General features: G+C 57.4%; 54 protein-coding genes, 1 tRNA gene and 1 other RNA gene (2 of these 56 running past the window's edge). 21 read left to right on the forward strand and 35 right to left on the reverse strand.

The window, feature by feature from the left end; translation table 11 throughout:
- The 4 genes in view from ACR0KC_RS13025 to ACR0KC_RS13040 are tightly spaced (at most 15 nt apart) and all read right to left on the reverse strand, a layout consistent with a single transcriptional unit that may run on beyond the window.
- Positions 1 to 1192, reverse strand: partial view of a phosphomannomutase/phosphoglucomutase gene (locus ACR0KC_RS13025; protein ID WP_170609471.1) — the 5' portion only. It extends 305 nt beyond the left edge of the window; only the first 1192 of its 1497 coding nucleotides appear in the window; the start codon lies at positions 1190 to 1192; the stop codon falls past the left edge of the window.
- Between the two features lie 15 nt (positions 1193 to 1207).
- Entirely contained in the window at positions 1208 to 2041 is an 834-nt protein-coding gene (gene kdsA / locus ACR0KC_RS13030) for a 3-deoxy-8-phosphooctulonate synthase (RefSeq protein ID WP_170512445.1), read from the reverse strand.
- A gap of 5 nt (positions 2042 to 2046) precedes the next feature.
- Positions 2047 to 3633: a capsule biosynthesis protein gene (locus ACR0KC_RS13035; RefSeq protein ID WP_170392313.1), complete on the reverse strand. Its 1587-nt coding sequence runs from the start codon at positions 3631 to 3633 to the stop codon at positions 2047 to 2049.
- On the reverse strand, positions 3611 to 4270 hold the full coding sequence (locus tag ACR0KC_RS13040; protein ID WP_170392311.1) for an ABC transporter ATP-binding protein: 660 nt from the start codon (positions 4268 to 4270) through the stop codon (positions 3611 to 3613). Before ACR0KC_RS13040 ends, ACR0KC_RS13035 begins: the two co-directional genes overlap by 23 nt.
- Positions 4271 to 4478: 208 nt before the next feature.
- Between ACR0KC_RS13040 and ACR0KC_RS13045 the strand changes: the two genes are divergently transcribed.
- Both ACR0KC_RS13045 and ACR0KC_RS13050 read left to right on the forward strand, forming a co-directional pair.
- Positions 4479 to 5066 carry a uracil-DNA glycosylase family protein gene (locus ACR0KC_RS13045; RefSeq protein WP_480771937.1) on the forward strand — a complete coding sequence of 196 codons (588 nt, stop codon included), beginning with the start codon at positions 4479 to 4481 and terminating at the stop codon, positions 5064 to 5066.
- Positions 5059 to 5847, forward strand: a complete 789-nt coding sequence (locus ACR0KC_RS13050; protein ID WP_480771938.1) for an SseB family protein — start codon at positions 5059 to 5061, stop codon at positions 5845 to 5847. The genes ACR0KC_RS13045 and ACR0KC_RS13050 overlap by 8 nt, the downstream gene beginning before the upstream one ends.
- A gap of 9 nt (positions 5848 to 5856) precedes the next feature.
- On the opposite strand, the gene yghU is transcribed toward ACR0KC_RS13050, so the two are convergent.
- Positions 5857 to 6732 carry a glutathione-dependent disulfide-bond oxidoreductase gene (yghU, locus tag ACR0KC_RS13055; protein WP_170625217.1) on the reverse strand — a complete coding sequence of 292 codons (876 nt, stop codon included), beginning with the start codon at positions 6730 to 6732 and terminating at the stop codon, positions 5857 to 5859.
- A 242-nt stretch (positions 6733 to 6974) separates the two neighbouring features.
- On the opposite strand from yghU, the gene ACR0KC_RS13060 reads away from it, so the two are divergent.
- Entirely contained in the window at positions 6975 to 7493 is a 519-nt protein-coding gene (locus ACR0KC_RS13060) for a YHS domain-containing (seleno)protein (protein ID WP_170392303.1), read from the forward strand.
- Positions 7494 to 7554: 61 nt separating this feature from the next.
- Here ACR0KC_RS13060 and ACR0KC_RS13065 read toward each other — a convergent pair whose 3' ends face one another.
- Both ACR0KC_RS13065 and metF read right to left on the reverse strand, forming a co-directional pair.
- On the reverse strand, positions 7555 to 8217 hold the full coding sequence (locus tag ACR0KC_RS13065; protein WP_480586801.1) for a J domain-containing protein: 663 nt from the start codon (positions 8215 to 8217) through the stop codon (positions 7555 to 7557).
- 203 nt (positions 8218 to 8420) lie between these two features.
- Positions 8421 to 9287, reverse strand: coding sequence for a methylenetetrahydrofolate reductase [NAD(P)H] (metF, locus tag ACR0KC_RS13070; RefSeq protein ID WP_480586798.1), 867 nt, complete (start codon positions 9285 to 9287; stop codon positions 8421 to 8423).
- Between the two features lie 94 nt (positions 9288 to 9381).
- Here metF and ACR0KC_RS13075 point away from each other — a divergent pair, with 94 nt between their 5' ends.
- Complete coding sequence (locus ACR0KC_RS13075; protein ID WP_170512437.1) at positions 9382 to 10287, forward strand: LysR family transcriptional regulator; 906 nt, start codon at positions 9382 to 9384, stop codon at positions 10285 to 10287.
- A 95-nt stretch (positions 10288 to 10382) separates the two neighbouring features.
- Positions 10383 to 11168 (forward strand): inositol monophosphatase family protein, encoded by a 786-nt coding sequence (locus ACR0KC_RS13080; protein WP_170392295.1) that lies wholly within the window; start codon positions 10383 to 10385, stop codon positions 11166 to 11168.
- 59 nt (positions 11169 to 11227) lie between these two features.
- Here the strand turns inward: ACR0KC_RS13080 and bhcD are convergent, their stop codons facing one another.
- The 4 genes from bhcD to bhcA all read right to left on the reverse strand — a co-directional run bounded on the left by bhcD (position 11228) and on the right by bhcA (position 15614).
- A complete protein-coding gene (gene bhcD, locus ACR0KC_RS13085; RefSeq protein ID WP_480706837.1) occupies positions 11228 to 12193 on the reverse strand; it encodes an iminosuccinate reductase BhcD in 966 nt (321 codons plus the stop codon).
- Between the two features lie 72 nt (positions 12194 to 12265).
- Positions 12266 to 13429 carry a 3-hydroxy-D-aspartate aldolase BhcC gene (gene bhcC, locus ACR0KC_RS13090; protein WP_480706835.1) on the reverse strand — a complete coding sequence of 388 codons (1164 nt, stop codon included), beginning with the start codon at positions 13427 to 13429 and terminating at the stop codon, positions 12266 to 12268.
- An 11-nt stretch (positions 13430 to 13440) separates the two neighbouring features.
- A complete protein-coding gene (gene bhcB / locus ACR0KC_RS13095) occupies positions 13441 to 14412 on the reverse strand; it encodes a beta-hydroxyaspartate dehydratase BhcB (RefSeq protein WP_480706833.1) in 972 nt (323 codons plus the stop codon).
- Positions 14413 to 14423: 11 nt separating this feature from the next.
- Positions 14424 to 15614 (reverse strand): L-aspartate--glyoxylate aminotransferase BhcA, encoded by a 1191-nt coding sequence (gene bhcA / locus ACR0KC_RS13100; protein ID WP_480706831.1) that lies wholly within the window; start codon positions 15612 to 15614, stop codon positions 14424 to 14426.
- A gap of 202 nt (positions 15615 to 15816) precedes the next feature.
- Between bhcA and ACR0KC_RS13105 the strand changes: the two genes are divergently transcribed.
- Positions 15817 to 16638: an IclR family transcriptional regulator gene (locus tag ACR0KC_RS13105; RefSeq protein ID WP_170625223.1), complete on the forward strand. Its 822-nt coding sequence runs from the start codon at positions 15817 to 15819 to the stop codon at positions 16636 to 16638.
- Between the two features lie 7 nt (positions 16639 to 16645).
- Here the strand turns inward: ACR0KC_RS13105 and ACR0KC_RS13110 are convergent, their stop codons facing one another.
- The gene (locus ACR0KC_RS13110) at positions 16646 to 17389 is read right to left on the reverse strand and encodes a rhomboid family intramembrane serine protease (protein WP_170732976.1); all 744 of its coding nucleotides are present in this window, start codon (positions 17387 to 17389) and stop codon (positions 16646 to 16648) included.
- A 42-nt stretch (positions 17390 to 17431) separates the two neighbouring features.
- Positions 17432 to 20830 (reverse strand): bifunctional proline dehydrogenase/L-glutamate gamma-semialdehyde dehydrogenase PutA, encoded by a 3399-nt coding sequence (putA, locus tag ACR0KC_RS13115; protein ID WP_480771939.1) that lies wholly within the window; start codon positions 20828 to 20830, stop codon positions 17432 to 17434.
- A 103-nt stretch (positions 20831 to 20933) separates the two neighbouring features.
- Between putA and ACR0KC_RS13120 the strand changes: the two genes are divergently transcribed.
- Positions 20934 to 21410 carry a winged helix-turn-helix transcriptional regulator gene (locus tag ACR0KC_RS13120; RefSeq protein ID WP_170401672.1) on the forward strand — a complete coding sequence of 159 codons (477 nt, stop codon included), beginning with the start codon at positions 20934 to 20936 and terminating at the stop codon, positions 21408 to 21410.
- A 40-nt stretch (positions 21411 to 21450) separates the two neighbouring features.
- Positions 21451 to 22011, forward strand: coding sequence for a tetratricopeptide repeat protein (locus tag ACR0KC_RS13125; RefSeq protein ID WP_170401669.1), 561 nt, complete (start codon positions 21451 to 21453; stop codon positions 22009 to 22011).
- A gap of 61 nt (positions 22012 to 22072) precedes the next feature.
- Here the strand turns inward: ACR0KC_RS13125 and ACR0KC_RS13130 are convergent, their stop codons facing one another.
- Entirely contained in the window at positions 22073 to 23962 is a 1890-nt protein-coding gene (locus ACR0KC_RS13130; RefSeq protein ID WP_480706823.1) for a PhoX family protein, read from the reverse strand.
- Between the two features lie 177 nt (positions 23963 to 24139).
- On the reverse strand, positions 24140 to 25783 hold the full coding sequence (locus ACR0KC_RS13135) for a hypothetical protein (RefSeq protein WP_480706821.1): 1644 nt from the start codon (positions 25781 to 25783) through the stop codon (positions 24140 to 24142).
- Positions 25784 to 26077: 294 nt separating this feature from the next.
- Here ACR0KC_RS13135 and ACR0KC_RS13140 point away from each other — a divergent pair.
- The 4 genes from ACR0KC_RS13140 (at position 26078) to ACR0KC_RS13155 (ending at position 31101) form a co-directional block, all read left to right on the forward strand.
- A tRNA-Gly gene (locus ACR0KC_RS13140) sits at positions 26078 to 26151 on the forward strand.
- 143 nt (positions 26152 to 26294) lie between these two features.
- Positions 26295 to 28115, forward strand: a complete 1821-nt coding sequence (locus tag ACR0KC_RS13145) for an ABC transporter transmembrane domain-containing protein (protein ID WP_480706819.1) — start codon at positions 26295 to 26297, stop codon at positions 28113 to 28115.
- A 160-nt stretch (positions 28116 to 28275) separates the two neighbouring features.
- The gene (locus tag ACR0KC_RS13150) at positions 28276 to 30165 is read left to right on the forward strand and encodes an acyl-CoA synthetase (RefSeq protein WP_480706817.1); all 1890 of its coding nucleotides are present in this window, start codon (positions 28276 to 28278) and stop codon (positions 30163 to 30165) included.
- A gap of 12 nt (positions 30166 to 30177) precedes the next feature.
- Positions 30178 to 31101: an alpha/beta hydrolase gene (locus ACR0KC_RS13155; protein WP_480706815.1), complete on the forward strand. Its 924-nt coding sequence runs from the start codon at positions 30178 to 30180 to the stop codon at positions 31099 to 31101.
- Positions 31102 to 31107: 6 nt separating this feature from the next.
- Here ACR0KC_RS13155 and ACR0KC_RS13160 read toward each other — a convergent pair whose 3' ends face one another.
- The 14 genes from ACR0KC_RS13160 to ACR0KC_RS13225 form a co-directional block, all read right to left on the reverse strand.
- The gene (locus tag ACR0KC_RS13160) at positions 31108 to 31944 is read right to left on the reverse strand and encodes an alkaline phosphatase family protein (protein ID WP_480706813.1); all 837 of its coding nucleotides are present in this window, start codon (positions 31942 to 31944) and stop codon (positions 31108 to 31110) included.
- Positions 31945 to 32106: 162 nt separating this feature from the next.
- Entirely contained in the window at positions 32107 to 33744 is a 1638-nt protein-coding gene (locus tag ACR0KC_RS13165) for an ABC transporter ATP-binding protein (protein WP_170512411.1), read from the reverse strand.
- Positions 33741 to 34556 (reverse strand): ABC transporter permease, encoded by an 816-nt coding sequence (locus ACR0KC_RS13170; protein ID WP_170402849.1) that lies wholly within the window; start codon positions 34554 to 34556, stop codon positions 33741 to 33743. Before ACR0KC_RS13170 ends, ACR0KC_RS13165 begins: the two co-directional genes overlap by 4 nt.
- Positions 34556 to 35512, reverse strand: a complete 957-nt coding sequence (locus ACR0KC_RS13175; protein WP_170392259.1) for an ABC transporter permease — start codon at positions 35510 to 35512, stop codon at positions 34556 to 34558. The genes ACR0KC_RS13170 and ACR0KC_RS13175 overlap by 1 nt, the downstream gene beginning before the upstream one ends.
- Before the next feature lie 15 nt (positions 35513 to 35527).
- Positions 35528 to 37114 (reverse strand): ABC transporter substrate-binding protein, encoded by a 1587-nt coding sequence (locus ACR0KC_RS13180; protein WP_170392257.1) that lies wholly within the window; start codon positions 37112 to 37114, stop codon positions 35528 to 35530.
- Positions 37115 to 37448: 334 nt separating this feature from the next.
- The gene (locus ACR0KC_RS13185; protein ID WP_480771940.1) at positions 37449 to 38552 is read right to left on the reverse strand and encodes a glycerate kinase type-2 family protein; all 1104 of its coding nucleotides are present in this window, start codon (positions 38550 to 38552) and stop codon (positions 37449 to 37451) included.
- The gene (dtd, locus tag ACR0KC_RS13190; RefSeq protein ID WP_480771941.1) at positions 38552 to 38989 is read right to left on the reverse strand and encodes a D-aminoacyl-tRNA deacylase; all 438 of its coding nucleotides are present in this window, start codon (positions 38987 to 38989) and stop codon (positions 38552 to 38554) included. The genes ACR0KC_RS13185 and dtd overlap by 1 nt, the downstream gene beginning before the upstream one ends.
- A 22-nt stretch (positions 38990 to 39011) precedes the next feature.
- Entirely contained in the window at positions 39012 to 39680 is a 669-nt protein-coding gene (locus ACR0KC_RS13195) for a nitroreductase (protein ID WP_480771942.1), read from the reverse strand.
- 63 nt (positions 39681 to 39743) lie between these two features.
- On the reverse strand, positions 39744 to 40835 hold the full coding sequence (locus ACR0KC_RS13200) for a TFIIB-type zinc finger domain-containing protein (RefSeq protein WP_170392249.1): 1092 nt from the start codon (positions 40833 to 40835) through the stop codon (positions 39744 to 39746).
- A 35-nt stretch (positions 40836 to 40870) separates the two neighbouring features.
- Entirely contained in the window at positions 40871 to 42019 is a 1149-nt protein-coding gene (locus tag ACR0KC_RS13205; protein ID WP_170563990.1) for an SPFH domain-containing protein, read from the reverse strand.
- 22 nt (positions 42020 to 42041) lie between these two features.
- Complete coding sequence (locus ACR0KC_RS13210) at positions 42042 to 43013, reverse strand: DUF2927 domain-containing protein (RefSeq protein ID WP_480567273.1); 972 nt, start codon at positions 43011 to 43013, stop codon at positions 42042 to 42044.
- Positions 43013 to 44203: a toxic anion resistance protein gene (locus ACR0KC_RS13215; protein ID WP_170392243.1), complete on the reverse strand. Its 1191-nt coding sequence runs from the start codon at positions 44201 to 44203 to the stop codon at positions 43013 to 43015. The genes ACR0KC_RS13210 and ACR0KC_RS13215 overlap by 1 nt, the downstream gene beginning before the upstream one ends.
- A gap of 29 nt (positions 44204 to 44232) precedes the next feature.
- On the reverse strand, positions 44233 to 45147 hold the full coding sequence (locus ACR0KC_RS13220; protein ID WP_170801942.1) for a 5-bromo-4-chloroindolyl phosphate hydrolysis family protein: 915 nt from the start codon (positions 45145 to 45147) through the stop codon (positions 44233 to 44235).
- A gap of 175 nt (positions 45148 to 45322) precedes the next feature.
- On the reverse strand, positions 45323 to 46201 hold the full coding sequence (locus tag ACR0KC_RS13225; RefSeq protein ID WP_480771943.1) for a pseudouridine synthase: 879 nt from the start codon (positions 46199 to 46201) through the stop codon (positions 45323 to 45325).
- Here ACR0KC_RS13225 and ACR0KC_RS13230 point away from each other — a divergent pair.
- Positions 46200 to 46652, forward strand: coding sequence for a nucleoside deaminase (locus tag ACR0KC_RS13230; protein ID WP_480706801.1), 453 nt, complete (start codon positions 46200 to 46202; stop codon positions 46650 to 46652). The two genes, ACR0KC_RS13225 and ACR0KC_RS13230, sit on opposite strands and share 2 nt — an antisense overlap.
- Here the strand turns inward: ACR0KC_RS13230 and ACR0KC_RS13235 are convergent.
- Positions 46649 to 47815, reverse strand: a complete 1167-nt coding sequence (locus tag ACR0KC_RS13235) for a M24 family metallopeptidase (RefSeq protein ID WP_480771944.1) — start codon at positions 47813 to 47815, stop codon at positions 46649 to 46651. The two genes, ACR0KC_RS13230 and ACR0KC_RS13235, sit on opposite strands and share 4 nt — an antisense overlap.
- Positions 47815 to 48507, reverse strand: a complete 693-nt coding sequence (locus ACR0KC_RS13240; RefSeq protein WP_480706797.1) for a metal-dependent hydrolase — start codon at positions 48505 to 48507, stop codon at positions 47815 to 47817. Before ACR0KC_RS13240 ends, ACR0KC_RS13235 begins: the two co-directional genes overlap by 1 nt.
- Before the next feature lie 57 nt (positions 48508 to 48564).
- Between ACR0KC_RS13240 and ACR0KC_RS13245 the strand changes: the two genes are divergently transcribed.
- Positions 48565 to 49248 carry a ceramidase domain-containing protein gene (locus ACR0KC_RS13245; protein ID WP_170563970.1) on the forward strand — a complete coding sequence of 228 codons (684 nt, stop codon included), beginning with the start codon at positions 48565 to 48567 and terminating at the stop codon, positions 49246 to 49248.
- Positions 49249 to 49278: 30 nt separating this feature from the next.
- On the opposite strand, the gene ACR0KC_RS13250 is transcribed toward ACR0KC_RS13245, so the two are convergent.
- Both ACR0KC_RS13250 and ACR0KC_RS13255 read right to left on the reverse strand, forming a co-directional pair.
- The gene (locus ACR0KC_RS13250; protein WP_170401613.1) at positions 49279 to 49842 is read right to left on the reverse strand and encodes a DUF4202 domain-containing protein; all 564 of its coding nucleotides are present in this window, start codon (positions 49840 to 49842) and stop codon (positions 49279 to 49281) included.
- 154 nt (positions 49843 to 49996) lie between these two features.
- Positions 49997 to 50155: a hypothetical protein gene (locus tag ACR0KC_RS13255; RefSeq protein ID WP_170401611.1), complete on the reverse strand. Its 159-nt coding sequence runs from the start codon at positions 50153 to 50155 to the stop codon at positions 49997 to 49999.
- Positions 50156 to 50379: 224 nt separating this feature from the next.
- Here ACR0KC_RS13255 and gatC point away from each other — a divergent pair, with 224 nt between their 5' ends.
- The 5 genes from gatC to rnpB all read left to right on the forward strand — a co-directional run bounded on the left by gatC (position 50380) and on the right by rnpB (position 54077).
- On the forward strand, positions 50380 to 50667 hold the full coding sequence (gene gatC, locus ACR0KC_RS13260; protein ID WP_170392224.1) for an Asp-tRNA(Asn)/Glu-tRNA(Gln) amidotransferase subunit GatC: 288 nt from the start codon (positions 50380 to 50382) through the stop codon (positions 50665 to 50667).
- Between the two features lie 3 nt (positions 50668 to 50670).
- Positions 50671 to 52158: an Asp-tRNA(Asn)/Glu-tRNA(Gln) amidotransferase subunit GatA gene (gene gatA / locus ACR0KC_RS13265; protein ID WP_170563967.1), complete on the forward strand. Its 1488-nt coding sequence runs from the start codon at positions 50671 to 50673 to the stop codon at positions 52156 to 52158.
- 41 nt (positions 52159 to 52199) lie between these two features.
- Entirely contained in the window at positions 52200 to 52904 is a 705-nt protein-coding gene (locus tag ACR0KC_RS13270) for a hypothetical protein (RefSeq protein ID WP_480706794.1), read from the forward strand.
- Positions 52888 to 53559, forward strand: a complete 672-nt coding sequence (locus ACR0KC_RS13275) for an N-acetylmuramoyl-L-alanine amidase (RefSeq protein WP_480706792.1) — start codon at positions 52888 to 52890, stop codon at positions 53557 to 53559. The genes ACR0KC_RS13270 and ACR0KC_RS13275 overlap by 17 nt, the downstream gene beginning before the upstream one ends.
- Before the next feature lie 124 nt (positions 53560 to 53683).
- An RNA gene (gene rnpB, locus ACR0KC_RS13280) (RNase P RNA component class A) lies at positions 53684 to 54077 on the forward strand.
- Between the two features lie 6 nt (positions 54078 to 54083).
- Here rnpB and ACR0KC_RS13285 read toward each other — a convergent pair.
- Positions 54084 to 54416 (reverse strand): GYD domain-containing protein, encoded by a 333-nt coding sequence (locus ACR0KC_RS13285; RefSeq protein ID WP_170392216.1) that lies wholly within the window; start codon positions 54414 to 54416, stop codon positions 54084 to 54086.
- Positions 54417 to 54796: 380 nt separating this feature from the next.
- On the opposite strand from ACR0KC_RS13285, the gene rpmG reads away from it, so the two are divergent.
- Together rpmG and ACR0KC_RS13295 are read left to right on the forward strand one after the other, a co-directional pair.
- A complete protein-coding gene (gene rpmG / locus ACR0KC_RS13290; RefSeq protein ID WP_010441901.1) occupies positions 54797 to 54964 on the forward strand; it encodes a 50S ribosomal protein L33 in 168 nt (55 codons plus the stop codon).
- A gap of 207 nt (positions 54965 to 55171) precedes the next feature.
- Positions 55172 to 55678, forward strand: coding sequence for a membrane lipoprotein lipid attachment site-containing protein (locus ACR0KC_RS13295; protein ID WP_480567262.1), 507 nt, complete (start codon positions 55172 to 55174; stop codon positions 55676 to 55678).
- A 294-nt stretch (positions 55679 to 55972) separates the two neighbouring features.
- On the opposite strand, the gene ACR0KC_RS13300 is transcribed toward ACR0KC_RS13295, so the two are convergent.
- Positions 55973 to 56753, reverse strand: partial view of an ABC transporter ATP-binding protein gene (locus tag ACR0KC_RS13300; RefSeq protein ID WP_170392212.1) — the 3' portion only. 275 nt of this gene lie beyond the right edge of the window; the window shows 781 of its 1056 coding nt (coding positions 276-1056); its start codon lies off the right edge, out of view — the gene reads right to left on this strand; it ends in the stop codon at positions 55973 to 55975.

The following is a 56753-nucleotide window of genomic DNA, read 5'->3' on the forward strand; positions in this document are numbered from 1 at the left end:
GAGACATGGTGGGCGTCGACCATGTCCTTGGCAGTGCTTTCCGAAGGTCTGACATGCTTTTGTCCGGGTTGCGGTCCATCAGTTTGCAGATTTCCACCGCCACGCGCATTCCGCAGTCGTATCCGCGCCCGACCGGTTCCGCCAAGAAATAGTGTCCCGATTTCTCAAACCCAGCCAGCGCACCGATTTCCTTGACGCGGCGCTTCATATGGCTATGGCCGGTTTTCCAGTAGTCGGCTTTGACCCCAAGCGCTTGCAACTCGGGATCGCTGGCGAACAGCCCAGTGGATTTCACATCGGCTACAAAGGTCGAACCTGGATGCAGCTTGGCCAGATCACGGGCCATGATGACGCCGACCTTATCGGCAAATATCTCTTCGCCTTCGTCATCCACAACACCGCAACGATCGCCATCCCCATCAAACCCTAGCGCCAGGTCCGCGCCGCTGGATTTGACTGTGTCGGCCATGTCATGCAGCATTTCCATGGCTTCCGGGTTCGGGTTGTAATTGGGGAATGTGTAATCCAGCCGTGTGTGGCTGGGCACAACCTCAACCCCGATCCTTTCGAAAATCTCGGGCGCGAAGGCGGCGGCGGTGCCGTTTCCGGTGGCGCAGACCACTTTCAGCGGACGTGACATTCTGAAGTCACCGACCAGATCGTCGATATAGGCTTCTTTCACACCGTCGACGAATTCATATGACCCGCCCGGGCGCGCGACGCCTTCCCCATTCAAGACGATGTCGCGCAGTTCCGACATTTCGTCAGGGCCGTGGGTCAGTGGGCGGTCAAAGCCCATTTTGACGCCGGTCCAACCGTTCGGGTTATGGCTTGCCGTGACCATCGCAACCGCCGGTACGTCCAGATGGAACTGCGCGAAATACGCCATCGGGCTGAGCGCTGGGCCGATATCTTTCACCTGAATACCCGCCTGCATAAGTCCAACGATCAGAGCGTTTTTGATCGACAGGGAATAATCGCGATAGTCATTTCCCACTGCAATCACGGGTTCGATCCCGCGTTTGAGCATCTGTGTGCCCAGACCCAAACCCAGGGCCGTCATGCCTGGCAGATTGATCTCATCGGGGTATTTCCAACGCGCGTCATATTCGCGAAAGCCCGTGGGCTTGATCATCGGATCGCGTAGAAAGCTCCAGGTGTTTGGGGTCACCTCAGGCAAAGGCTTGGTCATCACAAATCTCAATCGTTAAATCTGAATTGGGTTTTCTTTGGCCAGCGCATCAAATCGCATCAATGTGTCAACCAGATGGCCCATTTGATCCAGAGGGATCATGTTCGGCCCATCTGAGGGGGCGGTGTCGGGATCCTGATGGGTTTCTATGAAAACGGCTCCGACGCCCAGAGATACAGCGGCTCGCGCCATCACCGGCGCAAACTCACGCTGTCCACCCGAGGAACCACCTTGGCCGCCGGGCTGTTGCACCGAGTGTGTCGCATCCATGACGACCGGATATCCGGTTTGCGCCATCTGCGGCAGCGATCGCAGGTCCGCGACCAGCGTATTGTAGCCAAACGAAGTTCCACGCTCGGTCAGCAGGATGTTCTGATTGCCGGTGCTTTCGATCTTAGTGACGATATTCGGCATTTCCCACGGGGCAAGAAACTGCCCTTTTTTTACGTTGACCGCTTTGCCGGTATTGCCCGCCGCCAGCAGCATGTCCGTCTGACGACACAGAAACGCAGGGATTTGCAGAATATCGACGGCCTCAGCCGCAATCGCGCATTGCGCTTCGGTATGGACATCGGTCAGTACCGGTATGCCCATGGTTTTGCGGATATCTTCCAGCACCTGCAGCCCGGACTCAATGCCCATGCCGCGCTTGCCGGACAGCGAGGTCCGGTTGGCTTTGTCATACGAGGCCTTGAACACATATTGCGCACCTACGGCGTCGCATGCCTCTTTCATGGTGCCGGCGATCATTTGGGCGTGATCGGCGGTTTCAAGCTGGCAAGGGCCGGCAATGATGGTCAGCGGAAGGTCGTTGCCAACCGTCAGGTCGGCTATTTTTACATGTTTCATGAGTCTTACGAGGATACCTGTTCACGAAGGACCGACGCGGTAAGCGAGATCATCAGGTAGATACCAGCAAATAACAGGAATGCCAAAATCGTATTTTCGAACTTGCGCGGATAGCTGGGTTCCTGGCTGGCGACCGGGTTCACCGAGACGGTCAGATACCGCACTTTCCGATTGGCCTCGGTCCGCGTGGCTTCCATTTGCTGCATTGCCGTTTGCAGCATCATGTCACGCGCCGCCAGATCGGCCTGAGCCATCTGGATTCGCACGCTCAAACGCGCCAGCGAATTTTCGCCCGCCGACACGTCCAGCATTTCGGCATTCAACTCATCAAGGACCGCTTGCAGCCGCGCGATATCCGCCCGTGTACCATCCACCTTGGCCTGGTTGGGGCGCGTATTATCGAGAAGCGCGGCCAATTGTAGTTCTTTGTCCTGCAGCTCGAATTCGAACTGATCGATCCTTCCTCGCAGGCTGGCGATCACACTTTGCGGGTCCAGTATCGCACCTTGTAGCTGCAGTTCGATCAGGTCTTCCTGAGCCTGTCTGCGTGCCTCTTGCGCAGCCTCAAAACTCGCCAAGGCATCGCGCATCTGGTCTTCGCGTTTCAATTCAGTCAGACCATTGATGGTCTCTTCCGCGTAAGAGATAAGCCGTCTGGACAAATCGACCGCTATCTCGGGGCTCGGCGCTGCGACCTCCATTCGGATGACGCCGTCACTAGGATCATATCCGATTGTGATCATACGTTTATAAAGCTTGTAGGTTTCTTCAAGCGTCGCATCAGCCGGCAATCGTTGGATCGGGTCTATCCAATCCTGCCGAAAAAACTCAGTAAATCCGACATCACGCTCAAGCCGTTCCAATGCATCCTTGGATTCCAGAAATTCCTGAGTGGACACGGAATCCTGCGCCGTCGCAAACTGCGTGCCCGCCAGAAACCCACCGAACGAGGCACCGCCGCCATCCGCTTGCAAGATCGAAAACACCGAGTCGCTGGCATACATCGGCGTCGCCACGCGATAGAAATAGTAGCCCACGATAAACGTTGGAATGAATACGAACACCGTCAATCGTGCGAATAGCCCGGCAAGCTTGCGGCGGCGGCGGCGGGCGATGTCTTTCTGGATCTGCCCGATTTCATATTCACGACGTTCGGCCGGGCTGAGTTCGGGTCCTGGCAGGTTCTTCTGCGAGTCCCTGGTCGTTTGCGGCAGGTGAATCTTTATATTGTCTTGCGCGGCGTCATCACCAGTTGGCTTACCTTGGTCAGGAGCTGCCAGATCAAGCAGGTTTGTGCGCTGAAACGGATCAATTCCTTTCTTTCGTAACAGCCGGACCGCATCGTAGTCAGACGTCGCCGCCAGCCCGTTCTTGTGCGCCAGACGCCGCGCGACGCGCAATTGCCTCCCTGTCAGACCTTCGCGTTTGATCGCATCCAACTCGTTGCCCGGTTGCTGAGTGTCGTCAGCCGAGTCTGTGCCTTGGGTCGCCTTTCGGATGCGCGAAATGGCGTCCGAGCGTGCCTCGGCAGTGCCAGAACCGCGTGCCGTGCGGTCGGGATTGTATTTCCTAGCCTTGGGTTTGGTAGTCATAGAGCTGCTTTGCCTCTTCCAAGGTTTCAAACATGTAAAGCTGGCCGTCTACCAATACCGCAGCCTGCCGCGCGAATTTTTCAAGAAGCGAAGGGTTGTGCGATACGATCACCAAGGTTGTCGTGCGCAGCTTCTCTTTCAGAATGTCGCCCGCCTTCTTGTTGAACTCGACATCGGTTGTCGAGGGCATCCCCTCATCGATCAGATACATATCGAAATCCAGGGCCAGCATCAGTGCAAATGTAAACCGGGCCCGCATTCCGGACGAATAGGTTCCGAGCGGCTGGTCGAAATACTCACCCAGGTTGCACAGCCATTTGCAGTAGGCTTCGACATAGTCGGGATCCATGCCGTAGATCTTCGCGATATAGCGTGCGTTCTCCAGCGCGGACAGGCGCTTGGCCACACCTCCTGCAAAGCCCATGGGGAAGGATACGCGGCAGTCGCGCCGAATCACGCCTTCGTCGGGCTTTTCCAGCCCTGCCATCATGTTGATCAACGTGGTCTTGCCGGTTCCGTTCGGGGCCAGCACGCCAAGCGATGTTCCAAGCTCGACCCGGAACGAGACCCGATCCAGAATCACCTTGCGGCGGGTTCCGGTCCAGAAAGACTTGCTGACATTTTCGAATTCCAGCATGTGCGGCCTGCAGATCGCTCGGGGTTTTGACGGTTTGAGGATCGGTGTGCTACCGATCCATGTTGGCCACATTATGTCGAAATATGAAACAAATGATCAATGCGCATCCGCGTTCATGACATTGATGTGTTGCAAGGACGGTTTCATTGGCTCGAGGGTAGATGATGCCTATCTTCATCGATGAACATTGCAAAAGCCTGTTGATCCGATGAATTCGCTGATTGAGGACATCCAAGCCTGCCGTGTGTGTGCGGACAGGTTCGCGCAGACCGCGACTGCGCACCAGCCTCGCCCGGTGGTCTGGTTTCGCCCCGGTGCGCGCATTTTGATCGCAGGTCAGGCACCGGGCGCGCGCGTCCATGCTTCAGGGAAGCCTTTTACCGACCCTTCGGGTGACCGGCTGCGGGATTGGCTGGGACTGGATGAGAACGCATTTTATGACCGTTCGCGCGTATCCATCGTGCCGATGGCGTTTTGCTTCCCAGGATACAATGAGCGCAAGGCCGACCTGCCTCCGCCGCCGATATGCGGGCGCACCTGGCATGACAAGGTGATGGCTGCGTTGGGAGAAGTACCGTTGACGATCCTCGTCGGGGGTCATGCCCATAAATACCATCTTGGCGTAAAAACACCGGTTACCGAGACCGTCAGCCTTTGGCGAGACCATGCGCCGCGCGTCTTTGCCTTGCCTCACCCGTCCTGGCGCAATACGGCTTGGCTGAAGAAAAACCCCTGGTTCGAGGCCGAGCTGTTGCCGGTGCTACAGAAACGGGTGCACGAGGTTCTGAATGACTGAAGCCACAGCTTTGGATGCTGCACATGACGCCATGCAGGCGGCCCCGGAAGACGACAACGCTCGACTACGCTTTTTCGAAAGACTGGCCGATAGCGAGCTGTTCCTGATGCTGACCGAGGAAGCGAAGGATGAAAACATCTCGCCCGAGCTGTTCGATGTGGCGGATGGTCGTTTTGTTCTGGTGTTTGATCTTGAGGAACGACTGGCGGCATTTGCGGGTCGGCCGGTCCCCTATGTCGCTCTGTCGGGTCGTGTTCTTTCAGGGATGTTGTCGGGGCAGGGGGTCGGGCTGGGTCTGAACCTTGATGTTGCACCGTCGTCGATGTTGATCCCCGCTGAAGCGCTCGGTTGGTTGTCTGACACGCTGCAGCATGGTCCTAAGGAGGTGCAGCAGCGACTTGCCGAATTCCATCCGCCCTCCGGTCTGCCAGATGTTCTGTTGACCGCGCTTGATGCAAAGCTGGCGACGGCTGCAGGTCTGGCTGCGGCGGCGTTTCTGGTTGGGACAAAGACTGAAGATGGGGGGCAGGGCCATTTATTGGGTTTTGTTTCAGCGGTCGAAGGTGCGCAGCCAGCGCTTGCACGCGCCGTATCCGAGGCATTGACCTTTTCGGGGATCGAGGCCGGAGCGCTGGATGTTGGCTTTTTTGAAGTGCAGGATCCGGCTACTTCTGCCTTGGCAAAGGTTGGGCTGCGGTTCGATTTGCCCCAGCCTCAAGCGCCCAAAATGGAAAGGGCCGCGCCGGGCAGTGATCCCGAGCGGCCCCCAATATTGAAGTAGCGCAGGACGTTAGTCTGCCGCTTCCAGTTTATCCTGCGTGCGCGTCTCAAAATCGCTGGCGTCATGACGTTCGTGCAACTGCGTATGCGGCTCTCCAAACGCACGATTGACCATCCGGCCGCGCTGAACGGCGGGGCGAGCATCGATGGCTTTGGCCCACCGCATCACGTTTTCGTAGCTTTCGACATCCAGGAATTCTGCCGCATCGTATAGACGGCCCAGAACAAGCTGCCCGTACCACGGCCAGATCGCCATATCGGCGATCGTATAGTCCTGACCTGCAATATAAGGCTTATCGGCAAGTTCCAGTTCCAGCACATGCAACTGGCGTTTGGCCTCCATCGCGAAACGGTCGATCGGATATTGCCATTTCTCAGGCGCATAAGCGTAGAAGTGGCCAAAGCCACCGCCCAGATATGGCGCGCTGCCCATTTGCCAGAACAACCAGTTCATCACTTCTGTCCGTTCGGCACCGCTGGCGGGCAGAAACTCACCGAATTTCTCGGCGAGATGCAGCAAGATGGAGGCGCTCTCGAAAACGCGCACAGGTGTTTCACCTGAATGATCCCACAGCGCCGGTATCTTCGAGTTAGGATTGGCCCCGACAAAGCCCGAGCTGAACTGATCACCTTCACCGATGTTGATCAGCCACGCATTGTATTCGGCCCCGGAATGGCCCAATGCTAAAAGCTCCTCCAGCATGACCGTAACCTTGACGCCGTTCGGGGTGGCGAGCGAATACAGTTGAAGCGGGTGCTTTCCGACCGGAAGATCCTTTTCGTGGGTCGCACCAGCTATGGGCCGGTTTATATTGGCAAAGCGTCCTCCGCTTTCGCTGTCCCAAGTCCAGACCTTTGGGGGTGTGTAAGTGGATTGTTCGCTCATCTTTTGCCTTTCTGCATCATTTGGCCAAAACGCGCCGCCTTCACAGCTAATATTGCAAAACTCAAAGTCCAACCCCGGATGTGGCGAGATATTTGTAACATTGCGCTTCGTTCACCTCACAAAACCCCTCTGGTTTTCACAGCGGCGCGAGGGGGTCTTCGCGCCGGGCCAAAATTACCTATTGTTTGACCAGACCCGCAGTTCGGGTGACCAGAAACCGTAAGGACATGAGGACCAATCACATGAAACGCTTTGCGCTGACCCTTGCCGCGACGATGGCTTTTGCCGTGCCCGCGTTCGCCGGAGAACAATATGTTGATGGCACCGGATTTGCCGTATCGGGATACGACGTTGTTGCTTACCGCAGCCTGGATCAGGTTCCTGTAGGCCAGTCGCAACCCGAGGCCGTTCGCGGTCGGGCCGACATCACCGCAGACTATAATGGTGTTACCTGGGCGTTTGCGACCGAAGAAAACCGTGACAAGTTTTTGGAGAACCCGGCCTTTTACGCTCCGCAATATGATGGCCACTGCGCCTATGGTGTATCGAAAGGCGGCAAGGTTCCGGGCAACCCAAATCTGTGGCGTATTGTCGATGACAAGCTCTATCTGAACATCACTGATGTTGTTGTTGGTTTCTGGGAAGAGGATGTTCCGGCCAACATCGACCTGGCGGAAGGCAACTGGCCCGGAATCGAAGGGGATGCCGCTTCGACCAGCGTGATCCCGAAATTCACATCAGAAGGCCCAATTTCCAACTGATTCCGATTAATGAAAGAAAGCCCGGCCACTAAGGCCGGGCTTTTTTCGTTGGCGGGTTCTCTCACCCCGCCAACTCGAACATATCCCGCATGTGTTGATCCGCTTCGAACCGTATTGTTACACTCTTGGCACCGGGAAATTTTCTCTCGCGTATCGGGTCAGGAATGACAATCTCACCGGAGCCCGAGCCTTTGGACCGAAAGGTCAGAATCTCTGTTTCTGACTTGCGGTAGCCGGAAAGGACCGAGGTTGGCAATGCAACGCGGTTAGACCCTTCGCAGACTGACGATGCGACGAAGTAGGTAAGATCGCGCCCGAAGCATCCGATTGCATCAGGAACATGGTCCGAAGATTCGCGGGCGCTTTTGGCGGCGTCCGGTTCACCCAGTTCCGATAAATCCTTCAGCGCGCGTTCAGGTTTTAACAGATCGTGACAAGCTTTGATTTCATCTGCGGCCAGTTCGATTACGCGTTTCTTCAAACGAGGACGACGCGGTGTAGAAGAATCTAAACCGTTTTTGCGTGTCATCCCTTCTTTACGCAAAAAATCATAGGCTGATTTAGCATCCGAAAAACCGGAATAATCACCGTCGGTATGATCAGGATGATCGTGGAACGCGATTTTGCGCCAGGCTTCACGAATCTCGTTTGCGTTTGCATTTGGGGGCAGACCAAGAATCTGCAACGCTTCGGCCCGAGCCTGTACCTTGCTCACTGGCTTCATACTCAAAACACTCATAAAAACTACAACGGGGTCAGATTGCCATTGATCACATTTTTGTCAAATTTTTTCGGGAATTAGACTGAGGTAGGGCAACAGTTGACGGGTGCATATCGAGATTGTCGCCTGCGCAGCGGTTGTCGCAAATGAGCATGGCAGACGACTGCCATGCCCGGCGATACAGGGCGAACGCAAAAACTGTGGGATCAGGCGACGTTCTGCAATTCGGTCTGGGGTGTAATGCCCAGGGCAAAGCAGACATCCCGAGTAAGCTCAGGTCGGTTGAGCGTATAGAAATGCAGTTTGTCCACGCCGCCTTCTATCAGGTCCGAGCAGAGTTCGGTGCATAGCGCCGTCGCCAGAAGATCTTCGCGATCGTCCCGGATTGCTTTGTCAAATGCGTTCTCGATCCAGTCGGGAATGTGGGCGCCACAGCGTTTTGCAAAGTTACGCGCACCCTTCCAGTTCTCGATGGGAAGAATGCCCGGTACGATAGGCTTGTCGATCCCCGCTTTTTCGCAGGCATCGCGAAACCGGAAGAAGGTTTCAGCCTCGAAGAAGAATTGGGTCAACGCCTCGTCCGCGCCCGCATCCAGCTTGGCCTTTAACCAATCCACATCAGCGCGGGCATTGCTTGCTTCGGGATGTTTGTCCGGATAGGCGCCGACACGGATGCTGAACATCTCGGTCTCGGCCAGTGCAGAAATCAGTTCTACTGAGTTGGTGAAACCATCAGGGTGGGGGGCGAACTGGTCTTGACCTTTAGGGGGGTCGCCACGCAGGGCAACGATATCCTGAACGCCTGCGCGCGCGAATGTGTCTGCAATCTCAAGCGTCTCCTGACGCGAGGCATCGACACAGGTCAGATGCGCAGCAACAGGCAGCCCCGAGGATTTGTGCAAGGTTGCAACTGCATCACGCGTCAACTCACGTGTTGTACCACCAGCACCATAGGTCACCGATACAAACCGTGGGTTCAGCGGCGCCAAGGTCTGAACCGTATCCCAAAGGCGAAACGAGGCCTCCAGAGTCTGCGGCGGGAAGAACTCGAATGAAATCTCAGGCTTGGTCATGTTGGCCTCGTAGCTGTCATTTATACCCTTGTGCCATTATGTGTAGTGTGAGACAAACTCATATTGTTCAACAACAACATGAGTTGCGTGAGTAATGCATATCGAGTTTCGCCACTTACGGACGATCAAAGCCATCCACGAATGCGGTGGGCTTGCGCGTGCAGCTGATCAGCTAAACATCACGCAATCCGCACTAAGTCACCAGATCAAGGGGTTGGAAGATCAGGCCGGGGTTGAGCTGTTTTTACGTCGATCCAAGCCGATGAAGTTGTCGGCAGCTGGTTTGCGGCTGCTGCGGCTCGCTGAACAAATTCTGCCGCAGGTCGAGGCGATGCAGGATGAGTTTTCATCGCTGCGCGACGGTCGAACCGGTCGGATGCACATTGCGATCGAATGTCACGCTTGTTTCGAGTGGCTGTTTCCGGTGCTTGAAGCTTTCCGTAAATCCTGGTCAGACGTTGATGTGGATATCCGCCCGGGCCTTGCATTCGACGCATTGCCCGCCTTGCAGAAGGAAGAGGTTGATCTGGTGGTGTCCTCAGACCCCGAAGATCTGCCGGGTGTCGAATTTGTCGAACTCTTTGACTACCAGGCCGTATTTGTCGCGGCGTCTTCGCATCCATTGGCTGAAAAGCCCTTTATCGAAGCTGAAGATTTCAGAGGTCAGACACTGATAACCTATCCAGTCGAACGGACGCGTCTGGACGTGTTCAGCCAGTTACTCATCCCAGCGCGGGTCGAGCCGGCCACGATCCGGCAGGTTGAACTGACCGCCGTGATCCTGTTGCTGGTGGCGTCCAACCGGGGTATCTCGGTGCTGCCTGATTGGGTAGTGCGTGAAGTGAAGTACAGTTCCGACTACGTCACGCGCCCGCTTACCAAAGATGGGATTACCCGCAGGTTATATGCTGCGGTCCGCAGCGAAGACCTTGAAAAACCCTTTGTGCAAGAGTTGGTGAAACTGGCGCGCGCCGAGGCGCGTAAGCTTCAGACACAATAGCGCCGGACGCAGATCAGCCATGCGCATCATTCCTCTTGGCAAGGGCGCGTTGCCCCAGTATACGCGCGGCTTGACCGGACAGGAGCCTATGGAAAATGGTTGGCAGTGCAAATCTCAACATCATGATCAAGGCCGCGCGCAAGGCGGGGCGTTCTCTGGTCAAGGATTTTCGTGAAGTCGAGAACCTGCAGGTGTCGATGAAAGGTGCGGGCGACTTTGTGTCGAAGGCTGATATCGCGGCCGAAGCCATCCTGAAAGAGGAATTGCTGGGTGCCCGTCCGACCTATGGTTGGCTGGCCGAAGAGGGCGGCGCGATTGACGGTGAAGACCCGACTCGTCGCTGGATCGTCGACCCACTGGATGGGACCACCAACTTCCTGCACGGGCTGCCGCACTGGGCCGTTTCAATCGCGTTGGAACATAAGGGCAAGATCGTTTCGGGTGTGATCTATGACCCTGCCAAGGATGAGATGTTCTTTGCCGAAAAAGGCGAAGGTGCGTGGATGAACGACATGCGCATCCGTGTGTCGGGCCGCCATCGCATGATCGAGTCGATCTTCGCGACAGGTCTGCCATTCGGTGGCCGTTCGGACCTGCCTGCGACCTTGCAGGACCTGGCCCGTCTGATGCCTGCCTGTGCAGGTGTTCGTCGCTGGGGTGCTGCCGCGCTGGACATGGCCTATGTGGCCGCCGGTCGTTACGAAGGCTTTTGGGAGCGTCGCCTAAACGCCTGGGATCTGGCCGCAGGCATCATCATCGTGAAAGAGGCGGGCGGCTTTGTTCAGGCGCTGAACCCCGAAGGCAGCGTGCTTGAGGATGGCGAAGTGATCTGCGCCAATGAGCCGATCTTTGACAATTTCGCAAAGGTAATTCGGGGCTGATATTCAACCCCGGTCATTTGATCATGGTACGCGCGTCCGCTCCGGGCGCGCGTTTTGCTTTAGAAGTCGACCTCGATCGCGATCCCTTGCTGGACCGCCAGATCAACTGCCGCGCTGGCCACCGCAAGATCTTGCAGCCCCACGCCAGTACCGTCGAACACGGTCACCTCAGCCTCGGACACACGCCCGGAATGGGTACCGTTGATGACCTCTCCGATCTGCCGGATATCGCCTTCGGCTTTCATTCCGGCAGCCACGGCATGCTGGCTTTCACCCAATGTCACGGCCTGCGCGACCTCGTCGGTAAAGACGCTTGCGCGCGCGATCAGTTCTGTGGCGACCTCTTGTTTGCCGACGGTATCGGTGCCCATACATGCGATGTGTGTGCCGTCGGAGACGTGCTCGGACATCAGTGTTGGCGCGAAGGAGGAGGTGATGGTGACAATCACGTCCGCCTGCACCATGCCGGGCAGATCCACAGCCTCAAAAGGCAGCCCCGCTTCAGCCGCGACCTTTTCGAGATTTGGCAGCATTTCTGGATGCAAGTTCCAGCCTATGACTTTCTCAAAGTCCCGCTGTTCCAATGCCGCGCGCAATTGGAATGTCGCCTGATGCCCGGCGCCAACCATTCCGATCACCTTGGCATCCTTGCGTGCCAAATGGTTGATCGAAACCGACGAGGCTGCAGCCGTGCGCAGCGCGGTCAGCAGGTTGCCCCCAACGATGGCCCGAACGCGACCCGTATCTGGATCAAACAAAAACACGGTGGATTGGTGATTGATCAGCCCGTGCGTTTCCAGATTGTTTGGCCAGTACCCGCCTGCTTTCAGGCCAAGGTTCATGCCCGCGCGATCAAACCCGCCTTTGAACCCATAGAGCGCATCCGCATGACCTATGGCCTCGCGCACGACCGGGAAGTTGTAGGCATCCCCAGCCGCCATCGCGGCAAACACCTGCTCAACCGCAGTATAGCTTTCCTGTCGGCCTAACAGAGCGCCGATTTCCTTTTCAGGAACGATGATCATCGCGTTTGTCTTTCTTTTTGATGGCATTAGAAAGGGCGGTGCTAAACGTCCGCCCCTGCATTCATCTGTAATTCAATAGGCCTTGCCACGGGCAGAGACCGGCCAAAGGGCTTCAACCTTGCCGCCGCGCACACCGACGTACCAGTCATGAACGTTGCAGGTCGGGTCACAGTGGCCGGGCACCAGCCGCAGCTTGTCGTTGACCTTCAGCACCCCATCCGGATCGCCAATCACCCCGTGTTCGTCCGAGCACTTCAGGTATTCCACTTCGTCCCGCCCAAAGATGAAGGGCAGGCCGCTATCGACGGATTGCACCTTCAGACCCGCATCGCAGATTGCCTTGTCCGCTTTGGCGTGGCTCATCACGCTGGTCAGAATGAACAAGGCGTTTTCCCATTCACCCTGATCGATCCGTTGACCGTCCTTGTCCAGAATCCGACCGTAATCAGCATCCATGAAGGCATAAGAGCCGCACTGCAGCTCGTTATAAACGCCCGAGTTGCTTTCGAAATAATAAGACCCCGTACCGCCGCCTGAAACCAGCTCGCAGTCGATCCCTTCAGCCTTCAATCCGTCGACGGCATCCTTGACCATGGCGATTGCGGTATCCAGTTTTTCTTTGCGTGCCTCATACGTATCCAGATGCTGCATCGCGCCTTGATAGGCCTGCATGCCGGTAAATTTCAGGTTAGGGGCGGCCTCAACAGCCTTGGCGATTTCGATCACAGCGGGGGTCGTGGTGACACCACAGCGGCCCGCGCCGCAGTCGATCTCGACAAAAACCTCCAATTCAGTGCCATGCTTAGCGGCAGCAGCAGACAGGTCAGCGACGTTGTCCACATCGTCGACGCAAACGATTGTGCGTGCGCCAAGCTTCGGCAGGCGCGCCAGACGGTCAATCTTGACCGGGTCCCGCACTTGATTCGAGACCAGAATGTCTTTGATGCCTCCGCGCGCAAACACCTCGGCCTCGGAAACCTTTTGGCAGCAGACGCCGACTGCGCCGCCCAATTGTTCCTGCAGCTTCGCGACGTCTACGGATTTGTGCATCTTGCCATGCACCCGGTGCCGCATCCCATGTGCCTTGGCATAGTCGCCCATCTTCTTGATGTTACGCTCGAGCGCGTCCAGATCAAGGATCAGGCAAGGCGTCTGGATTTCGGATTCATCCATGCCGATCGCGGCAGGGATGTCATAGCCAACTTCGAATTGATCACTGTTCATCGGTTTGTTCATCCTGTTTCTCCTTACCCTTTCAGCCAGGGCAGCTTGTCCAGATCCACGTTGCCTCCGGTGATGATGACGCCGACGCGTTTGCCCCGGAAGGTGTCGGGGTTCTTGAGAATGGTGGCCAGCGGAACGGCCGAAGACGGCTCCATCACCACGCGCAAGTATTTCCAAGTGAGTTTCATTGCGTCGATGATCTCTTGCTCGGACGCGGTGAAGATGTCGGTCACATTGTTCGACACAAAGTGCCATGTGTTTTCCTTGAGCGGGACCAACAGCCCGTCCGCCACCGTTTTGGGGGCATCGTCCGCAATGATATGACCCGCTTTGAAGGAACGGTACGCATCGTCCGCCTGCTCAGGCTCAGCCGCATAGATCGCGGTTCCTGGTGCCAGGTTCGAAACCGTCAGACAGGTGCCTGAGACCATCCCGCCACCGCCGATTGGCGCGATCACTGCATCCAGGCCATCGGTCTGCTCAAGCAATTCAGCCGAACATGTGGCCTGACCAGTGATAACACGAGGGTCGTTGTACGGGTGCACGAACTCTCCGCCTGTTCGGGCCTGCACCTCGGTAAAGGTCGCTTCGCGGGACGACGTGGACGGTTCACATTCAGTGATCGTACCACCAAAGCGTCGTACCGCGTCTTTCTTGGCCTGCGGCGCGGTGCGCGGCATCACCACATTGCATGGAATGCCCCGGCGACCCGCCGCATATGACAGTGACAGGGCGTGGTTCCCGCTTGAGTGGGTGCAAACGCCCTTGGCCGCCATCTCATCGCTAAGGCCGAAGACTGCATTACTGGCACCGCGCACTTTGAATGCACCTGCTTCCTGAAAGTTCTCGCATTTGAAGAACAGCTGTGCGCCGGTCAATTCATTCAGATAGTCCGAGGTCATTACCGGTGTGCGTCGGATGTGCGGCCTGATCCTTTCATGCGCAGCTTGTACGTCGTCATACGTCAGGTCGGCGACGGGGATTTGATCCAACATGACTATCCTCCCTAAGCTGCGGCTTTTGCGTGGCTGGTTGAGCTGGCGCGATAGAATTCCTGCGCCGCAGCAACCCCGCTGCCAAGCTTCACCGGGTAGTTCAGATCGGCCATGGCCATCTCGACCGTGGCCAGCCCCGACAGGACCATAACATCGGTCAGGCTGCCCAAGTGGCCAATACGGAATGCTTTGCCATTCAACTCACCCAGACCAATGCCGAAGGATACCCCATAGGTGTTGAAGGCATGGTCAGTCAGTTCGTTGCTGTCGAAACCTTCGGGCACAAATATGGCGCTGACGGTATCCGAGTAGAGGTCAGGAGATTGTGCGACCAACCTCAGGCCCCAGGCCGCAGTCGCGTGGCGCACACCTTCGGCAAGGCGAGTGTGGCGGGCATACACATTGTCCAACCCTTCCTCGAACAGCATCTTCAGGCTTTCGCGCATGCCGTAGATCAGCTGCAGCGGCGGAGTATAGGGAAAGCCGCCAGACGCATTTGCCGACATCATATCACGGAAATCAAAGAAGGTGCGGGGCAGTTGGGCGGTATCCATTGCAGCCAGAGCCTTGGGGCTGACGCACAGGATCGCCATGCCGGTGGCCAGCATGAACCCCTTCTGCGACCCCGAGACCGCAATATCCACGCCCCACCGGTCAAACTCGAACGGCATTGAGGCCAGAGAGCTCACGCAATCCACAAACATCATGGCCGGGTGATGTGCCGCATCCATCGCATCGCGCACAGCGCTGATATCGGAACGCACACCTGTCGCGGTTTCGTTATGCGTCACCAATACGGCCTTGATTTCATGCGCTTTATCCGCGGACAGGATCGCCTCGAACCTGTCGGCTGGCGCGCCTGTTCCCCATGGGCATTCAACGATCTGAACGTCCAACCCGTGTCTTTCGCACAGATCGATCCAGCGATGGCTGAAGACGCCGTAGCGGGCGACAAGAACCTTGTCACCGGGGCTGAGCGTATTTGTAATCGCTGCCTCCCAACCGCCCGTTCCGCTGGCTGGAAAAGTGATTATCTGGCCTTCGGTGGTGCCGAAAACCTGTTTTGTGTTTTCCAGTACCGGGGCGAAGGTTTCAACGAAATCCGGGGCGCGATGGTCTTGCGTCTGAACCTGCATGGCAAGGCGCAAACGATCAGGAATGTTGGTTGGGCCTGGGATAAAGACCGGGTTTTGATGCGACATAACTCAATCCTCTGCTTTGGGCCCAAGTGTCGCTTGAACGGTTGCGTGTTGCAATTTTCTTGAAAAATATTTTCATTTTATCTGTTAAATTGATAAGGTGCTGAAACGGATAGGAATTCAGTTTATCAAAATGATCTCTGAGAATTCCGGGCCAAAAAAATTGGTTCGAGTTTTCGGGGGGAATCCGAAGGTCAGGTGAGAAATGGAAACGCAAAAGCGGCCGCGCGGCAGACCCAAATCGCTGTTTAAAGAAAGTTCGGCCGGGACCATGCAATCATTGGATCGGGCGCTGGGCGTACTGACCACTGTTGCCCGGCTAGAGCGCGTCGCGCTGAGCGATCTTGCCCGCGAGGTTGATGTTCCGACAGCCACCACGCATCGCATTCTGGTGACACTGCAAAAACACGGGTTCGTATCTTTTGATGAGGAACGGCAGGAATGGTTGGTCGGAATCGAAGCCTATCGGACCGGTGCGTCTTTTCTGCGGCGCAAGAGCGTTCTGGAAATCGGCAGGCCGATCCTGCGGCGTCTGATGCAAGACAGCGGTGAGACCGCAAATCTGGCCGTACCCGATGGAGCAGAGGTGGTCTTCGTCGGGCAGGTCGAAACTCAGAACCCCATCCGGGCCTTCTTTCCACCCGGTGCGCGGACGCCCATGTATGCGTCCGGTACAGGAAAGGCTATTCTCGCTGCGTTGAGCGAAGAGAGTTTAGGCAAAGTTCTGGGCCGGGTTGATCCGGTTGCTTTCACTGAAAATACGAAGTTGCCCGCTTCGGGCCTGTATGCAGATCTGGCTGAAACTCGTACCCGAGGTTGGTCTTACGATCACGAAGAACGGTATGAAGGTATGTCTTGCATTGGTGCGGCCATCTTCAATGACAGGGCTGAGCCTTGCGCCGGTATCTCGGTATCCGGACCCACCGTAAGGTTCAGCCGAGAACACGCGCCCGAGTTGGGCGATCTGGTCATGCGCGCGGCGCAAGAGATCACCCACCTGAGCGGCGGTAGGCTACCCAAGAGCTGACGCTTGATTATTTGCGCGGCACTCTGGGGATGCGCGATTGCGAGAGTTTGTACTTGTGTTCCGGATGCGGTGGATGGCCGTGGGTGCGGTTCCAGAACCCAGTCCCTCCGCGCCTGAGCCATAGGGGGATGCACAGGATCAGCCCAACAAAGAACCCTCCGGTATGCGCCCAATAGGCAACGCCACCTTCATCGGGATTGCTGGCCAGGCTGCCAAGGAATTGCAGGCCCAGCCAGACACCCAGCATGATAAAGGCCGGGATGGTAAAGATCCGGATATAGACGATCAGAATCAACAAGATATCCACGCGCGCTTTTGGGAAAAGCAGAAGATAGCCGCCCATGACACCGGCGATCGCTCCGGAAGCGCCAATTGTTGGCACCACCGAATCCGGTGCCGAAATGACGTGAATCAGCCCCGCTCCGATTCCTGCCAGCAGATAGAACACGAGAAACAGCACATGCCCCATTTCGTCTTCGAGGTTGTCGCCGAATATCCACAGAAACAGCATGTTTCCCGCCAGATGCATCCAGCCCCCATGCAGGAACATTGACGTCACGAGTGTCTCGAACCCATAGCCGTCAGTTATCCGGGCAGGAATGACCGCGTAGTCAATATAAAGCTGATTGATCAGCCGCGCATTCTCCATGACACCCACATAGCTGAGGAAGATCAGTATGTTCGCAGCCATAAGGGCATAAACAACAAACGGAGTACGCCCCGAAGGGTTATGGTCTCGGATCGGAAACATGGCGCGACGCTGGGCTTTTCGCCGCCCAGCGTCAAGGTCCGGTTATGCCGCACCTCCCAGAAGGGCGGCGTTGCCTCCGGCGGCGGTGGTGTCGACACAGACATGGCGTTCCCCCAGCACCCGCGCACGGTCGGGCTGCCCGGGGATCAGCGGGATGATCGGGCCATCGCGCCGGGCCAAATGCTGCTCGATATGGCGGGCAGAGTCGTCGTCGCCCCACCACAGAACGCCCGAGAAACCGGTCAGGTTTTCAAGCCGGTGCAGATCCAGCATGCCCGTCATACGGATCGCTGTGCCGCCCAACGCTTTGACCGCATCCGCCTGAGCCTTGGCGGCCTCGTCCCCCGGACCCATGCACAAAAGCGGGGAGCGGGAATATTCGGTCAGGCGGTTCGATTCACCGGTGGGGCCAGGCAGCGATTGGGTGCTGGGCGTTGCAGGTTGCCCTTCGGGCGCACCTGGTTCAGCCGAACTGTCCCAGCGTCCCGAAGCATTCTGCCGATCAGGCGCGCAGAATCGCGCCATATAGTTCGGGCCGCCGGCCTTGGGGCCGGTACCGGACAGACCTTCGCCACCGAAGGGTTGCGAGCCGACGATCGCGCCGATCTGGTTGCGGTTGACGTAGATATTACCGGCATGGATCGCCTCGGTCACATGCTGCACCCGGTCGTCGATCCGCGTGTGCAGGCCGAAAGTCAGGCCGTATCCCGTGGCATTGATATCCGCAATGACCTTGTCGATATCTTGCGCCTTGAACCGGACGACATGCAGAACCGGACCGAACACCTCGCGCTCTAGCGCCGAGATACCGGGTATCTCGATCAGAGTCGGTGCGATAAATGTACCCTCAGGAGGCGTTGTCATCTCCTTCAGTACCCGTCCTTCTGAACGGGCCTGGGCCACGTGGTCCGCGATAATTTGCCGGGCTTGCTCGTCAATGACCGGGCCGCAATCAGTTGATATCAGCCAAGGATCGCCCACATGCAAAGCGTCCATCGCCCCTTGCAACATGGTCAGAACGTCCTCGGCAATGTCCTCTTGCAGATAGAGGCAGCGCAGGGCCGAGCACCGCTGGCCTGCCGATTGGAACGCGCTTTCGATAATCGATTGCACAGCTTGTTCCGGCAACGCGGTGCTGTCTACGATCATCGCGTTCAGGCCGCCGGTCTCGGCGATCAATGGCGTGCCCGGACGCATATGCTGTGCCATGGCGGATCGGATTTTCAACGCGGTCGCGGTCGAGCCGGTAAAGGCCACGCCCGAGACGCGTTCATCCGACGTCAACGCCGCGCCCACTTTCGGCCCACCCGGAAGCAGTTGCAGCGCATCGCGTGGAACACCTGCTTCGTGCATCAGCTGAACTGCGCGATGGGCGATCAGTGGCGTTTGCGGGGCAGGTGCCGCCAGCACGGCATTGCCAGTGGCCAACGCAGCCGATATCTGCCCGGTGAAGATCGCCAGAGGGAAGTTCCACGGGCTGATGCAGGTGAATATTCCGGCGGGTTTGGCGGCAGGAATATTGGCGGCGTAGTAGCGCAGGAAATCAACCGCTTCGCGCAGCTCGGCAACTGCATCGGGCACAGATTTTCCGGCTTCGCGGGCGAGCAGGGCAAACAGCTCTCCAAAATGCGCTTCGTAGAGATCGGCTGCTTTATTTAGAATGTCAGCGCGCTTCTCGGCTGAGGCCTGCCATGGGCAAGCGCTGGCCAACGCCAGTTCCACGTCTTCGGGGCTGGCCGCAGCAACCGAACCGGGGCGATCCTGCGGTTGCGCAGGATTGATCACGGGAGTGTCTGCCAAAGGCTGTGCATCATCCGACAATAAGGGGCGGGCGTACCAATGATGGGCGCGGAAGGCGTCGCGTGCGATGTCAATCTGGTCCAGCGTCGGCGTATGGTGCAGATCAAAGCCTTTCGAGTTTGGGCGTTCCGGTGCGAACAACTCAGGCCCGGTTGGCAGCGGTTTGCCAGGTGTTTGAACGGCCACGAACGGATCTGCGGCAACGGTTTCTGGGGCGACTTCCTCATCAACGATCTGATTGACGAACGAGGAATTTGCCCCGTTTTCCAGAAGGCGACGTACCAGATAGGCCAACAGATCCCGATGCGCGCCGACCGGAGCATAGATACGGCAGCGCGAGGTCCGCTTGTCGCGCACAATCTGATGCAGGGTCTCACCCATCCCGTGCAGGCGCTGGAATTCGAATGGCTGGCCGTCCGCCATATGTAGGATGGCGCTGACCGTTTGGGCGTTATGCGTGGCAAATTGCGGATAGATACGGTCGGTCATTCCCAGCAGCTTGCGGGCGTTGGCGATATAGGACACATCCGTCGCCGCCTTATCGGTGAAGACCGGAAAACCATCGACGCCCTCGACTTGCGCGCGCTTGATCTCGGTATCCCAATAAGCGCCCTTGACCAGCCGCACCATCAGCTTGCGGTCGTGTTGCTGGGCCATGTCATAGAGCGTATCCAGCACCAACCCGGCGCGTGGGCCGTAGGCTTGCACGACGATGCCGAACCCGTCCCAACCGGCCAGTGCAGGCTCTGCCATAACTTCTTCGATCACCTGCAGCGAGAGCGACAGGCGATCTGCCTCTTCCGCGTCAACGTTCAGTCCCATGCCCGCCGCCTTGGCCAGCAAAGCCAGCGCGCGCAGCCGGGGCACCAGTTCGTCCATCACCCGTTGTTCTTGTGCCAGCTCATAACGGGGGTGCAGGGCCGACAGCTTGACCGAGATGCCCGGATTTTCGCGAATGTCTTTATGGGTGCAGGCCTCGGCAATAGCGGCGATCGCGCGCGAGTAAGACAGGTGATAGCGGGCAGCATCGGCCTCGGTCCGTGCCGCCTCGCCCAGCATGTCGTACGAGTAGGTATAGCCCTTATCTTCCATTCCTTTGGCGCGCTTCATGGCGGATTGAATGGTTTCGCCCAAAACGAACTGACGTCCCATTTCTTTCATTGCACGACCAACGGCGGTGCGGATCACCGGTTCACCCAGCCGCTTGATGGCCCCGCGCAGCGCGCCGACGGGCGAGGATTTGTCTTCGTCCAGAACCCGGCCTGTCAGCATCAACGCCCATGTCGACGCGTTCACCAGTGACGAGGATGATTGTCCCAGATGTTTTCCCCAATCTGACGGGGCGATCTTGTCTTCGATCAGTGCGTCAATGGTATCCGCATCTGGCACACGCAACAGCGCCTCGGCCAAACACATAAGCGCAACGCCTTCATCTGTGGATAGGCCGTATTCAGCCAGAAACACTTCCATCATGCCAGGCGACGTGCTTGAGCGGATGTCGCGCACCAGCTGTGCTGCAGCCTCGCAAATGGCCGTTCGGTCGGCCTCTGACAGCTTGGCCTGAGAGATCAGCGCGTCCAGTACAGTGGACTGGTCGGCATAAGTTTGAGTGTCGATTTTGGTGCGTAGGCTGTGTGACATGTGTACTCCGGGGCTTTTGCCTAATATAACCGCCTATAGTCAGGAGAATGGACCGAATTTTCTCGAATTCTGGTCGAATTGGCTGAAATATAGGGGCTTAATCATGCAAAACGACTTGTCCAGCCTTGATCGCTTTGACCGCGCGATCCTTACGGCATTAGCTGAAGATGGCCGCATCTCAGTGACGGACCTTGCGCGCAGGATCGGCTTGTCAAAATCGCCGACACAGGCGCGGCTCAAGCGGCTTGAGGCTGACGGGATCATCACAGGCTATCGCGCCATGTTGGACCCGATCCGTCTGGGCCTTGACCATGTGGCCTTTGTCGAGGTGCGTCTCACAGATACTCGTGAAAAGGCACTGGCCGAGTTCAATGCAGCGGTGCGCAGAGTTGCTGAGATTGAACAGGCTCATATGATCGCGTCCAACTTTGACTATCTGCTTAAAATCCGGACCCGATCGATGACAGAATACCGCACGGTGCTAGCCGAGAAAATCTCATCCCTGCCGCATGTTGCCAACACCTCCACCTTCGTTGCGATGGAGGCGGTGAAAGAAACCGGGTTGCTGGCTCCGCTATAAAGCAGTTGACCTAAACGCCTGATGGATCAGGTTAGAGAGGATGAAAAACGTACTTATCGTTGCCATACTCGCTGGTTCTGCCGCTCAGGCTTCTGCAGATTGCCCGGTTGCGCCGGATCATATTTCTGGCGTCGACGCCCTGATTGCGCAAGCCCAAACCGCGTCGTCTGAGCGCGAGGCGCGGGGCATTTCGGGACGGATGTGGCAACTCTGGACCGATGCGCCGGACGCCCGATCTCAAACCCTGTTGGATCGCGGGATGTCTCTGCGCGAGTCTTGGGATTTGACCGGTGCGCTGGCCGAGTTTGACGCTCTGGTCGCTTATTGCCCGGATTATGCCGAGGGGTACAATCAGCGGGCATTCGTCAACTATTTGCAGCAGGATTACGGTGCGGCCCTGATCGATCTGGATCGGGCCATTGAGCTGTCCCCGAACCATGTAGCGGCGCTTAGCGGGCGGGCATTATCGCTGTTGGGTCTCAAGCGGCTGGACGAAGCGCGAACGGCGCTGAACCATGCACTCGAACTGAACCCGTGGCTTTCAGAACGTGCCTTGCTTGCGCCGGGCGGGCTGCTTGATCCACCGGGTGAGGATATTTGAATTGAGACGAAAAAGCGCCCCGGAACCGAAGTTCAGGGGCGCTTTTGATGCAAGGGCTTGTTTAGCCGACCAGCCCGTTGTCGGTGCGTTTGATCGCAATCACCGACGAACGCGGCGTACCGCCATCGGGCCAATTGCTGCCCGGATGCTGGATGCCAACAAACATGGTGCGCAGGTCGGTCGACCAGGCCAGACCGGTGACTTCACAGCCATTCGGGCCGGTCATGAAGCGCACAATCTCCCCGGTCACGGGATCGCCAACCAGCATCTGGTTATTGCCGTTTCCTGCGAATTCTTCCTCGTTGTCATCATTCCCGTCTGTCTGAATCCAGACCAGACCGGTCGAATCGATGGCCATGCCGTCGGGTGAGTTGAACAGGTTGCCTTCGTTCACATTTGCCGATCCGCCACGGTTATCCGAATGAACAGTTGGGTTTCCGGCCATGACATAGAGATCCCAATCAAAGCCAGTGGCCGCGTGATCTTCATCCGCTGGACGCCAGCGCACGATCTGGCCGTATTTGTTGGCCTCGCGCGGGTTAGGGCCGTTGACTGCAGTGTCATCGCCCCCAGCATTTGGCTTAACTCCACGGTTCTTGTTGTTGGTCAGGCAGCAATATGCTTCGACCGCAACAGGGCTTGAGGCCACCCATTCCGGGCGGTCCATTGTGGTGCCGCCCGCAGCCGATGCGGCCATACGGGTAAAGATCAGAATTTCGGCCGCGTCCATGCCGGTTGTTTCCGGCGTCAGCGGCAGCCATTCGCCACTCATGTCGTCATTGAACTTGGCGACATATAGCGTGCCGTCATTCAACAAGCCCTGAGTGTCGACACCGGGCGCATAGGCCGCGTTCGAGACGAACCTGTAAAGATACTCGCCACGTTCATCGTCGCCCATATAGACCACGACACGACCGTCCGCAGCCAGCGCGACCTCAGCATTTTCATGCTTGAAGCGACCAAGGCCGGTGTGCTTGACCGGAGTGCTGTCGGGTTTGGTCGGGTCGATTTCAACGATCCAGCCTGCGCGGTGCGGCTCATTGGGGTTTTTCGAGGTGTCGAAGCGGGGGTCAAACAGTTCGTAGCCATTCCAGCTTTCGGCTTTGATGCCATAGCGTTTCATGCCGTCCGCGACCTTCTGATCGTAGCTGGCATTCTCGTCAGAGGAACCAAAGTAGCCGTTGAAATTTTCTTCGCAGGTCAGGTAGGTGCCCCACGGTGTCTTGCCGGAACCACAGTTGTTCATGGTGCCCAGCGACGCGGTTCCTGTCGGATCGGCCTCGGTCTTCAGTAGGTCATGACCAGCGGCGGGGCCGACGATCTTCATTGGAGTGTTGTGGTGGATCCGGCGGTTGAAGGGGCTGTCCTTAACGACCGCCCAGCCCGCAGGGCCTTCCTTGATCTCCATTACGGTCACGCCCTGGATGTTCTGCAACTTCAGAACATCATCGGCACTGGTCGGAACACCTTTCTGCGCGGCAGGCAGGTTGATCTTGCGGTTCGGGTACTCGTGGTTGATCGCAATCAGCTCGTGACCCCGGAACGAGAATGTCTCCATCCCATCCGTATTCTCGCCAAAAACCTTGTCCGAGTTTTCAACCTTACCGCCATCGGTCAAATCGTATCCATCGGCCTCGGAAAACAGCGGATCGCCCCAGCGCATTAGCATCTTCCATTCATAACCTTCCGGAACGTGGACTGTCCCATCGGTCTGGGCGGGAATCGGCGTGAAGGCAAAGCGTTGTGCATCGACCGCCTGTGCTGAAGTTGAGCCCAACAAACCAGCGCCCATCGCCGCAGCGCCCGACCCAAATGCCACAACTCCTGACAGGAAACCCCGTCGCGAGATAGCGCTTTCAACCACGCGGTCGAAGTCGTGTTCATCTGGGCGGGGGAAGTGCAACTCATCCCAATCGTCGGCGGAAAGGGTGGTGAGATCGACGTCTGTCATGGATAGCTCCTGGCTGTCTGAACTAAGAATCGCACCGTGGGTTTAGAGCGATCACATGACAGGAAATTGACAGTCTTAGCAAAGCTTCTTTTGATCTGCGCCGCGTGCAGATTGACGCCGATCTACCTGCGGCGCTGATCAATGTTTAGGCGAATCTATCGCCAAACGACCAGAAGCCTAAGCCGCCTTTGCCTTGCTGCGGCAATAACATGAGGCATGGATAGGCACCGTGGCCCGTGCAGCAGCATTGTCCAGTTGCAGCTTGATATGACGGGCCTCGGTCGTTTCACCGCGTCGGATCAGGCATTCATGCAGGCCATGAAGGCTCCAGATATTGCCGGGATGCTGGCAGGCACGGGCGAGCGTGTCGTCCAGACCCAGATCGGCCCGATAGACGGCCTCGGCCTCATCGAATTGACCGTCTTCCATCAACAAGGCACCCAGAGCGTGCCTTGTTGGCTGCATCCATCCCCATGGCTCGTCATAAACCAGATTGTCATCCAACTCGACCGAGCGGCGCAGATGATCAAGTCCGCCTTCACGGTCACCGGATTTGAACGCGATCTCTCCATCCATCATCGCCTCGCCGATCATCAAAACATCCTCGGCGGTGTTGTTGAATACCAGTCGACTTTCCGGGACGGCTTTTCTGGCCTGAACGGCCACTTTGCGTGCATGCGCTGCATCGTCCATACGACCCAAATTGGCCAGAGCCACAGAGCGCGCCTGATGAATTGCGGCGGTGGTATAGCTGTATAACTCCGCGTCGCCGGGCATGGGTTCATCCAGAATTTCCTGCCACATGCCGAAGCGAACCATGACATGGACCTTCTTGCCATAGAAGGATTCGAACAAATCCGGGAAGTAACGGATCACATTGTCCGGCAATAATCGCATCAATTCCTCGGACGCAGCCAGGGCCAATTCGGGTTGCCCAAGGAACATGGCCCCATAGGCTTCAAAATGTACGTTGTGGACGCGATAGACGGTATAGAAGTTCTCACCCCCGGCCATGGCTTCATATTTCTTGTCGACCGCTGCAGCTCGGTGATTGCGCCAGACCACATTCTGATAGTCGCCGCACAACACGTCGATATGCGTCGCCATGTGAACTAGATGCCCGCTGTCGGGCACCAGATCGACCAGCCGATCCCCGTGTCGCAGCGCCTTTTCCGGAGTGGGCGACATCTCCATCAAGTGGATATACATATGCAGCAGGCCGGGATGATCCCAGGCACCGGGAAGCGTTTCAAAGGCCCTTTCCAGAACGGCTTGTGCCTCGGTGGTGGATGCCCCTTCGGCGGGCACGCCCTTCTTGAGATCCCATAGCTGCCAGGGCGTTCGGTTCATCAAGGATTCGGCAAACACAGATGAGACATCCAGGTCGTTCGGATGATCGGAATAAACCGCGCGCATCGAATCGGCGAAGGCGTCATTCCACGGTGCATAGTCCTCTATTTCGGGGTCCGACGGGAAATGGTGTGAGATCGCTTCGATCAAGGCCGCCTCAATCGGGGTCGAAGATGTGCGCAGAGCCATCGCCGTTTCGACTGCCTGTCGCGCCCGGTCAAGGGTGGCAACCTTTTCATCAGGCTCAAAGAACTCCCATGGTTTATTGTAATTTGGACCAATCGCATAGGCGACGCCCCAATGGGCCATACCGCATTTCGGGTCATGAGTTATGGCCTGTTCGAAACAGGCGGCAGCGGCCTCATGGTTATACCCGAACAGCCAGATGAGCCCCTGATCGAACAGCTTCTGAGCTTCGCTTGATGAAGTGGTAACAGCACGGCGATACGTGCCGAGGTCAAAATCGGTCATCCTTCAATCCCCCGCTTACTCTCCGCCGAGCACCGGTAATCAGCGCCGAACAGCGGATCATCGAATTATAGCACAATTTCGTGAAAGGCATCGCGGAGCGCGGAAAAGGCTCTTCGAGCTATCCAGCCCTCCTTGTCGGACAAGATTACTCATCGGAAAGCAGCCAGCTGTCGCGGTTGTTCGCAAGTGTCGGTGCCGGCAAAATGGACGTATCAATTCTCACCGCGAGGTGCATTTGATTGAAACATCCTCTTGACGACAAATTTTGTATGAAATAGGTGGTGACCTCGCTGAGCGGGCGTTGTGTAGTGGTAAGACCTTAGCCTTCCAAGCTAATGACGCGGGTTCGATTCCCGCCGCCCGCTCCAGCTGATCCCCCACACAGGTTGCGTCATTTAGCCCTTATCGGGCTGCAAAACTTTGTCTTCAGCTTGACCCCAAACATCTCTGACGCCAAGAAGCTGAGATTGATGCCTGATCAGGGCGACCGACCAAAATACAAGGGCCAGACATGGCAAGAACCAACGCCGCCAGTCCAGCGAACAATTCGGCTCCGCGAGCGCAGGAGCAGCGTGCACGGTCTAAGAAAATCGGCGTGCTGCGGTCATTGTGGCCGTTTATGAAGCCCTATCGACTGCTGATGATCGGTGCGACACTGGCGTTGATCCTGACGGCCAGCATGACGCTGACATTGCCCTTGGCTGTGCGGCGTGTGGTCGACAATTTCCGCATCGAAGATGGTGATTTGCTTGAATGGTACTTTCTGGCCGCCCTCGGTATTGCCGGTATTCTCGCCGTGGGTACGGGTATTCGCTATGCTTTGGTGACCCGGTTGGGTGAACGTGTGGTGGCCGATATCCGAAAGGCGGTTTTTGACCGCGTGATCGGGATGAGCCCCGAGTTTTACGAGCGCATCATGACCGGAGAAGTTCTGAGCCGTATCACCACCGACACAACGCTGATCCAATCGGTGCTGGGATCGTCTGTGTCCATCGCGCTCCGCAATCTTTTGATGTTCGTCGGCGGACTGGTGCTGATGCTGCTGACATCGGCTAAGCTGACTGGGATGGTGTTGCTGCTGATTCCGCTGGTGGTTGTGCCAATATTGGTACTGGGCCGCAGGTTACGGGTGATCAGCCGGGAAAATCAGGACTGGATTGCGGCGTCCTCTGGAAATGCCGGCGAGGCGTTGGGTGCGGTGCAAACCGTGCAGGCTTTTACTCATGAGGACGCCAGCAGGACGCAGTTCGGAGAGATGACAGAAACTTCGTACGAAGTTTCTCTGCGTCGGATCCAGACCCGTGCGATTCTGACCGTCATTGTGATCTTTCTCGTCTTCTCGGGCATCGTTGGCGTGCTGTGGATGGGTGCGAATGATGTGCGTAACGGGGTTATGACCGAGGGCGTGCTGATCCAGTTTGTGATCTATTCGATCATCATGGCGGGTTCAGTCGCCGCGTTGTCCGAAATCTGGAGCGAGTTGCAGCGCGCTGCAGGTGCGACCGAGCGTTTGGTCGAGCTTCTGAACGCTGAAGATACAGTCAACGATCCGTCGCAGGCCAAGGCATTGCCTGTGCCCGTACGCGGAGAGATACGTTTCGACGATGTGACATTCCACTATCCCGCGCGCCCGGACGTTGTCGCGCTGGATCATTTGTCACTGCAGATTAAACCTGGGGAGACAGTGGCCTTTGTTGGCCCGTCTGGTGCGGGCAAGACAACAGTCATCCAGATGATTCAGCGGTTCTATGATCCCGATGCGGGACAGGTCAGTCTTGATGGGCTCGACCTGCGCGAGTTGAACCGTGACGACTTCCGTCAGCACATCGCGCTGGTCCCGCAAGACCCCGTGATCTTTGCCGCTTCGGCGCGCGAGAATATCCGCTTTGGCCGTCTGGACGCCTCAGATGCCGAAGTCGAGTCCGCCGCCCGAGCCGCCGCCGCGCATGAGTTCATCTCGGCTTTGCCCGAAGGGTATGACAGCTTTGTGGGCGAACGGGGCGTAATGCTGTCGGGTGGTCAGAAGCAACGTATCGCCATCGCACGTGCCATCCTGCGCGACGCACCGGTGCTGCTGCTGGACGAGGCGACCTCGGCTTTGGACGCAGAAAGCGAACGTGCGGTGCAGGGTGCGGTTGATAACATGAGGGCAGGGCGCACCACTCTGATCGTGGCGCACCGTCTGGCGACCGTTAAGAAGGCAGACCGGATTGTCGTGCTGGAAGCCGGGCGCATTGTGGCGCAGGGTACCCATAACGATCTGGTGGCGCAGGACGGTTTGTATGCCCGCCTCGCACGCTTGCAGTTCACCGACGGGGTGGCTGCAGAATAAAGTGACGCTCCGGCACATCTCGTTTCGCCGTAGCGTCATTCTACATATTCCCGGACCTGATCGCTAAGCCCTTGCTTGCGCATGGTGTGTTTTGCTTCCATCTTGGAGGTGACAAACAAGCCTGTGCGCGACACGGGAGACAGATCAGGGGAGGAGCCACATGGCCTTTGTGGGATTGGAAGACAAGGCGCGCATCGAGCAGGAGATGGCGTGGGAAGATCGGGACGTACCCGTCACCTTCCATCAACTGTTGTCGCGGACGGCGGGCAAGTTCCCGAACCATAAAGCGATCAGCTTTCAGTTGTTGTCCGGCCCGACCGACAAGGCCGAGACGCTGACATGGTCCGAGCTGCTGGGCAAAGTCAATCAGGCCGCCAACCTATTCCGTTCCCTTGGCATCGGAGAAAACGATGTGGTGGCCTATGTGCTGCCCAACTGCAACGAGACGCTGGTCACCATGATGGGCGGTGCGGTGGCCGGGATCGTGAACCCGATCAACCCATTGCTGGAGCCGGAGCAGATCGCGGCGATCCTGCGTGAGACCAAGGCCAAGGTCGTGGTCACGCTGAAGTCCTTCCCCAAAACCGATGTAGCCCAAAAGGTTGAAGAGGCAGTACGACACGCTCCGGGCGTCAACACGATCCTTGAGATCGACCTGAACCGCTATCTGACGCCGCCAAAATCCTGGCTTGTACCATTCCTGCGTCCAAAGATGGGCGACAAGGAAAAGTTGGCCCATGCGGACTACAAGAACTTCATTGATGAGCTGAACAAGCAGCCTAAGACGCTGAACTTTGAGGACAGCCAGGAAGATCGCGTGGCGTGCTATTTCCACACGGGCGGCACCACGGGCATGCCGAAAGTGGCGCAGCACAAATACTCGGGCCTTATCTACAATGGCTGGTTGGGCAATACACTGCTGTTTGACGAGAACGACGTCATCATGTGCCCACTGCCGATGTTCCATGTCTTTGCGGTGCATGTCATCGTGATGGCGGCGGTGTCGTCTGGTGCACATGTGGTATTCCCGACGCCTGCCGGGTATCGCGGTGATGGCGTATTCGACAATTTCTGGAAACTGATCGAACGCTGGAAGGTTTCGTTCATCATCACAGTGCCGACAGCGATTTCAGCCAAAATGCAGCGACCTGTGGATGCGGATATATCCAGCGTTAAAACAGCATTTTCGGGATCAGCTCCGTTGCCGGTCGAACTGTTCCGTCGGTTTGAAGAAGCGACCGGCGTTACTATCGTCGAGGGCTACGGCCTGACCGAGGCCACTTGTCTGGTGTCATGCAACCCCGTGGATGGGGAAAAGAAGATCGGCTCGATCGGTATCCCGTTCCCTTATACGGATGTCAAAATCCTGCAGGACGGGCCGGATGGACCAACCGAGTGCGGCGTAGATCAGATCGGTGAAATTTGCATCTCGAACCCCGGCGTATACGCGGGAAATACTTATACCGAAACCGACAAGAATACGAACCTCTATCATTTCAACAAATACCTGCGCACGGGCGATCTGGGACGGTTTGATGAGGACGGCTATCTGTGGATCACCGGTCGCGCGAAGGACCTGATCATTCGCGGCGGACACAATATCGATCCCGCAGAAATCGAAGAGGCCTTGCTGGGCCATGATGCCGTCGCCTTTGCAGGGGCCATCGGTCAGCCCGATGCGCATTCGGGTGAGGTGCCTTGCGCCTTTGTTGAACTGGTCGAGGGGGCCTCGGTCACTGAACAGGAGCTGATGGACTATTGCAAGGTCCACGTCCACGAACGCGCGGCACAGCCCAAGCATTTGACCATTCTGGACGAGTTGCCGAAGACCGCCGTTGGCAAGGTGTTCAAACCCGAACTGCGCAAGCAAGCCATCACGCGCATCTACAATGGTGCTTTGGACGCGGCAGGCATACCAGCGCGAGTCGTTTCGGTAATTGACGATAAAAAGCGGGGTCTAGTGGCGCAGCTTGACGCGAATGGATCTTCCGAAGACGATGTCTCAAAAGTGCTGGGTTCGTTTACCCGGCCATGGGAGTGGTCTGAATAATTCGGAGGAACAATGGACTATGAACGTCTGATCGACGAGGAGACCTGGGGTTTCATCCGGCGCACAGCCGAGAGCTATCCGGATGATACAGTAGAGATGTCCATTGCTGACCAACGCCGGGTCTATGACGCGATGTGTCAGGACTTCCGCCAGCCGCGCCCACCTGGCATCGAGGTGCGCGACAGGTCCGCCGATGGCGTACCTGTTCGCATCTATAGTGCCGGTGACCCCACCCGGACCGTCATCTATATACATGGTGGTGGGTTCGTCGTCGGGGGCTTGGATAGCCACGATGATGTCTGTGCGGAACTCTGCGCCCAGACGGGCTATCGGATCGTTTCGGTCGACTATCGGTTGTGCCCTGAGCATGTGCACCCGGCGCAGTTTCAGGATAGCTGGACCGCCACGAACTGGGTGGTTCAGGAATACGGCGAGCCGATTGTGCTGGCCGGTGACAGCGCGGGTGGCAATCTGGCAGCAGCCGTTTCGCACCATGGTCGGGGGCGGTTGGAAAATGTGCTGGGGCAGGTCCTCATATATCCCGGCTTAGGCGGAGATATGTCGCAGGGGTCGTATATCGAACATGCCAATGCCCCGCTGCTGACATTGGACGATATCCGGTTTTATGAGACTGTTCGGTATCAAGGGACCACGCCCCAGAACGATCCTACCTATGCACCGTTGCATGACGTCGATTTCTCGGGGCTACCGCCGACGGTGGTGGTGACCGCCGATTGCGATCCGCTGCGCGATGACGGGCAAGCTTATTGCGACCGGATCACGGCCGCAGGTGGGCAGGCCCATTGCATCAACGAGGCCGGTTTGGTCCACGGATATCTGCGCGCCCGAACATCGGTCAGGCGCGCCGCGGACAGCTTTGAGCGGATTTCCGTGGCGATTGAGGCTTTGGGGCAGGGGATTTGGTCCTACGACTGAACCGCGTCAGGTCAGGAACGGCTTGGCTTTCATCGTATCCGCCACCGGTGCGCCCATGCGCTGAAGTATGGTTGGGGCTAGCTGTAGCTGGTCGATCACGGTATCGGGATCAGGGCCTTTGGCCTCTCCAAAGTAGTAAAGCGCTGTTTCCTGCTGCAAAGGGCTGCGCCCTCCGTGATGGCCACGTTCGTCTTGGCCATGATCAGCCGTCACGATGACGTCATAGCCCAACTGCTGCCAGCGCGGGATGAACGGGGCCAGCATTTCGTCCATGACAAAACAGGCATGATCCATCTCTGTGCAATCGTGGAAGAAACGATGCCCCATGCTGTCCAGTGTGCAAGTGTGCAGGATGCCATAATCCAGTCCGAAGCGCAGACACATGTTGGTGAGCGAGGCAAACAGATCGACATCGCTTGGCGTCATCTGGTTGGCGTTGCCATATCCCGTCATTGAATGAAAGCGACCATGGTTGATTGTCAGGTTGTCGGGCTCGTCATATTCAACATCGCGGACGTAGTCGAACGGGTGGCGATTGAAGAATTGAGACCAATAGCTGTGGGTGACCGCGCCGGTTACACCGCCTGCCTCACGCACCTGACTGAACACATCCTTATGGCTTAGTCGGAAGACGTTGCCGTTGCCTGTACAGCCATGCTCTTGCGGTGTGACCCCGGTGTGGATAGACGCATAGCAACTGGCAGAGGTCGAAGGCAGTACAGAGCGGAGTTTCCAAACCCGGGCAGCACCGCTGTCGACCCATCCTTCAAGATTGCCAAACAGTCGACGAAAGTTGCGCCAGGGGACGCCGTCGAGGATGATCAAAAGCAGTTTGCGGTCCATGTTCCGGCCCTTGTTTCTGAGTATTCGTTCCGGCGAACCTATGAGATTCGTCCGGCTATGGCTGCGCATTTGCGCCCCAAATAGCAAAATCCCGACGTCTGCTTGTGTTCACAGCGCCGGGAATTTGAATGGTCTTCGGTGTTTCTATGAGAAGGGCGCGGATCAGTTCCCCGCGCTCTCCATTTTGCGGTGAGCGACAACCTCTTCCAGCCAGCCAAGATGCATCTCAGGCACCGAGCTAAGCAGCAAGTCTGTATAGTCGTCGAATGGAGGGCTTAGCACCTGGCTCTTGGGACCGTAGCGAACCACCCGACCCTGGTACATCACCGCGATACTATCGCTGATCGCACGGACTGTCGCCAGATCGTGGGTGATGAACAGGTATGCCACATCCTCGATCTTTTGCAGATCCAGCAGCAGCTTGAGGATACCGTCCGCGACCAGCGGGTCGAGCGCCGAGGTGACCTCATCACAGATGATCATCTTTGGCTTGGCCGCCAGTGATCGCGCGATACAGACACGCTGTTTTTGACCACCCGACAGTTCCGCCGGATAACGATCGATGAACTTCTCGCCCAGTTCGATCTCATCCAGCAACTCGACGATCCGCTTGCGTTTCTCGGCGCCGCGCATGTTGAAGTAGAACTCGAGTGGGCGGCCGATAATCGTACCGACGGTCTGACGCGGGTTCATTGCCACGTCGGCCATCTGGTAGATCATTTGCAGCTCACGCAGGTCTTCACGCGTGCGGCCTTTCAGATCAGAGCTGAGCTTGCGGCCCGCAAAGGTAATCTCACCATCACGGGGTGGAAGAAGCCCGGTGATGACCCGTGCCAGCGTAGACTTACCCGACCCGGATTCACCCACAACCGCCAGTGTCTGGCCCGGATGAAGCTCGACGTTGACATTATGCAGCACGTCGAAATTCAAGCCTTTGTAGCGCGCGGTGATACCATCGACGCTCAGCACGGGTTCAGGAGTTGGTTTTTTCTCTTCGTGCTCGATTGAGCGGACCGAAACCAGCGCCTGTGTGTACTCTTCTTGCGGGCGGTTGATGATCTGGTCGGTATTTCCGTATTCGACCGTATCGCCCATCCGCAGCACCATGATGTCATCACTGACCTGGGCCACAACTGCCAGATCATGGGTGATATACAAGGCGGCAACGCCCGAGTCGCGAATGGCGTCTTTGATGGCCATCAGCACATCGATTTGGGTAGTCACGTCCAGTGCCGTGGTAGGTTCGTCAAAAACCACCAGATCAGGCTCGGGGCAAAGCGCCAGCGCCGTCATGCAGCGCTGCAGCTGTCCGCCCGAAACCTGATGCGGGTAACGATCACCGATATTGTCAGGGTCGGGCAGACCCAGCTTGGCAAAAAGCTCACGCGCGCGGGCTTCAGCCTCTTTGCGCGAAAACTTCTTCTGCTCAACTGCGGCCTCGACCACTTGATCCATGATCTTCTTTGCGGGGTTGAACGATGCGGCGGCGGATTGGGAAACATATGTTACCTCACCACCGCGCAGTTTGCGGATGTCCCCATGAGATGTCTTGAGGATATCACGCCCGTTCACCCAAACCTCGCCCCCGGTGATTTTCACACCGCCACGGCCATAGGCCATTGAGGCCAGACCGATGGTAGATTTGCCAGCCCCGGATTCGCCGATCAGACCCAGCACCTTGCCTGGCGCGAGGTCAAAGCTGACCCCGTGCACGATCTCGATGTCATGGGGCTTTTCACCCGGCGGATAGACGGTCGCGCCGATTTTGAGGTCGCGGACCTTGAGAAGGATATCACTCATCCCCGGCCTCCTTTCAGCGATGTGGTACGATTCAGGACCCAGTCAGCCACCAGGTTGACCGAGATTGCCAGCGTCGCAATGGCCACAGCGGGATAAAGCGCTGCGCCGATACCATAGACGATGCCATCCTTGTTTTCTTTCACGATACCGCCCCAGTCAGCCAGCGGTGGCTGGACGCCCAGTCCCAGGAACGACAGGGTCGAGATGAACAGAACCATGAAGATGAACCGCAGTCCGAATTCGGCCACAAGTGGCGACAGCGCATTGGGCAGGATTTCCCGGAAGATGATCCAGGCGCGCCCTTCGCCGCGCAGCTTGGCGGCTTCAACATAGTCCATAACGTTGATGTCCACCGCTACAGATCGCGATAGGCGATACGGGCGGGTGGCATCCAGTAAGCCCATAACAAGGATTAGGATCGGGACGGTCACCGGAACGATGGCCAGAATGACCAGTGCCAGGATCAGAGTCGGGATTGACATGATCAGATCCACCGTACGGCTGAGCGCCTGATCAGCCCATCCGCCCAGTACTGCAGCCAGCAAGCCCAGCGACGTACCGGTCAGAAAGCTGAGCAGCGTCGCCGCTGCCGCGATGAAGATTGTCGTGCGCCCGCCATAGATCATGCGGGTCAGCAGATCGCGACCGATATTGTCAGTGCCTAGCAGATGTTCGGGGCTGCTCGGCTCCCAGACGTCGCCGACGACTTCTGCCATTCCATAGGGTGCAATCAACGGGGCGGCGATCGCCACAAAGAAATAGGCGAAGGTGAAGATAAGGCCAATCAGAGCCGAAAGAGGAATGTTCTTTATCATTTCGGATGCCTCAGTCTTGGGTTGGCAAGGATCGACACGATATCTGCAACCATGTTCAGACCGATATAAACGGCCGCAAACACCACGCCGCAGGCCAGAACAACCGGCACATCACGTTTGGTCACGGCATCCACAAGGTATTGCCCCATACCTGGATAGACGAACACAACCTCGACCACGACAACACCCACGACCAGATAGGCCAGGTTCAGCATGACGACGTTCACGATCGGTGAAATCGCGTTGGGAAAGGCATGGCGGGCAATAACCTGAAATGTGCTGAGGCCTTTCAATTCAGCGGTTTCGATATAGGCCGATTGCATGAGGTTCAGAATGGCCGCGCGCGTCATGCGCATCATCTGTGCCAGCACGACCAGCGTCAGAACAAAGGCAGGTAGCGCGATTGCATTCAACTTTTGTCCAAACGACATAGAATCATTGATCATCGCAAGCGACGAGAACCATCCCAATTTCACTGAGATATAGTAGATCACCACATAACCGATCAGAAACTCGGGGATCGAAACCGTCGTCAGGGTGATGGCTGAAATCAGTTTGTCGGGCCAGCGATTGCGGAACCGCACGGCAAGCAGCCCCAGAAAGATTGCAAGCGGTACGGAAACTATTGCTGCCACGCAAGCCAGGAACAGAGTGTTCCCAAGGCGTTTTCCAATACTCTCGGAGATATCAAGTTTGTTGGTCAGGGATTGACCCAGGTCACCCTGAAGTATGCCTCCCAACCACTCGAAATAGCGTGTAAGGGCAGGGCGGTTCAGGCCCATTTCTTCGCGTAGGTTTGCCAAGGCCTCTGGAGTTGCGGACTGCCCCAGGACGGCTTGCGCGGCGTCTCCAGGTAGGGCTTCGGTTAGGCCGAAAATCAGGGCCGAAGCGCCGAGCAGCAAAAGGAGTCCCAGCGCCAGGCGCTGGGAAACCAATTTGATGATGGGATGCATTATCCGTAGCCCGTTTTAGACGAACCACATTTTGCGGGATATGTTGCCGTTCATCATCTCTTGCGTCGGGTCAGATTCCCATCCATCCAGCTGGTTGCTGACGCCTTCGACAAAGTCGTTGAACATCGGGCAGATCAGGCCGCCTTCGTTGCGTACCATTTGACCCATCTGGCTATAGATGGCTTTGCGTTTCTCAGGGTCGAGTTCCGCTTTTGCTGCAAACAATAAGTCGTCAAACGCCTGAACCTTAAACCTCGTGTCATTCCAGTCTGCGGTCGACAGATATGCAGTCGAGTACATCTGGTCCTGAACCGGGCGGCCGCCCCAATAAGACGCACAGAAGGGTTGAACGTTCCAAACCTCGGACCAGTAGCCATCATTGGGCTCACGCTTGATTTCAAGCGGAATTCCAGCCTGTGCAGCAGTCTGCTGGAAAAGGGCAGCAGCATCTACAGCACCTGGGAACGCACCATCGGCAACGCGCAAAATAATCGGAGAGCCATCATGTCCAGATTTCTTATAGTGCTCTGCAGCCTTTTCAACGCTGAACTCGCGCTGTTCGATGGTTTCATCAAACAATGGATAGGCTGAATTGATTGGCATATCATTCCCGATCGAGCCATAGCCGCGCAGAACTTTGTCAACCAATTCCGCGCGGTTGATGGCGTACTTCAGTGCGGTGCGCAGTTCATTGTTATCAAACGGAGCCGTGTCGCAATGCATGATGAAGACATAGTGACCGCGACCAGCGGTTGAATGCACCGTCAGGTTAGGCGCACGGCCCAACAGGTCGGCAACTTTGGGTTCAACGCGGTTGACGGCGTGGACCTGTCCGGACTGCAGTGCAGCGGTCCGTGCCGTCGCATCGTTGATCACAACAACTTCTACGCTGTCAAAATTGCCGAAATCGCTGTTCCAGTGGTTTTCGTTCTTGGTGAACAAGTGGCGGACGCCGGGTTCGTCCACTTCTAGTTTGTACGGGCCGGTGCCGATACCTGCCGCAGGATTATCCATGCCGCCATCGGGCTGAATGATGAGGTGATAGTCGGCCATCAGATACGGCAGGTCGGCGTTCGGCTCGGTCAGTGTGACCTGGAAATTGTCTCCATCGGCCTTCATCGACTCGATGCCTTTCATGATGCCCAAGGCACCTGATTTGGAATCCTCGTTCGAGTGGCGCTGCATAGTTTTCAGCACGTCTTCGCTGGTCATGGTCTTGCCGTTGTGGAACTCGACCCCTTGACGCAGCTTGAACGTCCAAACTTTGGCGTCTGCACTTCCTTCGACGCTTTCAGCAAGGCGCGGTTCGATGGTTCCGTCGGGCGCCACTTCGACCAGTTGGTCGCCGAACTGCTTGCCGTTCTGGAACGGGACTGAGCTTGCGTAGGTTGCCGGATCAAGTGAGTTGGTTGATTCACCACCCTGCAAACCGAATTTCAGATCGCCGCCCTTTTTCGGACCAGCGGCACGTGCGGCATCGGCAAACATAGTGCTTGCCATTGCGGCCGAGACACCCAGTGCCGCTGCTTTACCCATGAATTCACGGCGGGTCAGCTTTCCAGCTGTGACCTGCTTTGACATGTGAGTGAGTTGTTCGTTCATCCAGATTTCTCCCAGTTGATAGGATGTTCAGCCCGTTGGTGGGCTTTTTATTGACGCATGAGTCAACTTAGGTGCAATTCAGGGCAGCGGGCAAGTGCAAATCTCTTGAAATAATGGGGAGGTTCCGCCTTTGATCGCGCCAGATGATCTTGTTATGAGCCTTTGGAAATCCAAAACCCCTTATTCCTAACTACTTACTCTGACCTGAACAAATTATCCGATAGTTGCCTGGTCAGTTTTGCATGAACTTTCGTTCCACAGATCAAACGCCATTCCGGACTTTAAGTGATTCTATCGGGTGGGTTTTTCGGATGGGTGGGGTCAGGGTCCCGGATCAGTTTTTTATTGCAACAATCAGATCCATTACGTTTGTTCCTGTGGGTCCCGTGACCAACAGCGCCCCCGCCTTGTCGAGGAAACTGCCGCTATCTGCATTGTCCAGATACGCTTGCGCCTTATCAGACCAAGTGTCGCCGGTAACGATGGCGCCTGCTGCATCTGTTGGCCCGTCGGTGCCATCTGTTCCTCCGACGATGACGGTCAAATCAGATTGCCCTGCGATTTCGCGCGCGAGTGCTAGAGCAAGGGCCTGATTGCGCCCACCGCGCCCTGGCGCATCAGGTAGGACCACGGTTGGTTCGCCGCCAAATACCATGGCGCCCTTGGGCATATTCCGCAGCCGATCTCCTAATTTAGCTGCAACCGAGAGATAGTCATCGTGCATCGCTTCTTCGTTGTCGAGGACCTTGATGCCTGAGTTCTCGGCCGCAAATGCTGCGGCGTCACGCGCGTGTGCATTTGATGCGATTATAGCGGTGTGGGCAGAAAACTCCGGTTTTTCGGGCAATGATCCGATACCGGAGCCAATAACGCCCAGATCATCACCCGGGACGTCGGAGATCGCCAGAACGATCACGCTTTTCCCCGAGAATGCCGACAACAAACCGCCACCCTTGATCCGGGACAGCTTGCGCCGTTCCGTGTTCATTGCACCGATGTCGAGACCTTCACTCAGCAGTCTTTGGTTGAGGGCCTCAAGATCATCCAATGTCGTACCGGCCACGAGGTCCTCGGCAAGCGAAGAAGCCCCTCCCGAAACTAGCAGAAGCAGTTTGCTGTCGGGTTTCATCGCCTCAACCGTTTCGCGCAATGCCTGCCCACCCTTCAGACTGCGGGCATCGGGAACCGGGTGTGCAGCTTCAATCACCACAATATGCTCAGGCAGGTCGTGGCCATGGCCATCCTTGGTAACCACCAGAGTGGGCACTGGGCCAAACCGTTCGACGGCCGCACGGGCCATGGCCCCTGCGGCTTTTCCAACGGCCAATATCTGATCTGGGGCTTCGATCGCCCGAGTGGCCTCCAGTGTTGCGTGATATCCATCAACCGCCGCCACACCTGCGCGCCAAATGTCCTGTGCCTGTTGCGAACTCTGCATCAGCTTTCCATCCAAATTGTGACTGGTCCGTCATTGACCAACTCTACCGCCATGTCAGCTCCGAACGCACCTGTCTCAACCGGAACGCCCCGCGATGAAAGGTTGTGTACAAACGCCTCGTAAAGGTGTTCGCCCTCAGCCGCCGAGGCGGCCCCGGAAAACCCAGGCCTGTTTCCACGCGACGTGTCAGCTGCCAAGGTGAACTGGCTAACCACCAGGGCCGAGCCCTCAATATCCAATATCGAACGGTTCATCTTTCCCGCGTCGTCCTTGAAGATACGGAGCTTTGCGATCTTTTCAGCCAATTGATCAGTTTGCGCCTCTCTATCCCCTTGCATCGCACAAACCAGAATCATCAATCCGGGCCCCGATCGCCCGATCACTGTTCCATCGACTTTGACCGAGGCACTGGAAATTCTTTGAAGTAAGGCGCGCATCTGCAGGTCCTGTATTTTATTGCTATTCGTGCCAATCGATCACTTCATCCAGCGCGGCACGTTCCGTTCTGAACGCGTTCGCCGGGTGATCCATATCCGCATATCCGAACGAAATCGCGCACAGAATCAAGCGATCTTCTGATATCCCGAAGTAACGGTGAAGAAATGCGCCATGGGCCGCTACCGCTGCCTGCGGGATACAAGCCACACCAAGGGCCTGCGCCGCCAGTGAAAATGCGGTCACGAAGCCACCACAATCCATCGCGCCGTAAGGGCCCAGTTCAGCCGGGCTGGACAGTATGGCGCAATGCGGGGCGCCGAACAGAGCGTAGTTCTCCATCATCTGTTGCGCCGAAGCCCTGCGATCACCTTTTTCGATACCAACCGCTTTGTAGAGGGCCCAGCCACAGGCGCGACGGCGCTCTTGATAAACACCGGAATAGCCGGTTGGAAAGGGTAGGTCCGGAGCAGGCGCAACGTGCGAAGCTTCGTGTTGCAACGCGTCCCGAAACTGGTCTGTCTCGGCCCCGCTGGTGATCACGATCTGCCAGGGTTGCGCGTTGCACCAGCTTGGAACACGCGCAGCACTGGCGACGATCTCTTCAATCTGTTCGCGCGGCACCAGGTCCGTGCGAAAGGCACGGCAAGAAAAACGATCGGCCAAGAGCGCGTTCAGAGCGTCAAGGTGCAATTCAACATCTCCTTTCAGGCATGCCGAGGAGTAGGTTCCATGAGCGTGCTCTGCTTATCAGCTTTATTGCTGTCCAGTTGCCACCAGATACCCGACGCCGGCCGCAACGAGAAGGCCCAGAACCACGGCGATCGTTATCTTGATTGCGGACCAGGGACGCTCACCCTGAACGCGGCCAGTCCGGCCATTGACCACAAAACGATAGGTCTGGCCGCGGTATTTGTAGGCCGCCATCCAAACCGGCAAGAGGATGTGTTTGAATGTGACATCTCGCACTTCGGTGTCGACAGCGTGAATGCGCTGACGATCGCCTCCGATATCAAACCGCACGTCACGCTCGATCACCCGTGCCATATGTGCGCGGGCCTCTTGATAACCTTCTCGCAGTTCGACCGTGTAAGCCTCGGCGCGGAAACCGGCCAGATATTCCGGCTGATACGGTTCAAGCGCAGGCAAGTCCCATGGTTCCAGCGCGTCCGTATAGGATTTGGGCAGCGATTGAGACGCCAAAACCAGAACATCGTCAAAGAACCGTGCGACCCGTCCGGATTTTGGAGTCCAGCGTACTTTGGGAACCTGTTGCTGCACGCGCTTTCCATCGCGCATCACAGTGCGAGTTTCGTAATACACCACACCGCGTTCCCCACGATAACTCGACTTGGTATCAGCGTCGAAGGTCCAATACGGGACATAAATGCCCTGCATCTTGCGTCCCTTTCGGGCGTATTCCTTCAACCCGTTGGGTGCAAACCACAGTCGGCCCAGCCAATCCCCCATTGCCTTGTGGGCCGAGCGTTCATCCAGTGCAAAGGGCAACACTCCGCGGGGTTTGATATGGCGGCTAACGCCTGTATCGGTCACTACCGGAGTGGCACAGAACGGGCACTCCGCAGCATGGGTGTTCGGATCAAACTCAACCTGAGCCGCGCAGTTCGGACAGGTCAGAACACGGGTTTCTTCAATCTCGCTGTCAGGCAAGCGATCCGCGATGGCGGCGTCGAAATCCAGCTCTCGCAGACTTGCACCACCCCATGGGCCAGCACCGATCGTTCTGGTGTTGCCACAATGATCGCAAGTCAGCGTTCCGTCACCGGGATTGAACCGATAATCCGCCCCGCATTGGTCGCAGGGGAAACGGTGTTCGTCTTTCGCCATGACAGAACCTCGAAATCAGGTTACCAAATGTCAGATCACGCGCCCGGAGGCGGCGGAGGCAGGATCGTGAACAGCTGTGCCAGTTCCTGCACGTCGCCTGCCTTCTTCCAACCGTCCTGTCCGGCGGTCCAAACGTGGGTCTCGCGCGTTATCTCACCATCGGTCGCCATTCGGCCCATCTTGGCCTTGGAAAACGGCCCGCTGGTCTGACCATCCACTGCGATATGCCATACATGCTCGACGGGCGGAGGGGGCGGGGGTGCCGCAGGCGCCGAGGCCTGCGGGGCAGCGGGGGCGGAACCGCCCCAAGGGCCGCTTGGTTGACCCGCTGCCATGTTCGACATCTGCTGTGCCATCGCCATACCCATTCCCATGCCAAGACCGGCGCCCATGCCGCCGCCCTGACCGGGATTGTTGGCCGCTGCGGTCATCGCTTCAGCTGCGGAATACTGCGTGAACTTGCCCAGATCGCCCGCCAACCCCATCGATGTGCGCTTGTCCAGCGCGGCCTCGACCGCTGGTGGCAGCGAGATGTTCTCGATGTAGAACTCGGGCATGCTCAAACCATACCCGTCCAGCACCGGCGACACCTCGGCGGCAATCAGTTTGCCCAGATCGGCAGTGTTCGCCGCCATATCGAGAACTGGAATGCCCGAGCCTGCGATGACGCGGCTGAATTCCTGCACGATGATGTTTCTGATCTGAAAGCTGATCTCGTCCATGGTGAATTCACCATCGGTGCCTACGATCTCTACTAGGAATTTCGCCGGGTCCTTGACCCGCACTGTATAGGTGCCGAAGGCCCGGATGCGTGTTGGTCCAAACTCGGGATCGCGCAGCATGATCGGGTTCTTGGTGCCCCATTTCAGGTCATTGAACCGGGTCGTGTTAACGAAGTAAATTTCAGACTTGAACGGAGACTGAAAGCCGTGATCCCAATGCTGCAGCGTCGTCATGATCGGCATGTTGTTTGTCTCAAGCATGTAGAGACCTGGGGTGAAGACATCCGCCAACTGCCCCTCATGCACAAAGACCGCCGCTTGACCTTCGCGCACGGTCAGCTTGGCGCCGTATTTGATCTCGTGTCCTTCACGCTCGAACCGCCAGACCATGGTGTCGCGCGTATCGTCGACCCAGTGGATGACATCTATGAATTCACCGGTCAGAAAATCAAAAATTCCCATTGGATTTCTCCTGTCTTCGGGGTCAGAGCGACTGCCCCATCAATTCGCGTGCAATGATACGGACCACTGGCCGCGCTTCGTCAGCTGTCATGCCAGGCTTGAGGCGCGGGTCGTATAGAATGGTTAGTAGTTTTTCATCATGGCTTGTGAGCAGGGCGAACTCGTCGTCATCGTTGAAGATTGATGGCCGGGCAGACGGGCTGTCATTCGGCAGCCCCAATCCCTGAGCGATCTCTTCGTGGACGCAACTCAGGCGCACCAGATCGGGATGTTCCGCCCGGATCAAGGCAACAGCCCGGGTATATGTCTGTGGCGCGCTGTTCGACGCCGAAGCGAATACAAAGCAATAGAAAGAGCGTGGCAGTTTGTCGAAGAGGTCAAGTTGTGCCTGCCCTATGCCCGGGATCAGTTGTCGCAGCCGGGCTTGCACATAAGCGGTATCATCTTCACCCGCCACGAATACGTGGAAATTTGCATTCCGGGTGGTGGTTGAGACCGGGTGTCCAGTGAGCCGCGACAAGCGGTTGGCGTAGGCGTCAATTCGGGCGGTCTCTTGCTGGCGGACTTCAGGTGCAACCGATGGACCAAACTCGGGCTTTATGCGAACCGGCGAAGACCAGCGACTAAGCTGTCGGCTGGTGCGACTGCTGCCGCTGGCAACGGCTTGCCCCGGATATTCATTATAAAACGCTATGGTCTCAAAGTTCCGAGCCAGATCATCGGCATCATAGGGCGTATCAGGGCCACCGCCATCGGTTCTCAGCAACCCGCGCGTCAGCAAGTTGTTTTGTACGCTTTCATAGTATCGCGCGAGATCAAGGCTCGCTGGTGAGGGCGCTTGATATGCATTGCTCAGGCCTTGCGGCTGGGCAGGTTGAGGTTCAGGAGCGATCGTCGTCGTCAATGTCTCATCGCAGCCAGCAAATGCCAGCAGCGACAAGCCCAATACTGCAATCTTAGCGCGATGAAATGGCCGCACGCCCGCTGTTTCCATTATCCGGGAACAGCCGTTCCGGCATTGTCGCCGATCCCGTCCTGTCGCGCCTTGGCCGAGGCGAGCGTATCGCGCAATTCGGCCTCCATCTTCTTCAGTTCTTCCTCGGCTGCGGCGCGTTTGGCCTTGCCTTCGTCTGCAATGGCGAGGCTTTCGTTGATGGTACCGATCAGGTCTGCATTGGCTTGTTTGACGGCTTCGATATCGAAGACGCCACGCTCCATCTCTTCGCGGATCATTTTGTTGGATTCGCGCAAGTTGGCGGCGTTCGAGGTCAGCAATTCATTGGTCAGATCATTGGCATCACGTACGGCAGCGGCGGCCTCGGCACTGCGCTGTATGGTGACAGCTTGTGCCAGCTGGGTTTCCCAGAGCGGTACTGTGTTGACGAGGGTCGAGTTGATCTTGGTCACCAGCGACTTGTCATTTTCCTGCACCAGACGGATGGAGGGCAGCGATTGCATCGTCACCTGACGGGTAAGCTTCAGGTCGTGGACCCGGCGTTCCAGATCATCGCGCGCGGCACGCAAGTCGCGCAATTCCTGCGCTTTCATCACCTGTTGGTCTTCGGGCGCGGCCTGAACCTCGGCCTCTTTTTCAGGAATGTCGTGGCTGTCCAGCTCGGTCAGCTTCTCCTCTCCCGCTGCGATGTACAGTGCAAGTTCGTCGTAGAACTCCAGCGTTTTTTCGTACAGCAGATCCAAAGACTTGATATCTTTCAGCAGTGTATGCTCATGCCCCAGAAGATCATCAGTGATCCGGTCGATCTGGCTTTGAACGTCTTCATACTGCGCTGTGAACTTGGCAAAGGGTGCAGCGCGGCCCAGCAGTTTTTCCCACCAACTGCGTTCGCGACGCACATCCAGTTCGCTGACTGAAAACCCCCGGATCGTTGTTACGATGTTGCGAAGGCTGTCGCCCGCCGGGCCCACATCCTTATTGCGTACATCGGCCAGCATGGCCTGACTGATCTCTTGCAATTCCGCCTGTGCGGATGATCCGAACGAGACGATCGAGTTTGTGTCGCCCATATCGATCTCACCCATCCGCTTACGGATTTCGGCGCCCACCGGTTCGTCGGCCTCTTCCAGCGGGACAATCTCGGCCTGCGGCTCGGGGAGGGCGACGGCGGTGACTTCCTGCACCAGCGTTTCAGCCTCGACTGCCTTGTTCTTGATCTCATCGGACATGGGGTAATCCTCGCTTACATAAAAGCCGGTCAGTCCAACCGGACGCCTTCGCGCTGCAACCGGTCGCGCAGCACATCAATTTCAACCGTCAGATCACTGCGGTCATCCAATAGCATCTTTCGCGTCCGCGCCGCGAAATTCTGTTCAAGATCGTCCAGCAGGGCCGAGTAATCCGCCAGCGCCTGCGCATCGCGGGTACGGGCATAGACGTCCGAAAACTTCACCGTCGCATCGCGTGCTCCTTGCAAATAAACCGTCAGGTATTTCCGGGCACCGGCCAGATCGCGCGGGTCTTCCTCGACCGTGCGAAACAGGTCGCGGGCTGTATCCTGAAAGCGCTCGACCCGTGCTTCGATCCGGCGGTCACCAGCGCGTTTGATTGCATCGGTCATTTGGGCCAGATGGGTTTCGGCGTCCTCGACCACGCGTGCGACACGGTCCTGCTGGAAGGTGTCGACACCCTCCATTCCTTTGTCCTTCATTGGGTCGAGGCCGAAGGAAACCGAATGTAGAACCGTTGCAGCGGCGCCAAACAGGATGGGGGCCAGCAGGCTTACCTGTGATGCTGTTTCGGCGTCCAGAAATTCGGTCCGGTATGAGGCTAGCGCCGCCCCCAAACCGGTCAGAACGCTGGAAAATATCTTGCGGGGAAACGCAGGTCTGCGTGCGGTGCGGCGGGCGTTGTAAGCGGATTCGGCCCTTAAACCTTCGCGCAGCAGAAACGCGGCAGCGGTCAGTAGCCCTGCCGCAACCAGGCCGATGGTCATTCCGATCGCGCCATCGTTCAGAGACAGAAACACCAGTGGTATCGCCGGGACAAACAGGATGTTCGCGCGTGCACCTGCCGGTTCGACACGGGCACCATCGAATTGGCCACGCGATGGCTGATCCTGCGAGGAAACATCGCCTTCTGGGCTGAATTTGCCGCCGTACCGTTTGGCCATTTCGCTACAGGCCCCCCAACAGACCGGTGCAGACGCCGAACAACAACACCAACAGGGCCGCATAGGCCAATTTTTGTAATCCGGTCCCGGACATAGCGCCCCCCAACTGTGACCATCAGGGAAAATTTAGGCGATACGAGGGCTTGGCGCTAGGGGGAAGGTTGAATAACCCGCGTCACTTGCGAGGTTTCTTGCCGATTGCTGGTCTTTTGCGCTGCGGTCGAGCAGGGCGTTTGGCCGGGGGTATTCCGCTATCCTCAGCATCCAGCCCCAGTTGGTCGCGCATGACACGGCGGCGGATTTCTTCAACCTCGCCGGGTTTCAGGTTGCCCAGTTGGAATGGGCCGTAAGAAACCCGCAAAAGCCTGTTCACCACATAACCGATATCTTCGATAGCGCGGCGGATTTCGCGATTCTTGCCTTCGCGCAGGCCGATGGTCAGCCAAGCGTTCGCGCCCTGTTGACGGTCCAGTGTCGCGGTCATGGGCTGAAACCGTTCACCATCGATTACCAGGCCTTTGCGCAGCGGTTCGAAATCCTCGTCTTTGGGGCGTCCATTTACCCTCACCCGGTATTTGCGCAGCCATCCAGTTGAGGGCAGTTCCAGCTTGCGCTTGATGCCGCCATCATTAGTCAGCAGTAGCAATCCTTCCGAGTTCAGATCGAGTCGCCCGACGCTCATGACCCGGGGCATATCCTCGGGCAGGTCGTCAAAAATCGTCTTGCGGCCTTTTTCGTCACGCGCCGTCGTCACCAGTCCAGGTGGCTTGTGATAGAGCCACAGGCGTGATGGCTCGGGCTCGGATACTGGTTTACCATCGACGGTAATCCTGTCCTTGGCGGTTACGTTCAGCGCAGGGCTGTTGATCGCCTTGCCATTCACGGTCACACGTCCGGCTTCGATCATGCGTTCAGCTTCGCGGCGCGAGGCGACACCGGCGCGGGCCAGCACTTTGGCGATCCGGTCGCCGGGAGGAGGGGTATTGGTCATCCTCCGGCCATAACCCATCCCGGCGGCTTGCGAAAGACGGGTTTCTGAGGCAGTCAGAGGCATGAAGTTCAGATCCCACATGAAACAGGCGCTGGAACAGGCACAGGCGGCAGCAGACCGAGGTGAAGTGCCTGTCGGCGCGGTGATCGTCGCGCCCGACGGGCAGGTGGTGGCCGCAGATGGGAACCGCACCCGCGAGTTGAATGACCCCACTGCCCATGCTGAGATTCTGGCTCTGCGCGCCGCATGTGCCGCGGCCGGGTCCGAGCGTTTACCCGATCATGACCTTTACGTAACCCTTGAGCCTTGTGCCATGTGCGCCGCAGCGCTGGCCGCAGCACGCATCCGGCGCATCTACTACGGCGCTTCCGATCCGAAATCTGGCGGTGTCGCGCATGGCGCGCGCGTGTTTTCACACCCACAGACCCACCATCGACCCGAGGTCTATGACGGCATTGCCGCCGAAGAGGCTGCCGCGCTGCTGAAACGCTTCTTCGCGGCGCAGCGCGGTTAAGTTTTTACGACCATTTCACGTGGGATATCAGCCAGGGGCTTGCCCCCATCTGACGTCACCACAAAGCTTTCGGTAATCGCCAGTCCCCAGTCTGGGGTCCAGAGGCCGGGCATTAGGTGAAAGGTCATATTCTCTTGCAATTCCGTCGTGTCACCGGGTCGCAGGCTCATGGTGCGCTCGCCCCAGTCGGGCGGATAGCTGAGCCCGATGGGATAGCCGGTGCGGTTGGCTTTGACATACCCCGCGCGGGCGAAACTGTCATAGACACAAGCCGCGACCTCCTCGCAGGTGATGCCAGGGCGTGCGGCGGTCATTGTGTCGTCGATAGCGGTTAGAACGGCGGCTTCGGCCCGGCGGATATCATCCGGGGGATCACCCAGAAACAGGCTGCGACTAGCGGGGCAGTGATAGCGTCGATAGCAGCCGGAGATTTCGAAATAGGTCGCCTCATCCCGCGCCAGTGGTCGGTCGTTCCAAGTAATGTGCGAGGCAGAAGCCTCACGACCGGAGGGTGCAATCGGCACGATAGCAGGGTAATCTCCGGCTAGGCCGGGCAGTCCGGCGATGCCTGCCGCCTGCACTTCGGCGACAAGTTGGTTTTTGGGCAATCCTTCGCGATATGCGTCACGCAGAACTCCGTGCATATGTGCAGTCAGCTGACCCGCCTTGCGCATCATTGCGATCTCGGCATCGCTTTTGACAGCACGCTGCCAGTTCACAAGCCCTGTGGCATCAATCAATGCACCGAAGGCCTGTTCGAGGATGCGGTGGCTGGTGGCTGAGTAATAATAGTTATCCATCTCCACGCCGATACCAGAGGTCCAGCCGCGATCCCGCAATGCCAACACAAGGGCGTCGACCGGGTGGTGGTCCGGGTGTTGCACATGCTCTTCAGGCCAATCCAGCAGGTCCATCTGGTCCAACCAGGTGGTCTGCGCAGCCCCCGCTTGGTCCTGCGTTCTGCCCCACCAAAGAGGCGATCCGCTGGCGGGCAGGATGACCATCTGCGGTACGTAAAAGCTCCAACCGTCATAACCGGTGAGCCACGCCATGTTCGATGGGTCCGTGATCAACAAGGTCTCGATACCCTGTTGATCCATCGCAGAACGGGTCTTGTGAATGCGGTCAGCGTATTCCTGCGCGCTGAAATCCGACGCGGGCATTAGAGAGAAATCGCCTGCATGACCTCGGGCTCGATTACATCGACACCGGGTAACCCGTCAGCCAATTCCTGAGCCGATTGCGCGAGAATCGGAAAGGTCTTGTAATGGCACGGGATCACTGTCTTGAAATTGAAATACCGCTTGGCAGCATAGGCAGTGCCCTTCATGTCCATGGTAAAGTGGCCGCCTGCCGAAAGGATGCCGATATCGGGTTTGTAATAATCACCCATCCACTCCATGTCGGCCATAATGTCGGTATCGCCAGAGAAATAGAGCATACGGTCCTCGGACGCGATCATATAGCCGACCTCGGTTCCACCCGTGCGAAGACCATCAGGCGTCGAGAAGGTCGAGCTGTGCGAGGCAGGCACCATCGTTAATTTGACACCGTTTAAGTCAACAGTGCCACCTTTGTTGAATCCGACCGTTTCAATACCTTCAGCCTCGGCCCAGTAGCCCATCAGGTCGTATTGCCCGACCACGGGCACGTTTAGATGTTTGGCCAGCGGCAGCACATCGACGACATGATCGAAATGAGTATGAGTCAGCAGGATATGCGTCGCGCCCGCAACGGCTGCGTCATGCTGATCTTCGCGCAAAGACGGGTTGCCCGTCAGCCAGGGATCGATCAATAGAACTTGTCCTGCTGTTTCGATGCGAAAGCTGCCATGTCCCAGCCAAATGATATCCATAGAGAATCCTCCCATTTTCTGCTTGGAGTTAGCCTAGCATCGGCTATGTAAAAATCTATGGATTGGACGCAGTATGTTGATGGATATTGTGAGCGGCTCTCGCCCGCGTATTGGGCCGAGCCGATAAACGCGATTACCAATGCGGCCTTTCTTATTGCTGCATTTGTGATGTGGCAAAGGGCGCGCGGGCAGGGCGCACCGTTGGCGATGGCTTTGGTTGTCATATTGGCGATGATCGGAATTGGCAGCTATCTGTTCCATACCCATGCGCAGGTTTGGGCGGCGATCTTGGATGTGACGCCAATTCTGCTGTACATCCTCGTCTACATCTACGCGGTGAATCGCGATGTCTGGCGGCTGAGCAACAGATACGCGCTGGGTTTGACCGCGATGTTCTTTCCGTACGTGGCGCTGACGATCCCGCTATTCCAGTTGGTGCCTGGCCTTGGTGGCTCGGCGGCATACGCCCCAGTTCCTCTATTGATTCTGATTTATGCGGTCCTGTTGCGCCGGAAAGCCCCGGACACTGCGCGTGGGCTGACAATAGGAGCAACTGTCCTGATCACCTCGATCACCTTTCGATCACTGGACACTCCAATTTGCGGGTATCTGCCAACGGGGACGCATTTTATATGGCACATTCTGAATGCAGTTATGTTGGGCTGGATGATTGAGGTTTATCTGCGGGCGATCCGAAATCCACCTGCCGGAGCTGCGGTGGCTGCAGGATCAGGACATTGATCAGAACCACCTAAGCATCATCCTGATTGGTTAGTCCCTGAACGCAGCAGCCAAAGCCTCCGGCAGATCAAATTCAGCCAATACGCGCGCGCGGCCTTCGGCTGACATCTTGAAAGCCGTTTTTTCAACAATACGCTGGATTTTTTCGGCGGAGTGCTTGGCGGCAAAAGGTTCAAAGTACCATTTCAGAAAAACGAAACAGATCACGTCCTCAAGCGCCTGTACTTCGGCATTGCGCTTGATCCCCTGTTTGCGCAGCATTTGCCCGACGGCTTCTATATCGTCCGCACTATATTCAGCCTGTTCCATGAATCCTTGCACAACGTCAGCGTGATATACGCCTTGCGCCTTCCTCCAGGCCAGATACCCTGCACGTCCTTCGGGGTATTCAGTGCGCTTTAGCTTCCAGCGTTCGACATGCTGACCACGTGCGGCGATCTGTAAAGCATCCGACGCATCGGGAAATAGCCGATCCAGCTCTGCGCTCATGCGTTGGCCATAAAGCAGCTCGACCGGCTGGCCGTCCTCCATATTAGGGTCTTGCGCATTTGCTGCGTCAATTGCGTCCAGAACGGTTTGCTTGCGTGTGCTCATTCTCTGCTCCGTTAGCTCGCCTGCACTGCACCTGACGGGTGGTTCGGCGTTTGGTCCAAGACCATGCTAACGAGTTGTTGGAATGGGTGCAGCAGTCAATTGCAAAAAGCGCCGGATCGGGAGGGGGCGTACCGATCCGGCGCGCAGGTCAGGGTTATTTGCCTGCCTGGGTGTGGTCCCTCGTCACGGGCTCCGAAACAGGCGCGGGGAAGCTAAGGTTTCGGGTCAGATTGTTCATATCGATACCCAAAGCCAGGGCGGGCGAGGTCAGAACCAGAGCGGACAATATGAAGGCGGGAAGAAGGGTTTTCATGAGGTGTCTCCGATTTCTCGTTGCGTCACGATATTGAGGTGAACTGTTCGGTTCATTTTTTCAATGGCAAAACTGAACTAACCGGTTTACTTATTTGCATATCAGTCATTCAAATATGCATGGCAGCTGGCGATATTGGGTTTGAATCCCCGTCTGCCGCCTGTCGCTCTTGCGAGTGTTGCGGCAGGCAGGTAAACGCCCCCTAACGTAGATGAGGGTTTCCGATGTCGATTGACCAAAGCACCGCCGCCAAGGTGGCCAAACTGGCCCGGATCAAGGTCGAGGATGATGCGCTGCCTGCGCTGGCGTCCGAGTTCAACAATATCCTCGGGTTTATCGAGCAACTAAACGAAGTGGATGTCGAAGGCGTCGAGCCGATGGTCTCGGTTGAGCCGATGCGCCTGAAGCGTCGTCAGGACGTGGTCACCGATGGAAACCAGCAGGACAAAGTCCTATCCAACGCCCCCGATGCGCGCGAAGGGTTCTTCGCTGTTCCAAAAGTTGTGGAGTAAGTCATGAGCGAACTGAACAAATTGGGCCTGGCCGAGGCCCGCGACGCGCTGCGTGCCAAAGATGTCACATCCGTTGAACTGACCGAGGCTTGCCTCAAGGCCATTGACGAAGCCGACGCGCTGAACGCGTTTGTCCACAAGACGCCCGAGATCGCGTTGGAGCGCGCCAAGGCGGCGGATGAGCGGATCAAAGGCGGCGACGCGCCTTCGATGTGCGGCCTGCCGATCGGTATCAAGGACCTGTTTTGCACTAAGGGCGTGCCCTCGCAAGCGGCCTCGAAAATTCTCGAGGGGTTCAAGCCCGAATACGAATCCACCGTGTCGCAACAATTGGCGGATGCTGGTGCTGTGATGCTGGGCAAGCTGAACATGGACGAGTTCGCGATGGGCTCGTCTAATGAAACATCCGTTTACGGCAATGCGGTCAGCCCGTGGCGGCGCGGCAATGACGATGCACAGCTGACACCCGGCGGCTCGTCCGGTGGCTCAGCCTCGGCTGTCTCGGCTGACCTGTGTCTGGCCGCGACCGGTACCGATACCGGCGGTTCGATCCGCCAGCCTGCTGCTTTTGTCGGTATCACCGGCATCAAGCCAACCTATGGTCGTTGCTCGCGCTGGGGCATTGTGGCCTTCGCCTCTTCTCTGGATCAGGCCGGTCCGATGACCAAGAACGTCCGTGACGCAGCGATCATGCTGGAAACCATGTGCGGTCATGACCCCAAGGATTCCACCAGCGCCGAGCTGGCCGTGCCAAATTTCGAGGCGATGCTGACCGGCGATATCAAAGGCAAGAAAATCGGTATCCCGAAGGAATACCGCATGGACGGCATGCCTGCCGAGATTGAAAAGCTTTGGGCCGATGGCACCGCTATGCTGAAAGACGCGGGCGCCGAAATCGTCGATATCTCGCTGCCGCATACTAAATACGCGCTGCCTGCCTATTACGTGATTGCTCCTGCCGAGGCGTCGTCGAACCTCGCCCGCTATGACGGTGTCCGGTATGGCCGCCGAGCGCAGTTGGCTCAGGGCGATGGCATCACCGAGATGTACGAAAAAACCCGCGCCGAAGGCTTCGGCCATGAGGTCCAGCGCCGGGTGATGATCGGCACCTACGTTCTGTCTGCAGGCTTCTATGACGCCTACTACAACCGCGCCCGCAAGGTCCGTACCCTGATCAAGAAGGACTTCGAAGATGTCTTTGCTGCAGGCGTTGATGCGATCCTGACCCCGGCAACGCCGTCGGCCTCGTTCGGTCTGGGCGAGATGACCGAGGCTGATCCTGTTCAGATGTACCTGAACGATGTGTTCACCGTGACAGTGAACCTCGCTGGCCTGCCCGGTATTTCGGTGCCTGCTGGTCTGGACAAACAGGGCCTTCCGTTGGGTCTGCAGCTGATCGGCCGTCCGTGGGAGGAAGGCGATCTGCTCAACACCGCCTACGCGCTAGAGAGTGCGGCTGGGTTTGTGGCCAAGCCCGGAAAATGGTGGTAATCCTCAATCCTGACACGGCAATAAAGAACCGGAGCAGCCAAATGCGCAAATTGCTTCTGATCCCGGCCCTTGGGCTGATCGCGGCATGTGATACCGTTACCCCTGTTTCGGGTACCGGTTTCAATACGCCGGAATATCAGGCGCAGCGCGAGGCCGAACTGGCCGGGCAGGGTCTTGCCGGTAATCCGCTTGCACCACCCGAGGCGGTTTCCGAACAGCCGCTCTCGGCGCAGGGGGCTGTTGGTGCCGTACCAACAGGCGACGCCTCTGACATCGCCAACCAGACGGCCATTGCCTTGGCGAATACGTCGGGTCAAGAGACGCGCGTCGCGCCTCTGACTGCAACAAACAACCCAAGTATCTCTGATGAGCAGGATTTTGAGGCTGTCTCAAACCGTCGCAGTATCGATGCCGACGCTGCTCGTATCGAACAGAATCGGCAGTCTTACGAGGTCGTCGCCCCTACTGCCGTGCCCGAGCGCGGCTCTGACGGGCAACTCAATATCGTGCAATACGCCCTGAGCACTTCGAACCCCATCGGTACCCAGTTGTACAGCCGAGCCGGATTTAACCTGCAGGCCAAGGCACAGCGCAACTGCGCTCAGTTCGCATCTCCTGATCAGGCGCAGATTGAGTTTCTGTCGAATGGAGGCCCCCAGCGTGACCGCAAAGGGCTGGATCCGGACGGCGACGGTTACGCCTGCGGCTGGGACCCCAGCCCGTTCCGCAGTGCCGTCAACAACTAAGCTCTCCCCCATCTGGCACCCATCGCCCAATTTCGGCCCCCGCCGGGATGGGCTGTCACCCAAGCTGATCGTGCTGCACTACACTGCAATGGAGAGCGCTGCTGCCGCGCTTGAACGTCTCTGCGATCCGGGTCCCGAGGTCTCCGCCCACTACCTGATCGGTCGCGACGGTGCGCTCTGGCAGCTTGTCCGAGAGGAAGATCGCGCTTGGCACGCCGGGGCAGGGGAGTGGCAAGGGCAAGCCGACATAAACTCCCGCTCGATCGGGATCGAGCTGGACAATGGCGGAGATCACCCGTTTGCCGAACCCCAAATGCGTGTATTGGAACAGCTTTTGCCCGAACTCATGCAGCGTTGGACCATCGCGCCAGAGGGTGTGATCGGGCATTCCGACATGGCACCGGGCCGCAAGTCCGACCCCGGCCCTCGGTTCGACTGGCAAAGGCTGGAACACCAGCGCCTTGCCGCTCGGCGTGGTACTGCCCTCGAACCGAACGTCAACTTCCGCGAGCTGGCGCAGAACCGGGGCTACACAGCGACAAGCGAGGAGAAGACGCTCCTAAATTCCACACGCCTGCGCTATCGCCCGTGGGCCTCAGGCCCCTTGCACCCCGATGATCTCATAGCCCTCTGTCCGCTCCCAAAATCGACCTGATCCGCCCTTCATCTGGCCTAAAATATCTCGGGGATGAATTGGCCGTAGGCCAAGAAGGGGCTGGCCCCTTCACCACCCCAACCCCTCTTGACGCCATCACGCACAGAGCCTACCCAACCCACGCGCGGAGGGCCGGATGGCCGCTGGGGTCGTAAGGCCCGAGAGGAAAGTCCGGACTCCACAAGGCAACGGTGCCGGGTAACGCCCGGGCGGGGAAACCCGACGGAAAGCGCCACAGAAATCAGACCGCCACACACGTGTGGCAAGGGTGAAACGGTGGGGTAAGAGCCCACCGCGCCGCTGGCAACAGTGGCGGCACGGCAAGCCCCACCGGGAGCAATGCCGAATAGGGTCCCCGCGCGGGCCGGTCGGTGCAAACCGATACCGCCGCTAGGCACGCCTTGGCCGAGAGGGACCGGGTTGGCAGCTCGAGCCGCGCAGCAATGCACGGCCTAGAGGAATGGTCATCGAAGGGGGCAACCCTGGAACAGGATCCGGCTTACAGGCCCTCCGCGCATATCCTGTCACCCGCCCGGAGGTGTGTAGGTGCCGCCAAGTGCTGCAGCTTTTTCGGCGACGGCAACAAATTCCTGCGCCGACCATGCGCGAACGGTCTCGATCCTCGAAACCGCACCCGTGCCCGCGACGGCCATGCCAATTGCCACAGCATCACTGCCTTCAGGCAGTTCGCTGATAACGACGACATCATTGCCTCCGGTGGTTATATAAAACGAGATCAGTCTGCCGCCTGCTTTCTCAAGCAAGGCCTTGACGGGACCGGTGCGATCTTCCGGTTTTGCCAACATTCCTTTGACCCCATCTTGCGAATAAGACGCATAGGTAATGAAAACAGGCATATTTCTCTCCCTTGGTTGCAGTTTATTCGGAGCGCTAAAAGCGGCCGACTCCTTGGCCGTGTCGCGTGCAGGATTGCGCGCAAACCGGAAAAGACCCGGCCAAATAGACAGCCGGGCGTTGCTATAGTTGTGAGCGGTGTTGTCTGCCGGAATTTACATCCGGCCCGGTATTACCTAAGTCCGCAAAACGGGCTTCGAAGGTTCCGGCGACACTATCACAGAATCGTGAGCGTTCCAAATCGACTGCTCTTGAAGCCGTGTCAGGAATTGTTCCCCCAACGCGGCGAATCCGGTTGACTTGGGCGCATGAGCGGTTAAAAGCGCACGCTCATAAGGATTCAACCGAAAGGCCCCTGCCTTTTCGGACGCAGGAGATAACCATGGCGAAGCCGACGACAATCAAGATCCGTCTGAACTCGACCGCGGGCACGGGCCACTTCTACGTGACCAAGAAGAACGCGCGCACCATGACCGAGAAAATGACCATTCGTAAATACGATCCGGTCGCTCGGAAACATGTCGAGTACAAAGAAGGCAAGATCAAGTAATCTGCCCTCTGACATACTTTTTGAAGAAGGACTCTGCCATGCAGGGTCCTTTTTTGTATTGTTTTGGGGTATCTCTTGGTCGGCCTAAACCAAGCAGGGGCGTTGCAGGGGCGCATCAGAGGTTTGGGTGTTCTGAATCTCAGCGGCTTGCTTTTTCTAATCCCCTGCCGCTACGCTTCAGCAACCCTTTCCAAAATGTTGACCGCCATGAAAAAAATCTTGTTGCCCGCTCTTGCTGTTCTGACATTGTCAGCCTGCGAAGACCCCTTTAACCGCGAAGGTGTTGGTTTCACCGGGATTGATGGTGAACCGCGCACAGTGTCGGATGTAAAAGGCGCCGTAGCCTTTTTGCCGCCAGAAACCAACATCCCGGCGGAACTAGCCAAGCTGCCAACGGTCCAGGTTACATCGGACAAAGCCGAGCTTGAAAAGATCGCGGGTGTCGCAATCGATAATGGCGGTCGCTCAGATGCGAATTCAGTTCAACTCACTGGCAGTGATACCAATCTGTACCTGAGCAATGTCAATGTAAACGGTCAGTTGTTCGGTGTCCTGCGTACGGAAAACAACTCCACCAAAGTTGATACATCGGTGGGCTCGGCCTTTGGCGCTCAAACGGAACGCTTTACCGGATGCTTGCCCGCGGGTGATGTATACCGCAAAGGTTCGTCCGAGCGCAGTTCGGGTTTTGCAGTGCCACTGAACTGCCGTTAATTTAGCTTACACAATCTAAGTAAAAGCCCCCGCCATTGGCGGGGGCTTTCTAGTTTCAGTGTTTCTGCAAGTCTTACGAGACGCTGAACAAGGGCCCGAACCCAGCAGCGGTCATTCAATCCACGTGACACACCGGACGATGATCACGCGAGTTCAGAGGCCCCCGCCATCCGTTGGCATCCAAGCAAGCGCTATGCGTGTTCTCTATTTCACCCCACCACCAAAGAATAATCAGTGGTGAAACTCAGACCCGATCAGCAGAACTGTTTAACCTCAACTGATAGGAAGCAACGTTCATTGCTCTACCAATGCCTGCCCATTCTCGTCAAAGAAATGAAGTTTGTCGGTGGGAAAATGCAGGCCGATCTTTGCCCCAGGCTTTAGAGCGGTGTCCCCATTCAGGCGCACGGTAACCTTCTCTTCTGCGCCGCAATCCACGATCAGGAAGGTATCTGCCCCCAGATACTCAATCACCTCGATGATGCCATCACATTGCCCATCGCCCGATGATACAACATCGATGTGTTCGGGGCGAATGCCGAGTTTGCTTGCTACACCCGAGCGCGCGAAGTCGCCGCCTCTGCCATGTTCCAGAGTGTAGCCATCGTTCTGAGTCGTGCACGGCAATATGTTCATTTTGGGGCTGCCAATGAACTGTGCGACAAACAGATTGGCAGGGCGTTCGTAAAGTTCGCGGGGTGTGCCGACTTGCGCGATCTTGCCGTACTCAAGCACGACGATGCGGTCGGCCAATGTCATCGCTTCAACCTGATCGTGCGTCACGTAGATCATTGTGCGCTTTAGGTTCTGATGAAGTTTCGCGATTTCGTAACGCATTTCGACACGAAGCGCTGCATCAAGATTCGAGAGCGGTTCATCGAACAGAAACGCCGTCGGGTCGCGCACGATAGAACGACCAATTGCAACGCGCTGCCGCTGTCCACCGGACAGGTCCTTGGGGCGACGTTCCAGAAAAGGTCCCAGCTTGAGAACCTCGGCGGCTTTATTGACCTGCTCTGCTATCTCGGCCTTCGGAACACCCGCGACCTTAAGTGAGAACCCCATATTTTCGGCG

Source organism: Ruegeria sp. CF3, from assembly GCF_056537365.1.

Coding starts and splice junctions, on each gene's coding strand:
- metF (WP_480586798.1), bottom strand. CDS start 9,287: ATGACCAAGCCTGAGATTTCATTCGAGTTCTTCCCGCCGCAGACTCTG.
- kdsA (WP_170512445.1), bottom strand. CDS start 2,041: ATGAAACATGTAAAAATAGCCGACCTGACGGTTGGCAACGACCTTCCG.
- ACR0KC_RS13125 (WP_170401669.1), top strand. CDS start 21,451: ATGAAAAACGTACTTATCGTTGCCATACTCGCTGGTTCTGCCGCTCAG.
- ACR0KC_RS13250 (WP_170401613.1), bottom strand. CDS start 49,842: ATGAGCACACGCAAGCAAACCGTTCTGGACGCAATTGACGCAGCAAAT.
- ACR0KC_RS13295 (WP_480567262.1), top strand. CDS start 55,172: ATGAAAAAAATCTTGTTGCCCGCTCTTGCTGTTCTGACATTGTCAGCC.
- rpmG (WP_010441901.1), top strand. CDS start 54,797: ATGGCGAAGCCGACGACAATCAAGATCCGTCTGAACTCGACCGCGGGC.
- ACR0KC_RS13045 (WP_480771937.1), top strand. CDS start 4,479: ATGAATTCGCTGATTGAGGACATCCAAGCCTGCCGTGTGTGTGCGGAC.
- ACR0KC_RS13155 (WP_480706815.1), top strand. CDS start 30,178: ATGGACTATGAACGTCTGATCGACGAGGAGACCTGGGGTTTCATCCGG.
- yghU (WP_170625217.1), bottom strand. CDS start 6,732: ATGAGCGAACAATCCACTTACACACCCCCAAAGGTCTGGACTTGGGAC.
- ACR0KC_RS13035 (WP_170392313.1), bottom strand. CDS start 3,633: ATGACTACCAAACCCAAGGCTAGGAAATACAATCCCGACCGCACGGCA.
- ACR0KC_RS13145 (WP_480706819.1), top strand. CDS start 26,295: ATGGCAAGAACCAACGCCGCCAGTCCAGCGAACAATTCGGCTCCGCGA.
- ACR0KC_RS13065 (WP_480586801.1), bottom strand. CDS start 8,217: ATGAAGCCAGTGAGCAAGGTACAGGCTCGGGCCGAAGCGTTGCAGATT.
- bhcB (WP_480706833.1), bottom strand. CDS start 14,412: ATGTTGGATCAAATCCCCGTCGCCGACCTGACGTATGACGACGTACAA.
- ACR0KC_RS13285 (WP_170392216.1), bottom strand. CDS start 54,416: ATGCCTGTTTTCATTACCTATGCGTCTTATTCGCAAGATGGGGTCAAA.
- gatC (WP_170392224.1), top strand. CDS start 50,380: ATGTCGATTGACCAAAGCACCGCCGCCAAGGTGGCCAAACTGGCCCGG.
- bhcD (WP_480706837.1), bottom strand. CDS start 12,193: ATGATCATCGTTCCTGAAAAGGAAATCGGCGCTCTGTTAGGCCGACAG.
- gatA (WP_170563967.1), top strand. CDS start 50,671: ATGAGCGAACTGAACAAATTGGGCCTGGCCGAGGCCCGCGACGCGCTG.
- ACR0KC_RS13105 (WP_170625223.1), top strand. CDS start 15,817: ATGGAAACGCAAAAGCGGCCGCGCGGCAGACCCAAATCGCTGTTTAAA.
- ACR0KC_RS13215 (WP_170392243.1), bottom strand. CDS start 44,203: ATGTCCGATGAGATCAAGAACAAGGCAGTCGAGGCTGAAACGCTGGTG.
- ACR0KC_RS13235 (WP_480771944.1), bottom strand. CDS start 47,815: ATGCCCGCGTCGGATTTCAGCGCGCAGGAATACGCTGACCGCATTCAC.
- putA (WP_480771939.1), bottom strand. CDS start 20,830: ATGTCACACAGCCTACGCACCAAAATCGACACTCAAACTTATGCCGAC.
- ACR0KC_RS13135 (WP_480706821.1), bottom strand. CDS start 25,783: ATGACCGATTTTGACCTCGGCACGTATCGCCGTGCTGTTACCACTTCA.
- ACR0KC_RS13245 (WP_170563970.1), top strand. CDS start 48,565: ATGGATTGGACGCAGTATGTTGATGGATATTGTGAGCGGCTCTCGCCC.
- ACR0KC_RS13040 (WP_170392311.1), bottom strand. CDS start 4,270: ATGCTGGAATTCGAAAATGTCAGCAAGTCTTTCTGGACCGGAACCCGC.
- ACR0KC_RS13180 (WP_170392257.1), bottom strand. CDS start 37,114: ATGAACGAACAACTCACTCACATGTCAAAGCAGGTCACAGCTGGAAAG.
- ACR0KC_RS13270 (WP_480706794.1), top strand. CDS start 52,200: ATGCGCAAATTGCTTCTGATCCCGGCCCTTGGGCTGATCGCGGCATGT.
- ACR0KC_RS13205 (WP_170563990.1), bottom strand. CDS start 42,019: ATGGGAATTTTTGATTTTCTGACCGGTGAATTCATAGATGTCATCCAC.
- bhcA (WP_480706831.1), bottom strand. CDS start 15,614: ATGTCGCATCAAAACCCGGTCTTTATCCCAGGCCCAACCAACATTCCT.
- dtd (WP_480771941.1), bottom strand. CDS start 38,989: ATGCGCGCCTTACTTCAAAGAATTTCCAGTGCCTCGGTCAAAGTCGAT.
- ACR0KC_RS13050 (WP_480771938.1), top strand. CDS start 5,059: ATGACTGAAGCCACAGCTTTGGATGCTGCACATGACGCCATGCAGGCG.
- ACR0KC_RS13185 (WP_480771940.1), bottom strand. CDS start 38,552: ATGCAGAGTTCGCAACAGGCACAGGACATTTGGCGCGCAGGTGTGGCG.
- ACR0KC_RS13240 (WP_480706797.1), bottom strand. CDS start 48,507: ATGGATATCATTTGGCTGGGACATGGCAGCTTTCGCATCGAAACAGCA.
- ACR0KC_RS13130 (WP_480706823.1), bottom strand. CDS start 23,962: ATGACAGACGTCGATCTCACCACCCTTTCCGCCGACGATTGGGATGAG.
- ACR0KC_RS13200 (WP_170392249.1), bottom strand. CDS start 40,835: ATGGCGAAAGACGAACACCGTTTCCCCTGCGACCAATGCGGGGCGGAT.
- ACR0KC_RS13150 (WP_480706817.1), top strand. CDS start 28,276: ATGGCCTTTGTGGGATTGGAAGACAAGGCGCGCATCGAGCAGGAGATG.
- ACR0KC_RS13210 (WP_480567273.1), bottom strand. CDS start 43,013: ATGGAAACAGCGGGCGTGCGGCCATTTCATCGCGCTAAGATTGCAGTA.
- ACR0KC_RS13175 (WP_170392259.1), bottom strand. CDS start 35,512: ATGCATCCCATCATCAAATTGGTTTCCCAGCGCCTGGCGCTGGGACTC.
- ACR0KC_RS13110 (WP_170732976.1), bottom strand. CDS start 17,389: ATGTTTCCGATCCGAGACCATAACCCTTCGGGGCGTACTCCGTTTGTT.
- ACR0KC_RS13225 (WP_480771943.1), bottom strand. CDS start 46,201: ATGCCTCTGACTGCCTCAGAAACCCGTCTTTCGCAAGCCGCCGGGATG.
- ACR0KC_RS13230 (WP_480706801.1), top strand. CDS start 46,200: ATGAAGTTCAGATCCCACATGAAACAGGCGCTGGAACAGGCACAGGCG.
- ACR0KC_RS13120 (WP_170401672.1), top strand. CDS start 20,934: ATGCAAAACGACTTGTCCAGCCTTGATCGCTTTGACCGCGCGATCCTT.
- ACR0KC_RS13220 (WP_170801942.1), bottom strand. CDS start 45,147: ATGGCCAAACGGTACGGCGGCAAATTCAGCCCAGAAGGCGATGTTTCC.
- ACR0KC_RS13255 (WP_170401611.1), bottom strand. CDS start 50,155: ATGAAAACCCTTCTTCCCGCCTTCATATTGTCCGCTCTGGTTCTGACC.
- ACR0KC_RS13075 (WP_170512437.1), top strand. CDS start 9,382: ATGCATATCGAGTTTCGCCACTTACGGACGATCAAAGCCATCCACGAA.
- bhcC (WP_480706835.1), bottom strand. CDS start 13,429: ATGAACAAACCGATGAACAGTGATCAATTCGAAGTTGGCTATGACATC.
- ACR0KC_RS13060 (WP_170392303.1), top strand. CDS start 6,975: ATGAAACGCTTTGCGCTGACCCTTGCCGCGACGATGGCTTTTGCCGTG.
- ACR0KC_RS13160 (WP_480706813.1), bottom strand. CDS start 31,944: ATGGACCGCAAACTGCTTTTGATCATCCTCGACGGCGTCCCCTGGCGC.
- ACR0KC_RS13165 (WP_170512411.1), bottom strand. CDS start 33,744: ATGAGTGATATCCTTCTCAAGGTCCGCGACCTCAAAATCGGCGCGACC.
- ACR0KC_RS13080 (WP_170392295.1), top strand. CDS start 10,383: ATGGTTGGCAGTGCAAATCTCAACATCATGATCAAGGCCGCGCGCAAG.